Genomic DNA, 56,595 nt, shown 5'->3' with positions numbered 1-56,595 from the left:
TGCGCGACCGGTGCGGCGGGTTCGGGCCCGCCCCGGCCCACGACCCAGCCGCCCGCCCCGGCCACCAGGACCGCACCGGCCGCGACCGACGCCAGCAGCGCCCGGCCGCGGGTCCGGCGCCGCCGGGCCGCCGCGGCCACCGACGCCAGCGGGACGGCGTCCGGGGCCTCGGACGGGTCGTCCGCCGAAGCCATGGCCAGCGCCTCCTCGACCGGCACCGTGCCCAGCAGCCCGGGCATGCCGGCCAGCTCCGCCACGGCCTCCCGGCAGGAGCCGCAGACCAGCAGGTGCTCCTCGAACTCGCGGCGCTCCCGCGGGTTCAGCGCGCCCAGGATGTACGCGCCGTCCCACTCGCGGTACGGGTCGCCCCCGCCCGCCACCGGGGAGGTCATGGTGAGACTCCTTTCTCCTGGAGGGCCAGGCGCATGGCGCGCAGGGCGTAGTGCAGGCGGGACTTGACGGTCCCCGCCGGGATCTGCTGCTCGGCGGCCAGCTCCTCCACCGACCGGCCGCGGTAGTACGCTCCCACGACCACGGCCCGGTGCTCGGCGGACAGCGCGGACAGGGCGTCCGCGACCAGCCACGCGTCCAGCACCGCCTGGCTGCGGTCGGCCTGGGGGTTCTCCGGCGGCCGGTCGGTGGTGAGCTCGCGGCTGTGCCGGGCGCTGCGCATCTCGTCGATGACGAGGTTGCGGGCGACCGTGTACAGCCAGGCGCGGACGGCGCCCTCCTCCCGGGCCATGACGTCGGGGCGCCGCCAGGCGCGCAGCAGGGTCTCCTGGACGACGTCCTGGGCCAGGGGGACGTCACCGGTCAGCCGCAGCACATAGCGGTGCAGCCTGTCGGCGTGCGCCGCGTGCAGCGCGGTGAGCAGGTCGTCCGAGGGCCCGGCGCGCCCGCCGGGCGGGTCCGTGGCCACGTTACGGATTCTGCACGAGATCGAGGAGGAACTCGACCTCCCCGGCCTCCTCCACGGACACGAAGCCGAGGTCGGGGGCCTGGACGCCGAAGTCGGCGAAGGTGACGGGGACGCTCCCGGCGACCCGCGCCCCGGTGTCGGTGAGGCCGACCTCGGCGTCGATGGTCACCGGCACGGTGACCCCGTGGACGGTGAGGTCGCCGACCAGCGCAACGGACTCGGCGCCGGGCTCCACGGCCACCGGCTCGGTCAGCGTGAACGTCGAGGTCGGGAACTCGCCGGTGTTCAGGGCGTTGTCGCGGAAGTACTCGTCGCGGTTGTCGTTGTCGGTGGCGACCGTGGTCATGTCCACGGTGATCTCGGCGGCGGTGACCGACCCGTCCGCGACGGAGACGGTGCCCGCCACGTCCGGGGTGCGGCCGGTGACGGTGACGTCCTGGCCCTGGAGCACCTCGTCCACCCGGTACCCGGCGTAGGACTCGCCCTCGACCACGGTCCAGTCGCCGTTGAACGCGGCCACGTCGGTCACGTCGCTCACCCCGGGGGAGTCGACGGTGGGCGCCGCCTCCGCCCGGTCCGCGTTCATGTCGGCGTACAGGCCGGGGCCGAACACCAGGGCCGCCCCGCCCAGCACCACGACGGCCGTACCCGCCCCGATCGCGATCTTCGTTCCGGTTCGCATGGTCCCCCTCGGGTCCGTGGATCATCTGTCGTCCGCACCCGGTGCGTCCGACTCCTTACCCGGGGAAACGGGGGAGGGGGCCCGCCGGTTCAACGCCGGGGGATATGAGCGCCGTCACTTCGGGGCGGTCGCCCCCGGGCCGCCGGGGTCCCCGGCCGCGGGCCCGGCGGGCTCCCAGCGCAGCAGGTCGCCGGGCTGGCAGTCGAGGACCTCGCACAGGGCCTCCAGCGTTGTGAAGCGCACGGCCTTGGCCCGGCCGTTCTTGAGGACGGCGAGGTTCGCGGGGGTGATGCCGATGCGTTCGGCCAGTTCGCCCACGGCCATCTTCCGCTTGGCCAGCATCACGTCGATGTCGACGACGATCGGCATCGGACGACCTCTTCCGGTTCCGCCTGCGGTCGGTCCGCCCCGGCGCCACCGACCATTCGGGCAACGATAATAATCCATTGAGATTCGATAGCCCGGCAGGCGTGCGACCCGGATCAGTCCGTGGCCAGGTCCTCCAGGAGGAGGTCGGCGGCGCGCTCGCCGATCATGAAGGTCGGACCGGCGGTGTTGCCCGCCGGGGTGAACGGCATCACCGAGGCGTCCGCGACCCGCAGTCCCGCGACGCCCCGCACGCGCAGGCGCGGGTCGACGACCGCGAGGGCGTCGGTGCCCATGCGGGCGGTGCCCACCTGGTGGTGCCCGGCGTCGGCCGCCGCGTGGACGTACTCCCGCAGGTCGGCCTTACCCGGATGCACCTCCGCGGCCACGTGGTCGGCCAGCTCCGGGCGCCGCCCCAGTTCGCGGAGCACCGCGACCTCCTCCATCAGGGCCTCCACGTCCCTGGGGTCGGACAGCGCGGCGGGATCGATCCGCGGCGGGTCGGCGGGGTCGGCCGAGCGCAGCCGCACCGTGCCCGTGCTGTACGGGTGCAGCACGACCGCCACCGTCGTGAACCCCGAGGCGGGCAGGCCCTCCTGCACGGTCGAGTACACGTAGGGGATGACCATGCCCTGCCGGTCCGGGCGGATCATCGAGTTCTCGGAGCCGTCGCGGACCAACTGCGCCTGCACCCCGATCCCCTGCGGTCCGGGGGCCGCTCCGGCCCGCTCCCAGACCACCGGGACGACCGCGTGGTCGCGCAGGTTCTCGCCGACACCGGGCAGGTCGACGACCCGGGTGATGCCGTGTTCGTGCAGGTGGTCGGCGGGCCCCACGCCCGAGAGCAGGAGGATCTGCGGTGTGCCGAACACGCCCGCGGCCAGGACCACCTCGCGCCGGGCCCGCACGGTGTGGACCTCCCCGTCGTCGGCGCGGTACTCCACACCGACGGCCCGGCCGTCCTCGATGAGCACACGGGTCACGTGCGCCCCGGTGACCACGGTCAGCAGCGGTGAGCCCAGGACCGGGGCCACGTACGCCCGCCAGGCGGTCACCCGCCCGCCGTCCACGAGGGTGGCCTGGGTGAGGCTCGCCCCGAGGGCCTCCCCGTCGTTGTAGTCGTCGTTGCGCGGATGTCCGGCCCCCGCGGCCGCCGCGACGAACGCCGCGGCCACCGGGTCGGGGGCGGGGTTGCGCCGGACCGGCAGCGGCCCGCCGCTCCCCCGTCCGGAACCCGGTTCGGGGCCGAAGTCCTCCAGTCGGCGGAAGTACGGTTCCACGTCCTTCCACGCCCAGCCGGCGGCCCCGGCGGCCTCCCAGGCGTCGAAGTCGGCGGCCGCGCCGCGGACGTAGACCATCCCGTTGATCGCGCTGGTCCCGCCCAGGGTCCTGCCGCGCGGCAGGTAGAGGACGCGCCCGCCCAGGTGCTCCTGCGGCTCGGTGAGCAGTCCCCAGTCGACCTCCGTGCCGAACAGGGCGAACGTGGCGCGCGGGTCGTCGATCTCGGGCCGGGCGTCGGTGGGCCCCGCCTCCAGGACGGTCACCCGGTGCCCGGCGTCGACCAGCCGCCGGACCACCGGGGACCCGCCGGGGCCGGTGCCCACCACGATGTAGTCGGCTCCCCGGTCGGTGCCGGTGCCCGTGGGGGCGCTCTCGTGCTCCATGGTCTCTCCCCGGTGGCCGGAGTGCCGCCGGGGGACCCCGTGGCGCCGGGAATGTACCCGATTCCCGGGAGGGCTCACCCCTTCCGGCGATCCGCCCGCACCGCGGAAAACCAGGGGCCGACCCGCCGCACGGGGGAGTAACGTGCGGCCATGGTGCCTCCCGAGCGACTCCTCGCCTTCGTCCCCGTCGTCCTCCTGCTGGTCCTCGTGCCCGGCCCCAGCGTCCTCTTCGTGGTCGGACGCTCCCTCTCGCTCGGCCGCCGCGGCGGCCTGCTCAGCGTGCTCGGCAACGCCCTGGGCAATCTTCCGTTGATCGTCGCGGTCGCCTGCGGGGTCGGGGCGGTCGTCGCCGCCTCCGCGACGGCGTTCACCGCCCTCAAACTCGCCGGGGCCGCCTACCTGGTGTGGCTGGGCGTCTCGGCGATCCGCCACCGCCACCGGGCCGCCCTGCCGGAACCGGTGGACGGCACGGCGACCCGGCTGCTGGTCCAGGGCTTCGTCGTCGGGGCCACCAACCCCAAGACACTGGTGTTCTTCGCGGCGGTCCTGCCGCAGTTCACGGACCCGGCCGCCGGTTCGGTGCCCGCGCAGATCCTCCTGCTCGGCGCGGTCTTCGTCGCCGTCGCCCTGGTGTGCGACGCCCTGTGGGCACTGGGCGCGGGACGGGCGCGCCACTGGTTCGCCCGCTCCCCGCGCCGCCTGGCCGACCTGTCCGCCGGCGGCGGCGTGGCGATGATCGGCCTCGGCGGAGTGGTCGCCCTGTCGGGCCGCCACGCCTGAGTGCGCCGGGCCGGGCGCCCCGTCCCGCAGGGGGCCGGGGGAGCCCGGCCCGGCGGTCAGCCGAACATGCCCGGCCGGTAGTGCCCGGCGGGCTGGCGCGTGATGACGCTCAGCCGGTTGAGGGCGTTGATGACGGCGATCGTCGACACCAGGGCGGCCAGTGCGTCCTCACCGTGGTGCTCTGCGGCGTTCTCCCACACCTCGTCGGAGACGCCGCCGGCGGCGTCGGCGATGCGCGTGCCCTCCTCCACCAGCTCCAGGGCGGCGCGCTCGGCGTCGGTGAACACCGTCGCCTCGCGCCAGGCCGCCACCAGGTGGAGGCGGTCGGCGGTCTCGCCCGCGTGCGCGGCGTCCTTGGCGTGCATGTCGACGCAGAACCCGCAGCCGTTGATCTGGCTGGCCCGGAGCAGCACCAATTCCCGGGTGGAGGGGGAGAGCGGAGAGTCCTCGACGGCCCGGCCGGCCGCGGTGAGGTGCTTGAGGGTCCTGCTCAGGACCGGGTCGCCCAAGAGGTCCAGACGTGCGTCCACCGTGCGCTCCTTGTCGTTCGCTGTTCGCTTCCACCCTTCGAGACGGAACGGACTCATGCCCTGTGACCTTTTGGGGAGTGATGTGAATCTCACCCGGGTGCGGCCGCCCGTGCCGCCGCGGTCGAGAGTGACCGCGGTCGGTCTCATGCGCATGGGGCTCGGAGGGAGGGCCCACCCGGGGCGAATGTCCGAAATGATCAACATTGCGAAGGTGGTGCCTCCATGGACCCCGGACCGCGGCGGCCCGGCCCCCTACGCGCCTCGTTCCGTCGTCTCCGTCGGTTGTGGGGCCGTCCAATCGGTGAGGAGCCGCAGAGCCCGGGCGGTGTCGGAGCCGGGTTCGACGTTGTAGACGCACAGCGTCTGGTCCCTGTCACCGGGCACCTGAAAGGACTCGTAGGAGAAGTACAGGTCGCCGACGAGGGGGTGGTGGTAGTGCTTGGCGCCGTGGGTCCGGCGCAGCACCCGGTGGTCGTTCCACCACGTGGAGAACTCCGGTGATTTCACCGTGAGTTCGCCGACGAGGTCGGCGAGTCGGCGGTCCCGGGGGCTTCGGCCGGCTTCCAGACGGAGCATCGCGACGGTTTCGGCGGCGATCCGCTCCCAGTCGCCGACCCGCTCGCGGGCGTCGGGGTCCAAGAGGTAGTAGCGGGCCAGGTTCCGGCGGGGCGCGGGCAGGGCGTCGAAGTCGGTGAGGACCTCGCGGGCCAGGCGGTTGGAGGCCAGGACGTCCGTGCGCCGACCGAGGACGAACGCGGGAACGTGGTCGAGGGTCTGCAACATCAGGTGCAGTCCGGGCCGCACACGCTGGGGGCCGGTCGGAGCGCGGCGGGCCGGTGCGGGCCGTGCCAGGAGGTCGGTGAGGTGCTCACGCTCGGAGGGATCCAGCCGCAGGGTGCCGGCGAGGGCTTCGATGACTTCGGGGGAGGGGTTCTGCGCCCGGCCCTGCTCGATACGGGTGTAGTACTCGGTACTGACCCCGGACAGCCTGGCGACCTCGTCGCGGCGCAGACCGGGCACGCGGCGGGCCCGGCCGTCATCGGGCAGCCCCGCCCGGTCGGGGGTGACCCGGGCGCGGCGGGTGCGCAGGAAGTCGGCGAGTTCGTTACCACGGTCGTCCATGTCCCCAGTGTGGCGGGCGGGAGCGGACCGTGCCCCGGCCCGGGTGGCACTGTCAGTACCTTCCTTGTGGATACCTGCCTGGTCAGGGCCTTTTCCTGCGCCCCGGGAGGCGTCTCGGGGTGGTGTTCTTGTGGGGGAGCCGGTGGCGACAGGCCGCGGTCCCCGACCCCGTCCCACCCACCTCGAAAGGTGTGCCCCCATGACCACGCAGACTTCCACCCGCCCCCTGAGCGGCCGTGTCGCGGTCGTCACCGGCGCCTCCAGCGGCATCGGCGAGGCGTCGGCCGAGCACCTGGCCGGACTCGGCGCTCGCGTCGTCGTCCTGGCCCGGCGTGCGGACCGGTTGGAGCGGCTGGTGGCCCGGGTCGGGAGGAACGGCGGTCAGGCCCTGGCCCTGGCCCTCGACGTGACCGACGCGGCGGCGGTACGGGCGGCGGCGGAGCGGGTCGCGGTCGGGTTCGGCGGTGCCGACCTGTTGTTCAACAACGCGGGCGTGATGCTGCCCGCCCCGATCGAGAAGCTGGCCACCGGCCAGTGGCGGCACCAGATCGACCTCAACATCACCGGCCTGATGAACGTCATCGGTGCGTTCACGCCGCAGCTGGTCGAGGCCGCTGAGGAGCGCGGTGTCGCGGACCTGATCAACACGTCGTCGATCGCGGCGCAGAACATCTTCCCGAACTTCGCCGTCTACTCCGCCACGAAGGCGTACGTCACCCACCTCTCCCGGCACCTGCGGGCCGAGCTGGGCGCGAAGAAGGTGCGGGTCTCGGCGATCGAGCCCGGCATCGTCGGTACCGAGCTACAGGGCCATGTCACCGACGAGGGCGCCCGTGCGTGGCTGGAGGGCTCCAAGGAGGCCATGGAGTGGCTCATGCCCGAGGACATCGCGCAGAGTGTCGGGTTCCTCGCCTCCCTCCCGCCACGGGTCAACCTCCAGCAGGTCACGATCATGCCGACCGGCCAGGCCGGCTGACCGCCGGAGGCCGCGTCCGGTCGCGGTGCCCCGGTCAGCGGCGGGCGCGGCGGTCCAGCCAGGCGGTGACCAGGTCCAGGGTCCGCGCCCCGTCGATGTCGTGCAGCAGTTCGTGGTAGCCGCCCTCCACCGGGTGGAACTCCTTGTCCTCGACGGGCAGGGACTCCACGAACGCGCGGCTCTGCTCGGCGTCGGTGACGTTGTCCCCGGTGCCGTGCACCACCAGGCACGGGGTGCGCCAGTGCGCGATCCTGCGGCGGACGCCCGCGTTGACCTCCAGCACGCTCGCCGCCGTCCGCATGGGCATGCGCCCCCGGAAGACGCGCGTGTCCCGCTCACCCGCCTCGGCGTACTCCGCGACGCGGGTGAGCCGGGCGGGCCCGTCCTGCGGGATCGGCGCGGGCAGCCAGGGCAACAGCAGTCCCACCAGCTTCACGGCTTCGAGCGCCGGTGGCGGCGGCAGCGGGACCAGGGCCGGGGAGGTCAGCACCACGCCCGCCACGTCCTGCGGGTCGACGGTGACCGAGCCCGCCGTCACGAGCCCGCCGAGGGAGTGGCCCAAGAGCAGGACCGGCAGGCCCCGTTCGCGCATGCGCCGCCGCGTCAGCACGTGGTCGATCACGGACCGGCGCACGTCGGGCGACCCGGGGCGGCCGGGGGCGTCGCCGTGTCCCTCCAGGTCCCGGGCCCACACCTCGAAGCCGAGTTCCACCAGGTGCGGGATGAGGCCGCCGTAGAGGGTGACGTACCGCTCGGAGTACTCGGAGTAGCCGTGCTGGAGCTGGACCAGGGCCCGGGGCGGCCCGGCGGTCTCCCACACGTGGACGCCCTCGGGGGTGGTGTGCGCGGTCACGGTACTCCTCACGTCGCATCGCCGGGGTGTACGGGTCGGCACGATGATCCCAGAGACCGGGCCGGGGCGGGGCTCCGTGCCGGTTCCGGCCACGACCGTCCCGCTCCGGACCCCCACCGCCCGACCCCTCGGGCGAACCGGTCGGCACAGCGGCCGGCCGATGCCCACGTCCGCCCGCCCGCCCCCTGGCGGCGGTCTTCCCTCACCTGCTCACCCGCACGACCTGCCCCCGGTGTGCGCACCCTTTTCCCATGGCGGCGGGGGCGCGGATCGTCCGCGGCGGCGGGCGCGTCGACCGTCCGGGCTCATGCGGGCGTACCCGGGGCACTGCTCAAGGGCCCGCGGACGCGTCACCGGGTGTGCGCCCCGGGCGCCTTCGCGGCCGACGGGTACGGCCCGGGCGTCTCGTGCCAGGAGTTCGCGAACGCAGGCCCGAAGGCTCTCGCCCTGGCTCGCGGCGTGACCGCGGGCTCTGCCGACGACCTCTTCCGGGACGTCTCCGCTGCTCACGCTCGTCATAGGAGGACGCCGACGCGCAATGCGCGCCGAACGGCGGTGACGACCGATCCCGGACCGGGCGGCCCCGCGTCGTGCCGCGACCGTGCCCGGCGCCCTCCGGGCGGTGCCGGGTCCACCGGCTCCGCCGGTCAGGTGATGCCGTACCTGTCGGGGACGCCGTGCGGGGTCGGCTCGCCCGGCGAGGTCTCCAGCCCCAGGGCCTTCTCGATCCCCTCCAGGGCGGCGGCCAGCCGCGGGGCGTTGCGCCGGTACACCTGCGGGTGGGGCCGGCCGGAGAAGTCGGCGCGCAGCCACACGTCGTGGCGCACCCCCACGGTGACCTCCAGGAACCAGGGCGCCAGGTACACGGTGGCCTCCACCAGCCCATGGGCGCGGCGCTCCTCGCCCGCGGCGTCGATCCAGGTGCCCGGCCCCGCCACGGTGAGCGCCTGGGGCTCGGCGTCCGGGAGCCCCGCCGGGCGGCCCACCGGCACCTGTGCGGCCATGTCGGCGGCGGTGAACTCCGCGGCCGGGTCGAGGTCCATGACGGAGGCGAACCCCGAGTAGCCCTCACCGGGGCGCAGCCAGGACACCCGCAGGGTGCGCGGCGCGCACAGGCCCTCGCCGGCCAGCACGTCGGCGGCGGTGTGCAGCCGGGTGCAGGCGTCGGCGAGGGTGAGGTCGTCGGTGTCGGAGGAGGCCTCCCAGGACCAGGTGGCGATGGGCGCGGGCGCGGTGGGCAGCATCGGTGCTCTCGTGTCGGGCGGCGGCCCCGGGCCCGGGGCCGCCGCGGCGGGTCACAGGCCGGTGTCGGGTTCGAAGCGGACCACCACGGACTTGGAGGTGGGCGTGTTGCTGATGTCGGCGGTGGAGTCCAGGGGCACCAGGACGTTGGTCTCGGGGAAGTAGGAGGCGGCACAGCCGCGGGCGGTCGGGTAGTGGACGACGCGGAAGTGCGGCGCGCGGCGTTCGCGGCCGTCGGGCCACTCGCCCACCAGGTCGGTGTAGTCGCCGTCGGCCAGGCCGAGCGCGACGGCGTCCTCGGGGTTGACCAGGACCACGCGGCGCCCGTCGGTGATGCCGCGGTAGCGGTCGTCCAGGCCGTACACGGTGGTGTTGTACTGGTCGTGCGAGCGCAGGGTCTGGAGCAGCAGGCGCCCCTGCGGCACCTCGGGCGCGTAGGTGCCGTTGGCGGTGAAGTTGGCCTTGCCGGTGGCGGTGGGGAAGCGCCGCCGGTCGCGCGGCGCGTGCGGCAGGGTGAACCCGTTCCGCTGCCGGGCCTTGGCGTTGAAGTCGTCGAAGCCGGGGACGACGGCGGCGATGTGGTCGCGGATCCGGTCGTAGTCGGCGAACGAGTCCCAGGCCACCGGGCTCTGGCCGAACAGGCGGGCGCCCAGGTCGCGGACGATGTCGACCTCCGAGCGCATGTCCTCCGACAGCGGTTGCAGCACACCGTGCGAGGCGTGGACGCGGCTCATGGAGTCCTCGACGGTGACCCAGCGGTCCCGCCCGTCGTGGACGTCGCGGTCGCTGCGGGCCAGCGCGGGCAGGATGAGCGCGCGGGTGCCGGTGACCACGTGGGAGCGGTTGAGCTTGGTCGACACGTGGACGGTCAGCCGCACCCGGCGCATGGCGTCCTCGGTGACGTGGGTGTCGGGGGTGGCGGCGACGAAGTTGCCGCCCATGGCGAAGAAGACGCGGACGTCGCCCCGGGCCATGGCGCGGATGGCGTTGACGGTGTCGTGGCCGTGCCCGCGCGGCGGGGAGAAGCCGAACTCGGCGCCCAGCGCGTCCAGGAAGGCGTCGGCGGGCCGCTCGAAGATGCCCATGGTGCGGTCGCCCTGCACGTTGGAGTGGCCGCGCACCGGGCACACCCCGGCGCCGGGGCGGCCGACGTTGCCGCGCAGCAGCAGGAAGTTGACGACCTCGCGGATGGTGGGGACGGAGTGCTTGTGCTGGGTCAGGCCCATGGCCCAGCACACGACGGTGCGCTCGGAGGCGATGGCCATGGCGGCGATCTCCTCGATGAGCGGGCGCTCCAGGCCGGTGTCGCGTTCCACCCGGGCCCAGAAGGCGTCGGCGGGCTCGTCCAGGAGTTCCTCGGCGAACCGCTCGAAGCCGCGGGTGTGGGTGTCGATGAATTCGCGGTCCAGGACGGGGGCCCCGCCGCGGTCGGCCTCCAGGAGGATGCGGTTGACCGCGGAGAACAGGGCCAGGTCGCCGCCCAGCCGGATCTGCGCGAACACGTCGGTGAGCTGCGTGCCGCGGCCCAGCAGCCCGCCCGGGTGCTGGGGGTTGCGGAACTCGCGCATCCCGGCCTCGGGCAGGGGGTTGACCGTGACGATGCGGGCGCCGTTCTTCTTGGCGCGCTCCAGGGCGGTCAGCATGCGGGGGTGGTTGGTGCCGGGGTTCTGCCCGGCGACGATGATGAGGTCCGCCCGGTGCAGGTCGTCCAGGGACACGCTGCCCTTGCCCACGCCCAGGGTCTCGGTGAGGGCCGACCCGGAGGACTCGTGGCACATGTTGGAGCAGTCGGGCAGGTTGTTGGTGCCCAGCTGGCGGGCCAGCAGCTGGTAGGCGAAGGCGGCCTCGTTGCCGGTGCGCCCGGAGGTGTAGAAGACGGCCTGGTCGGGGGTGTCCAGGGCGCGCAGCTCGGCGGCGACGAGCTCCAGGGCGTCGTCCCAGCCGATGGGGGTGTAGTGGTCGGCGCCCTCGGCCAGGTGCAGGGGCTGCGTGAGACGGCCCTGTTGTCCGAGCCAGTACCCGGAGCGCCGCGCGAGTTCGCTCACGGGGTGCTCGGCGAAGAAGTCGGCGGTCAGGGGGCGGGTGGTGGCCTCCTCGGCGACGGCCTTGGCGCCGTTCTCGCAGAACTCGGCGCGGTGGCGCTTGTCGCCCTCGGGCCAGGCGCAGCCCGGGCAGTCGAAGCCGCGCTTCTGGTTGAGGGCGAGCATGGCGGGCAGGCCGCGCCGCACCCCGGCGTTCTCCCCGACCTGGCGGACGCTGTTGAGGACCGCGGGCAGGCCGGCGGCGGAGGTCTTGGGCGGGTCGACGCGCGGGGCGTCCTGCGCGGTGTCCGCGGGTACGGGGCGGTGGCGTCTCATGGCCGTATTGTCGCACCGCCCGGCGGTCTCCGGTATGCCGGTCCGCAGGCGGGCCCCCGCCGGGCACCGGGCTGCCGGCGGGTCGTCGTGCCTGCTCCGTGCCGTGGCCGCCGCCCTGTTCACGGGGTGGCGGGCCCGAGCGGTACAGGTCGGGCCCGCGGGCGTCAGGACACGTCGAACAGGGCGCTCACGGACTCGCCGTTGTGGATGCGGCGGATCGCCTCGGCCAGTGCCGGGGCGATCGACAGCGTCGTCAGCTTGGGCGTGACCTTCTCCGGGGCCATCGGCACCGTGTTGGTGCACACGATCTCGGTGACGTCGTCCATCGCGGTCAGCCGGTCCAGGGCGCCGTCGGTGAACAGGCCGTGGGTGCAGGCCACCCGGATGGAGCGGACCTTGCGCTCGCGCAGCCGCTCGATCAGCTCCACCACGGTGCTGCCCTTGGCGACCTCGTCGTCGAGGATGATCACGTCGCGGTCGGCGACGTCGCCGATGACCGAGGTGATGCTGACCTTGTCGTCGCTGAAGCGCTGTTTGGCGCCGGCGGCCACCGGGGTGTCCAGGCGGCGGGCGAACGCCGAGGCGGCCTTGGCGTTGCCGAAGTCGGGGGAGACGACCACGGTGTTGGACAGGTCGTCGCCGCGGAAGTGCGAGGCGAGTTCGCTCAGGGCGTGCAGGTGGTCGACGGGGACGCTGAAGAACCCGTGGACCTGGGGGGAGTGCATCGTCATGGTGAGCACGCGGTCGGCCCCCGCGGTGGAGAGCAGGTCCGCGACCAGGCGGGCGCCGATGGAGATGCGCGGCGCGTCCTTCTTGTCGGAGCGGGCGTAGGCGAAGTGCGGCATGACCACGGTGGTGCGGGCGGCGGAGGCCCCGCGGGCGGCGTCGAGCATCAGCAGCAGCTCCACCAGGTTCTCCTGGACCGGGGGGACGAGCGGCTGGATGATGAAAACGTCGCGTTCACGGCAGTTGTCCTGGAGTTGGACCTCCAGGCAGTCGTTGGCGAACCGCGAGACGCGGGTGGGGGAGAGCGGCTTGTCGAGGTCGGAGCAGATCTCCCGGGCGATCTCGGGGTGGGCGCTGCCGGAGAAGATGACGATGTCGCGCACGGATGTCCCTGTTTCGTGGGGTGGGATGGGCCGCCATGAGGTTACTACCTGGGGTTTCGGCGCTCGCAGGGCGGCACGGGGGTCGGTCGGCGAGCTGTGCGGGCACGCCGCCCTCCCGGGGGAGAACGCGAAGGTGTCACCGCCGATGCCCTGGGGTGCGTGGGAGGCGGGTGGGACGCACGGCGGCGTGTCATCGACGCCGCGGCGGGCATCCTCACCCGCCGGGGGCGCGGGTCCGTCGCGCCGTGTTCGGTGGGTGCCGTCGCCGGGGTGGGGTCGCCCCGCCCTCGACCGGTTGTTCGGGGACGTGGTCGGGCCGGTCGCCGTGGTCACCGGCTCGGTGCCTGCGGAGGGCGTCGGGGACGCCGGGGTGTCCGCGCACGCCGACGCGTTGCGGGTGCTGCCGTCCCGGGGCGGGGCCGACGGGGCGCCGACCCCCGGTGAGGCGGCCCTGACGGACGAACCGCCGGTCCGGCCGACGTCCCGTCGGCCGGGAAGCGGTGCACCGCCTCGGCCTTGAACTCGAAGGAGCGGGACTTCTCCGCCTGTTCGGCCACCGGTGCTCCCGGGCCGTGGATCCGCCCCCGTCGGCGCAGGCGCCGGATCGGCCCCCCGGGGTCTCCCCGCGTGGTCGCCACCGGTCCATCGGCCACGCCGTACCCGAACCACGCCATCGAGCTCTCGCGTTGGGAGGGGGTGAGCGTGCCGTTCGCTCTCATGGGACCGCTCCCCGGTCGATGGAACTGGATTTTCCGGTCCGGCTTCCAGGGAGCGGTTCACGGATGCCCGGGGCCCGCGGGGCCGACCGGGGCCTACTCCTGGCCGAGCGCCTCGTGGACGAGGGGGACGATGCCGTCCAGGGCGTGGGAGACGCCCAGGGTGGAACCGCTGGAGAAGGCGTTGACCAGCTCCGGGTCGTCCAGGATGATGAGGCGGCCGTCCTGCGCCGAGCCGATGCCCTGGAGGACCGGGTCCTCCTCCAGGGTGTCGGCGACATCGCCGATCGGGAAGACGATGGTCAGGTCGGCGTCCAGGACCTCCACCAGCTCCGGGCTGAGGCCGACGTAGAAGGCGCCGTCGGCCATGTCGGTGATCTCGGACTTGTACTCGAAGCCCAGGTCCTGGAGCAGGTCGACGCGGCTGTCGCCGGGCACGTAGGCGCCGTACTGGCCGTCGAAGTAGGCGCCCACGGCGATGGTGACGTCGGCGAACTCCGGGTTCTCCTCGCGCAGGGCCTCGAACTCGCCCTCCAGTTCGGCGATGAGCTCCTCGCCGAGTTCCTCCTCGTTCAGGACCCGGGCGACCTGGCGGGTCTGCTCCTGCCAGGTGGTGCCGTAGGTGACCTCCACACCGGGCGGCGGGCCGACCACCGGGGCGATCGGGGAGAGCAGGTCGTAGCGCTCCTGGCTGTGGTCGGAGCGGGTGTCGAGGATGACATCGGGCTCCAGGACCGCGACCTCCTCCGGATTCGGCTCCAGGGTGGCCAGCTGGGCGGGCTCGGAGTCGAACAGGTCGGCGGCCCAGGGGCCGACGCCGGGGGCGCCGTAGGCCTGCCAGTCGGCGACGCCGACCGGCTGCACGCCCAGGGCGAGCGCGGTCTCGGCGTCGGACCAGCCCATGGCCACGACGTTCTCGGGGCGCTCCTCGACGGTGACGTCCCCGAAGAGGGTCTCGACGGTGACGGGGTAGCCCTCGGACGCCTCACCGGAGGGGGCGGAGGAGTCCTCGGTGGCCTGGCCGCCGCAGGCGGCGAGCATCAGGACGGAGAGCGCGCCGGCGGCGATCGCGCCGCCGCGGGTCAGCGGGCCAGGGTTCATGGAGCCTCATTTTCCGGAAGGTCGCAGTCAGCTTAGGCTTGCCTAAGCAGAACCATAGTGGTGGACTCCTGGGGCGGGTGCAAACTGGCCCGAACGGCGTGCCGTGGCGTGGGTGGTCGGTGGTCGCCCGTCCGTGGGCGGTTCCGGTGCGGGTGAAGCCTCGCGCGGGGGCGCTTGTGTGAGGTGGGTCACGGTCGGTGGGGGCGGGTGCAAACCGGCCCGAACGGCGCGCCGTGGCGTGGGTGGTCGGTGGTCGCCCGCCCACGGGCGGTTCCGGTGCGGGTGCAGCATCGCGCGCGGGCGCTCGTGTGACATGGGTCACGGTCGGTGGGGGCGGTGCGGGCCGGTTCTCCGGGGGTGCCCTCGCCTCCGTGGGGGCGCGTTCGCGGCGGCGACCGCGCCTGGCTAGCCTGATCGCGGCATGAAGACAGGGAAATGGGACGATCGGATGACCACATGTTCAAGGGCGGGCGTACGCCCCGGCCCGGGCGGGACGGCCGCGTGAGCGCCCCCGCCGACGTCCGTGCTCTGGGACGGCGCACCCTGCGCCGCAACCGCCGCGACGTCGCCTGCGCCACCGTCCTGCACTCCCTGCACCAGCTCGCCGAGGCCCTGGTCCCCGTCGCCATCGGCGTCACCATCGACCGGGCCGTCTTCACCGGCGACGTCGGCGCCCTGGCCCTGTGCGTCCTGGGCATGGCCGTCCTGTTCACGGTGCTGGCCTTCGCCTACCGCATCGGCGCCCGGTTCTCCGTGCGGGCCGTCGAGAACGAGGCCCACCTGCTGCGGGTGGAGGCCGCTCGCCGGGCGCTGGACCCGTGCGGGGAGCGCAGCGGACTGCGCGCCGGGGAACTGCTGTCCGTGGCCACCTCCGACGCCGAGCAGGCCGCCCAGTACGTGCGCGCCTGGATCGGGCTCATCGCCATGGGCGGCGCGATCACCGCGACCACCGTCGCCCTGCTGGCCATCGACGTTCCCCTGGGGATCGGCGTCCTGGTCGGGGTACCGCTGATGATGCTCCTGCTGCGCGTCCCCGCCGCCCGCATCACCCGGCGCAGCGAGGCCAAGCAGGCCACCGCCGCCGGGGCCACCGCCCTGGCCACCGACCTGGTCGGCGGCCTGCGCGTGCTCATGGGCATGGGCGCCCGTCACGCCGCCGCCGACCGCTACCGCCGGGCCAGCGGCGGCGCCCTCACCGCGTCGGTGTCGGCCGCGGCCAGCAACGGCGTGTACCGCGGCATGGTGTCGGCCGCGGGCGTGCTGTTCCTGGCGTGCGTGACCGCGGTCGCCGGCTGGATGGCGCTCCGGGGGCGGCTGAGCATCGGCGAGCTCATCACCGTGGTGGGTCTGGCCCAGTTCCTGGCCGAACCCGTCCAGGGCCTGGGCATGGTCGGCCAGCTCTTCGCCACCTCCCGCGCCTCGGCCCGCCGCCTGGTGCGGCTGCTGACCGCCCCCGCCGCCGTCACCCCCGGCGAACGGCCGGTCCGGGCCGATCCGGTGGTGGAACTGGACGGGGTCACCTACCGCACCCTGCGCGGGGTCGATCTGCGGCTGGCCCCCGGCGAGACCGTGGGGGTGCTGGCCACCGACCCGCGCGACGCCGAGGCACTGCTGGAACTGCTGTCCGGCCGGGCCGCACCCGAGGACATCGGGCAGGGCCGGGCCATCGTGGGCGGGGTGCCCGTGCACGAGCTCGACCTGGCCGCGCTGCGCGCCGCCGTCCTGGTGGAGGAACACGGGGCGACCCTGTTCGAGGGCACGCTGCGCACCAACCTGGCCACCGGCGCCGACCGCGACGAGGCGCACCTGCGCGAGGCCCTGCGCGCCGCCGGAGCCGACGACCTGGTCACCGGGCATACCCAGGGCCTGGACCGGCCCGTCGCCGACCGGGCCGCGAACCTGTCCGGCGGGCAGCGCCAGCGCGCCGCCCTGGCGCGCGCCCTGGCCGCGGACCCGCCGGTACTGGTGCTGCACGACCCCACCACCGCCGTGGACGCGGCCACCGAGGAGGCGATCGCCCGCGGTCTGACCCGGGCGCGCGCCGACCGCACCCCGGCGGGCGCCACCCTCGTGGTGGCCGCCAGCCCGGCGCTGCTCGCCCGCGCCGACCGGGTGGTCGTCCTGGAGGAGGGGCGCGTCCGGGCCCTGGGCACCCACGCCGACCTGGTCCGCCGGGACCCCGCCTACGCAGAGGCGGTCCTGCGATGACCTCCGCCCCCTCCTGTGCGACCGCGCCGTCCCCCCGGAACGCGGCGTCGCACGTCTCTGGTTCGGTGGCCTCGCGCGGCCCTGGTTCGGTGGCCTCGCGCGGCCTTGGTCCGGCGGCCTCGCGCGGCTCTGGTCCGACGGCGTTACACCGTCCTGGTCCGGTGGTGTCGCGCGGCCTTGGTCCGGCGGCGTCACACCGTCCTGGTCCGGTGGTGTCGCGCGGCCCTGGTTCGACGGCGTCACACCGCCCTGGTCCGGCGGTGTCGCGCGGCCCTGGTTCGACGGCCTCGCACCGCCCTGGTCCGACGGTGTCGCGCGGCCCTGGTCCGACGGCGTTGCGCGGGCGCGGTGCGCCCCGGGGTGCGATGGCACGGCCCGGCGGTGCCGTGTTCCGGGGCGCGGTGGTCGGCGGCGGCCCCGCCCCGGGCGGGGCGCCGGGCGGCGTGGCGGGTTTCCCGGGCGCGGGTGCGCCGGGTACGGAAAGGACGGTGACCGCGTGAGCGCGATCGACGAACACGCGGACCTGCTGCCCACCGCGTCGGCACGGCGCACCTGGGCGGTGCTCGGCGACGGGGTGCGGCGCAGCGGCTGGGGCACGCCCCTGTCCCTGGCCGTGGTGCTGGCGGGCAGCGCGGTCGGCCTGGTCGCCCCCTGGACGCTGGGCACCATGGTCGACGACATCTCCGACGGTGCCGGACCGGACGCGGTGCTGCGCGCGGCCGGGACCATCGCCGCGGCGGCACTGCTCGGGGGACTGCTCACCGGGGCGGGCGCCTGGCTGGTGACGCGGGCCGGCGAGCGGATCCTGGCGCGGCTGCGCGAGCGGGTCATGGACCGGGTCCTGCACATGCCCGCCGCGCAGGTGGAGCGGGTGCGCATCGGCGACCTGCTGTCCCGGGTGGGCGACGACGTCGCCGTCGTCACCACCGGCATCGCCCGCAACGGCCCCGACGTCGTGATCGCGCTGGCCATGGTGCTGACCACGGCGGCCGGGATGACCGCCCTGGACTGGCGGCTGGGCCTGGCCGGGCTGTGCGCCCTGCCGGTCTACGTGTGGGCGGCCCGCTGGTACCTGCCGCTCTCGGGCCCCTACTACGCCCGCGAGCGGATCGCGATGGGCGAACGGTCGCACGCCATGATGGGCGCGCTGCGCGGACGGTCGGCGGTGCGCGCCTACCGGCGCGAGGAGGAGCACGAGGGACGGGTCTCCGACCGGTCCCTGGCGGCGATGGACATCACGCTGTCGGTGTTCCGGCTGCTCACCCGGTTCGGGTCGCGGCTCAACGGCGCCGAGTGCGTGGGGCTGACGGCGGTGCTGGTCGCGGGCTTCTGGCTGGTGCGCGGCGACCTGGTGACGGTGGGCGCGGTCACCGCCGCGGCCCTGTACTTCCACCGGTTGTTCGGCCCGATGATGTTCCTGGTCATGAACTTCAACGAGGTGCAGTCGGCCGGGGCGAGCCTGGCCCGGCTCGCCGGGGTGGTGGACCTGCCCGAGGCCCCCGAACCGGAGCACCCGCGCGAGCCCCAGGACGCGTCGGTGCGGGTCAAGGAGGTCGGGCACCGGTACGGCCCCGACACCCCGCCCGCCCTGGACGGGGTGTCGCTGGAGATCGCCCCCGGGGAGCGGGTGGCACTGGTGGGCGCCAGCGGTGCGGGCAAGAGCACGCTGGCGGCGGTGATCACCGGTCTGCGCGTCCCCGACACGGGCGAGGTGCACCTGGGCGGGGTGCCGCTGGCCGACCTGGGCGAGCGCCTGCTGCGCGGGCACGTGTACCTGGTCAGCCAGGAGACCCACGTGTTCGCCGGGACCCTGCTGGAGGACCTGCGGCTGGCACGCCCCGGGGCGGGCGCCGCCGAGGCGGAGGCGGCGCTGGAGCGGGTGGGCGCGCTCGGCTGGGTGCGGGCACTGCCCGAGGGGCTGGACACGGTGGTCGGCGAGGGCGGCCACGCGCTCACCGCCGAACAGGCCCAGCACCTGGCGCTGGCCCGGATGGTGCTGGCCGACCCGCCGGTGGCGGTGCTGGACGAGGCCACCGCGGAGGCGGGCAGTGCGGGGGCGCGCCGTCTGGAGCGGGCCTCCCTGGCGGCCACCGAGGGCCGCACCACCCTGGTGGTGGCGCACCGGCTGACCCAGGCGCAGGCCGCCGACCGGGTGGTGGTGATGGATCACGGCCGGGTCGTCGAGCAGGGTACGCACGCCGAACTGGTGGCCGCCGGCGGCCGCTACGCCGACCTGTGGCGCAGTTGGCAGGGCACCGCCTGAGCCCGCCGGTGCGGGCGCGGTGCCCCGGACCCCGAGGCCCGTGCGGCCCCGGCCCGGCGCTGGCGGGCCGCCGGACGCCTGGCCGGAGCGTTGGACCGGTGTGCCGCGGTCCCGCACCGGCGGGCGGCGGGCCGGCGATGCGGGACCGCGGGGTCCGGGGCGGCCCCCGCGCGCGGGGCGGTCAGTGGTGGGTGCGGACCACCACGCGCACGCCGCGGTAGTCGTCCAGGCCGGTGAACAGGGTCGGGAGGCCGTGCACACCGGCCGGTTCGCCCTCGCGCACCGAGCTGCCGAAGAAGTCGGCCCAGGCGTACGCGGCCTCCGTGCCGCCCCGGGCGGTGGTGCCGTGCAGCCCGCCGTCGCGGTCCAGCAGCCACTCGACCGGTGGAAGGCGGTGTTCGGACTCGGCGGCCACCAGGCGGGGCAGCAGGGCGGCGGCGCGGCTGCGCGCCTCGTAGGTCGGCTCCTCGGATGCGTGCTCCATGGCGTTCCCCCGTCGCGTCCCGCACCGTGCGGGGCGTAGTTCGCGTTCGACCCCATTGTCCCCGGCCGGGGGCGGGCCCGCCGGGGAAAACCCGAATCTGTGGACGGCCCCGGTGTGACCGGGGCGACCCCTCCCCGACGTTGAGGGGCACGGGCCGGATGGTGCAGACTGCGGCGGCGGACCGTCCGCGACAGACGCTGAGAGGCAGGCGCGCGATGACCACCCCCGGGACGCCCTGGCTGCGCCGTTTCCGTACCGGGCCCGGTGCCCGGCTCACGGTGGTGCTGTTCCCCCACGCCGGGGGGACGGCGAACTTCTACCGGGAGTGGTCGACCGGCCTGCCCGAGGAGTACGACCTGGCCGTCGTGCAGTACCCCGGCCGGGAGACCCGGTTCGGCGAGCCCCTGCCCGCACGGCTGGAGGACTTGGCCGCGGGTGCCGCCGCGGCCCTGGAGGGCCATCTGACCGGCCCCTACGCGCTGTTCGGCCACAGCATGGGCTCGCTGGTCGCCTACGAGACGGCCCGCCGCCTGGCGGGCGGGCCCCTGGGTCCGCCGGTGCGCCTGTTCGCGTCGGCGCGGTGCGCCCCCGGCCTGGAGGGGGCCGCCTCCGGGGTCCATCTGCTGGACGACGACGGCCTGGTCGCCGTCATCGAGAAGCTCGGCGGTACGCCCCCCGGCCTGCTCGACGACCCCGACCTGCGGTCCCTGGTACTGCCGGCGGTGCGCGGCGACTACCGGCTCATCGACGCCTACCGGCCCGCCGCCCCCGAACCCCTGGACGTGCCGATCACTGCGCTGGCCGGGGCGGACGACCCCTCGGTCACCCCCGCGGAGGTGGACCGCTGGGGCGGACTCACCACGCGCGGGCACGTCCTGGAGGTGCTGCCCGGCGGCCACTTCTTCCCCATCGGGAGCCGGACCGAAGTGCTGCGCATCCTCGCCCGCGACCTCGCGGGCCGGGCCTGACCGTGAGGGTGCGCAGTGGCCTCTCCGGCGGGTCCGGCCCACGGCCTGACCGACGCCCACGACGGGTCGTCCTCTACGGGATCAGTCGGACCGCTCGGAGGGGTCACCGCACGCGACCGGACGGGCGACCGTGACCTCATGGGAGCCTCCCGTTCACCTGCGGACGACGCCTCTCGGGTGTGAAGATCGGCTGTGGGGCCGTCCGCCGACGCCGGTCGATGTTCGGGCCGCGAGCCCGCATGGGGCATCCGGGTGCGTTGGCGGGGCGGACCCCGCACCGCGGATGGGGCGCGGCGGCCCGGGCACGGCGGCCGCGGCCCCGCCCCACGGCGCCGTCCGCGGTCGGAACCCCCTCGTCGGCGGGGAAGGGGAGACCGTCACACGCGCGGGTCCACCGGGTCCGCCGCCGGTCCCTCGACCCGGTACCGGTCCAGGGCGGTCACCACGTAGGCGCCCTCCCCGTCGGAGCCGTCGGTCCAGGAGGTGGTGCCGGTGACCCCGAGCAGGGCGTCGGCGGTCAGTGCCTCGCACACGTCCTCGACACCGCCGGAGGCCACCGCCTCGACCCGGTCGGGGTCGATCCGGTAGACCGCGTAGGAGCGGGCCCCGTCCAGGGAGTCCCAGGACAGCTCGGTGCCCTCGTCGCCGGTGTCGGCGCTCAGCCCGCGCACCGCCCCGACCTCGGGGTCGGCGTCGGGTGCCACGTCGCCCAGGGGCGGCAGCGCCGGGTCCGCGTAGTACTCCTCGCGCAGGTGGTCGAACGCGTCCGCGGCCTCCTCGGTGAGCGACATGAAGGAGAAGTACACGTCGCCGCCCACCTGTTCGACGCCGTCGGAGTAGTCGAGCTGGTCGGACAGGGCGCTCTCGCCGCGCCAGCCGGGCTCGCCCGCCCGGTAGGCGGCCTGGCCGATGTACAGGTCCACGCCGGTGCCCTCGACCTGGTCGGCCCACCAGTCGGTGAGGACCTCGTAGTCGGCGGCGGCGAAGCCGCGCTCCCAGTACAGCTGGGGGACCACGTAGTCGACGGTGCCCTCCTGGATCCAGGTGCGGGTGTCGGCGTGCTGGGCGGCGTAGGACTCCAGGCCGTCGGTGTCCGACCCGGCGGGGTCGCTGCCGGCGTTGCGCCAGATCCCGAACGGGGAGATGCCGAACCGGACCCAGGGCTTGTCCTCCTGGATGCGCTCGTGGATTCCGGCGACGAACCGGTTGACGTTGTCGCGCCGCCAGTCGTCGCGGTCGTCGAAGTCGCCGCCGTGGGCCTCCCACGAGGCGTCGTCGTCGAACTCCTCGCCGTCCTTGGGGTAGGGGTAGAAGAAGTCGTCGAAGTGGACGCCGTCGATGTCGTAGCGGTCCACGACGTCCATGATCACGTCGGTGACCCAGGCCCGGACCTCGGGGTTGCCGGGGTCGAGGAACCCCTCGCCGCCGTAGCGGACCATCCAGTCGGGGTGCTCCTCGACGGGGTGGTCGTCGGCGAGGGTCTCCAGGTCGGAGGAGATGCCGACGCGGTAGGGGTTGAACCAGGCATGCAGCTCCAGGCCGCGTTCGTGGGCCCCGGCGACGGCGTACTCCAACGGGTCGTAGCCGGGGTCGCCGCCCTGCTCGCCGGTGAGGTAGCGCGACCAGGGCTCCAGGTCGGACTCGTAGACGGCGTCGGTGGTGGGGCGCACGTGCAGGAACACGGTGTTCAGGCCCAGGTCGGCGGCCTCGTCCAGGCGGGCGTCCAGCTCGGCCTGCTGTTCCTCGGCGGACAGGCCGGGTTCGGAGGGCCAGTCGATGTTGCCGACGGTGGTGAGCCAGGCGCCGCGCATCTGCCGCTTGTCGTCGGCGGCCTGGCACAGGGAGGCGCCGGGGCCGGGGGCGGGTCCGTCGGCGGCCCCGGCGATCGCGTAGCCGGCGGCGATCACCGCGGCGGCGGCGCCGAAGGCCGCCCACTTCCGGTAGGGGCGGGGATCGGGGCGGGTGCTGTGTCGGCCGGGTGCCACATGACCTCCTCGGGGCCTGGCTGGGGGCGCCGTGCGGCGCACCAGGCATCAGGGTAGGTCATTTCATAACATTTAAGACACGCAGTGGCCTCGAAGAGAATATTTTTACCTTCTCCGGGTAAACCGAACCGGCTTCCTGTGACCGGTTCAGTCGGTCACCGCCTGGCCGTGCTTCCAGTAGCCGATGAAGGTGATGTCGTCCTTGGCCACGCCCCGCTCGCGCACCAGGTGGCGGCGCACCTCGGTGGGCAGCGCGTTCTCCCCGGCGACGAAGCAGTACATGCGCTCCTGCGGCAGGTCGGCGGCGCGCACCGCCTCCAGCGCCAGGCGGCCGGGCACCGCGTGCGGGTCGGTCCGGGCCAGCCAGTGCACCTCCACACCCGGCAGCGACCGCAGCGGGCGGACGTCGTCGGCCGAGGGCACCTCCAGGTACACGCGGGCGACGAGGGTCTCGGGCGCCTGCTCCAGGACCGACACGATCGCGGGGAGCGCGCTCTCGTCGCCCACCAGCAGCTGGAAGCCGGCGCCGGGGGAGGGCAGGTAGTAGACGCCGTCGGTGAGCAGGCCGATCTCGTCGCCGGGGCGCGCGGCCCGCGCCCAGGCCGAGGCCGGGCCGCCCTCGCCGTGGTCGACGAACTCGATGTCCATCTCCCGGGCCAGGGGGTCGAACCGGCGCACCGAGTAGTTGCGCACGTAGGGCCGGCGCTCCTCGGGCATGTCGTACAGCTGCGACACCCAGCGGCGGTCGGTGGCGGTGGGCAGCGTCAGGCGGTCCTGGCCCGGACGGGTCAGGAACAGGCGCACGAACTGGTCCCGGCCCAGGAACTCGAACCCCGCGAACTCCTCCCCGCCCAGGGTCACGTTGATGAAGTGCTTGGTGACCCGTTCGGTGCGCACGACGCGGGCGCGCATGATCGCGCGGTGGGCGGGGCTCTCGACACGCACGGGGCACTCTTCTCAGGATCGGACGAACGAGCACGAACGCCCCTGAGGTTAGCCTTGCCAACCCGCCCCCGTCGACCCGGCCCCGGCGGCCCCCGTCAGGCGGGGGGCGGGCGGCGGTCGAGGATGTCGGCGAGGGCGGCGCAGCCGCGCCGCAGCTCCGGCAGGGAGGCCGAGCCGTAGCCCAGGACCAGGCCGTGCACGGTCGGCTCGCCGTGGCTGGTGCGGCCGGTGTCGTCGACCACCACGCCGCGGGCGGCGGCCTCGGCGACCACCGGGGCCACCTCCCGGGCGGGCAGCGGCAGCATCGCGTGCAGCCCCGCGGTGTCCCCGGTCAGCCGCGGCCCCAGGTACTCGATGAGCAGGGCGCGGCGGCGCGCGTACTCGGCGCGCATCCGCCGCAGGTGCCGGTCCAGGTCGCCGCGCTCCAGCAGCAGCGCCGTGGCGGCCTGTACCGGGCCCGGGGTGCGGTCGGTCAGGTTGCGGCGCACCCGCGCCAGGTGCTCCACCAGGTCGGGTTCGGCGACGATCCACCCGATCCCCAGGTCCGGGGTGAGGGTCTTGGAGAGGGTCCCCAACAGCACCACCCGCCCCGGGTCCATCCCGTACAGGGCGGGCAGCGGGGCCACGTCGTAGCGGAACTCGGCGTCGTAGTCGTCCTCGATGACCACCGCCCCCGTCGCCCGCGCCCACGAGATCAGGAGTTCGCGGCGGGGCACCGGCAGCCGTCCGCCCAGCGGGTACTGGTGGGCCGGGGTGGTGTACACCAGGCCCAGGTCGTCGGGGAGCGCGTCCACGACCAGCCCGTCGTGGTCCACCGGGCACGGGACGATGCGCGCCCCGCGGGCGGCCAGCACGGTGCGGGCCTTCCCGTACCCCGGCTCCTCCACCCCCGCCTGGTCGCCCGGGGCGATCAGGGCCGCCCCCGCCAGGTCCAGCCCGTTGCCGGTGCCGCGGGTGACCAGGATGTTCTCCGGCCCCACGGCGATCCCGCGGTACCGGCGCAGGTGCTCGGCGAGCAGGGCGCGCAGCCCGGGCAGGCCGCGCGGGTCCGGGTCGTCGTCCTGGGGCAGGTCGGCGGCGGCGCGCCAGGCCCGCCGCCAGGCCGCCCGGTCCACCGACCGCACCCAGGGAGCGCCCGGACGCAGGTCGATCAGGCCGCGTTCGCGCAGCTCGCCGCGGGTGGGCCGCTCCTCCAGGTCGGTGCGGCCGCTGCGGGCGGCGGCGGTGCGCCAGGCCGGTTCGATGGGCGCGGGCTCGGCGGGCGCGGGCGCGGCGCCCGGGGCCACGAAGGTGCCCGACCCGTGTCGGCCCTCCAGCCACCCCTCGGCGTACAGCTGCTGGTAGGCGTCGGTGACGACGGTGCGGCTGACCCCCAACTGGGTGGCGAGGGTCCGACTGGAGGGCAGCCGCTCGCCCGGGGCGAGGGACCCGCCCGCCATGGCGGCGCGCAGGGCGGCGGCCAGCTGGACGGTGAGCGGCGCACCGCCGGAGCGGTCCAGGTGCAGGGCCGGTTCGGCGTGCTGTCGGGGCACGGGCACGGGCTTTCCAGGAGCGGAGGGATGGTGTCCCACCGGGTGGTGTGACTTCGTTCGCCTCCAGAGCCCCAGAGGTGACGACGCGCTGGTCGGCGATGCGTTCTTGTCCGAACAGCCGTTGTTCCCACACCACTCCACGGGACATGACCGGGCGGAGGTGGTGCAGGCCGACCGGGGCGGGCGGCGGCCGGGCCGCCGCGGGGAGTCGGCACGGATGCCGACGACGGCCATGAGGACCATGGTAGGGGCGCCGGAGGCCGGAGGCGTGCGTGGCAAGGCGGCCGTCGACACGACCGCGTGAACCCGAAAGTGGTCGTGCGTTTCGGGACGGAAGTGGCCCTGTTCGGGGGACCACCCGGCTTCTAACGTGAAGGCATGCACTCGACCACCGAAACCGCCCCCGGCCCGGCCCCGCAGACCCCGGCCGCCCCGGACCCCGCGTCCGCGCCCCTGTCCGCCACCGACCGGACCCGGATGCGCCGGGGCAGGCACAAGCAGCGCGAGGACCGCGCCGAACTGTACGCACTGCTCGACGAGGGCCTGTTCTGCCACCTGGGGGTGGCCGTGGACGGTACCCCCCGCGTACTGCCCACCGCCTACGGGCGCATCGGCGACACCCTCTACCTGCACGGCTCCACGGGGGCGCGGTCGCTGAACACCGACGGCGAGGTGTGCGTGACGGTCACCCTGGTGGACGCCCTGGTGCTGGCCCGCTCGGCGTTCCACCACTCGGTCAACCACCGGTCGGCGATGGTCTACGGCCGCCCGCGGGTGGTGACCGACCCGGACGAGCGCATGGCCGGCCTGCGGGCCCTGACCGAGCAGATCGCCCCCGGGCGGTGGGACCACATCCGCGAGCCGAACCGCAAGGAGATGGCGGCCACCCGGGTGCTGGCGCTGTCGCTGGCCGAGGCCTCGGTGAAGGTCCGCACCGGGCCCCCGGTGGACGACGAGGAGGACATGGACCTGGACGTGTGGGCCGGGACCGTCCCGGTTGGGCAGGTGTACGGCGAGCCGGAGCCGGACCCGCTGCTGAAGGCGGGCATCGGGGTCCCGCGCCACCTGAGGGAGCACCGCTCGCCCGCCTGATACCGGGTGCGGGGGCCGTGCGTCCTCCCGTTCGCGCGGAATCCGGTTGTGCACGGCACACGGGATGACCATGTTCTGCTGTCATCGCTCACAGCGGTCTCTGCCCCGCGTTGAGGAGTGCACCCTGGCGTTGCGCGGCCTCCCGCCCCCGGCCCTCGCCGTCACCCTGCCGGCGGTCCCCACCGCCGACGCGTCCGAGAACGCGGGGGAGGGCGCACCGGGCACCTGCCACGGGTCCGCCCACATCCGGACCCTCGTGGGCCGCCTCCTGCCGGGCCCGGCGACACGGCGGCACCCCGGAGACCCTCACCGCCGACGCCACCCGCCCCGTGCGGGTGCGCCACATCGAGGCGCGACCGCTCGGGCCCGCCGCCGCATCGCCGGGCCTCAGGATTTGAGCGAACGGTAGTGGGCGCGCACGTCCGGCGGCAGCTTCTCGATCGCGGCCCGCAGCAGTGGCCGCGGAGCCCGGGCCGCGTGCGCGTCCAGGAACGCCAGCAGCCGCTCGCGGTCGGCCTCCCCGGCCGCCCGCAACATCCACCCCACCGCCTTCTGCACGAGTTCGTGATCGTCCTCCAGCAGGATCTCCGACAGGGCGAAGGCATCGTCCAGGTCGCCGTGCGCGATGAAGTGCGCCGTCGCCACGATCGCGGTGCGCCGCTCCCACGGGTTCTCCGAACCGGCCAGGGTGTACAGCACGTCGCGCGGCCGTTCGCGCAGGCTGCGGCCCACCACGTGGTGCGCCGCCAAGTCCACCAGGTCCCAGTCGTTGACCCGGTCGTGGCGGCGCAGGTACAGCTCCGCCAGCGCGTTGACCTCCTCGGGGGTGGCCCGCCTGTTCCGCGCCTTCTTCTCCATGATGCTCATCGCCCCGGCGCGGGCCTCGTGGACCGGGCTGTCCATGAGCTTCTCGATCTCGTCCAGGCTCATCGCGCGGAACTCCTTGGCCAGCGCGAACACCGTGCCCATCCGCACCCCGATGAAGTGGTCGTCCGGGTCCTGGTCGTCGGCGTCGAACCGGAAATACCGCTGGTACTTGCGCAGCTCCTCGTCGCTGCTCTGCTCGTCGAGCCGGGCCAGGAACTCTGCCGCCGTGGGTGATTCGTTCATGGGCCCATTGGACCGTGAAAGCCCCGCCGAAGGCCAGGGCGAGGACCGGGCCCGCGGAGATCGTTACCGCGGACCGGGACCGGGAGCGCCTGTGCGTCCGGGGTTTCCGGGAGGAGTCGCGTCGAGTTCGACACCGCCCCGGTCGCCGCCCTGGGTGAGGCACCGGGGGACGAGGTCTCCCGGGTGCACCCGACCGGGACCGGGAGCGCCTGTGCGTCCGGGGTTTCCGGGAGGAGTCGCGTCGAGTTCGACACCGCCCCGGCACCGTCCCGCCCGAGACCGCGGGCCGGGTACCGTCCACGGTGCGGGAGGTCGCCGGGCACCCCGCACGCACCTGCGCGCAGTGGGCGCGCGAGAACACCGACGCCCTCCGGGCCCGCACCCGGTGCCGGGCACCCGGCGGCGGGGGACGGTCGCCGGGCGTGCCCCGGGACGGAGTCATCCGGGAGCGGCCTCCAGCAGCGTGAAACCCGACGGCGACGGCAGCGTGCGCACCGAGACCAGCCCGAATCCCGAGCGCTCGCACAGCTCCTCGAAATCGGCGCGGGCGCGCTCCCGGCCACCGGTGTTGACCAGCATGTTCAGGTCGCTCAGGAACGGCACCGGCGAGACGTCCGCGTCGGGCCCCTCCGGAAGCATCGGCTCCACCAGCAGCAGGCGGCCGCCGTCGGTCACCGCCTCCCGGCAGCGGGACAGGATCGCTGCGGCCCGCTCGTCGTCCCAGTCGTGGATGATGCTCTTGAGCAGCAGCACGTCCCCGGCCGGGACGGAGCGGAAGAAGTCCCCGGACACCACCGAGCACCGGTCGGCGACCCCGGCCCGTTCCAGTACCGCGGGGGCGCGGGCGGCGCCCCCGGGCGCGTCGAACAGCACACCGCCCAGGTGCCGGTGGCGGGCCAGCACCGCCGAGAGCAGGGTGCCGTCGCCGCCGCCCACGTCCACCACCGTGGTGAACGGCGCGAAGTCGTAGGCGTCCGGCAGCACCCTGGCGGTGCCGCGGGTCCGGTCGGCCATGGCGGCGTGGAACAGCTCGGCCCGGTCCGCGTCGCGGTCCAGGTGCTCGAAGAACGACTCCCCGTGGAGGCGGTCGAAGGCCACCGAGCCGTCGCGCACGCTCCCGTCCAGCCCCCGCCAGGAGTCCAGCAGCAGGGGGTCGGTGTAGAAGAGGGCGGCGGCGGCCAGGGAGTCGGGGTGCTCCGGGTGCAGCAGGCGGCCCGCGGTGGTGAGCGTGTAGCGGTCCCCGGACCCTTCCTCGACCAGCTCCAGGGCCGCCAGAGCCCGCAGCAGGCGCTGCACGGTGTCGGGGCGGGCGTCCAGGGCGCGGGCCAGGTCGGCGGGGGTGGCCCCGGCCTCGCCCAGGGCGGCGGGCAGGCCCAGCCTGACCGCCCCGCCGACCAGGTGGGCGGCCATCCCGCCGAACAGTATCCGCGTCAGGGCGGCGTGCGCGTTCCCGCTCGTTTCACCCACCGCCTCAGTGCTCGGAGCCGGCGCGGTGGGGCAGGACCACGACGGGGACGGTGGCGGTGTGCAGGACACCCTGGCTCACCGAGCCCAGGAACAGGCCGCTCACCCCGCCGCGGCCGCGGGACCCGACCACGATCAGGTCGGCCTCGGCGCCCGCCTCCACCAGGGCCGTGACCGGGTCCTTGCGGGTGCGCACCACGGATATGTCCACCTCCTCGACGGCCTCGTCCATGACCTCCGCCAGCACCCCGGCGACGATCTCCTCCGACTGCCGGTCCAGGAAGTCCTCGGGTGGCGTCCACCCCGACGCGATGAGGGCCTGGGGGGCGAAGGGCGTGGGCGCCTCCCAGCTGTTGACGACCGTCACGGTGGCCCCCTCGGTGCGGACCGCCTCGTGCAGGGCGAAGTCCAGGGCGCGCTGGGAGTCCAGGGACCCGTCGACGCCGACCACGATCCTGCGGGGAGCGCGGGGCTCGGAGGGCTCCGCGTCCCCGGCCGGGGCGGGCACGACCACGACGGGACAGGAGGCGCGCGAGGCCAGGCGGACCCCGGCCGCCCCGGCCAGGGCGGTGCGCACCGGACCGAACCCCCGCGAACCCACGACGATCACGTCCCCGGGCCCGGTGCGGCGCAGCAGCGCCACCGGCGGCTCCTCCAGGGCCAGTTCGGTGAGGACCTCCAGGCCGGGGCGGGCCCCGCGGACGTACTCCGCCTCCTTCGCCAGGATGCGCCGTCCCTGCTCGGAGATCTCCTCGCTGGGAGGGAAGCGCGTGCGGCCCGCGTGGGCGCTCACCACCACCGGCATCGACAGCGCGTGCACCACCTTCAGCGGCAGGCCCCTGCGCTCGGCCTCGGCCGCCGCCCAGGCCAGGGCCGACCTCGCCTCGGGGGAACCGTCGACACCCGCCACCACCGCCGGGACGTGCTCGTGTCCGTCGCCCATCGTGAACCTCCTTCGCCGGTTCTTCCTCCGAGAAGGAGTCTGCCCTATCCCGACGGCGCGGGCGGTGTCAGGACCGGGGTGTGGCGGACGGCTCGGACACGCCGCCGCGCCCGGCCGCGGGCCGGGGGAGCGCGGCGTGCTCCTCGGCCCAGTCGACGAGGGGGACGAGCCGGACGGTGACCTCGCGCCCGGCGTCGGTGAGGCTGTACTCCACGTGCGGGGGCACCACCGGGCGGGCGTCGCGCAGAACCAGGCCCTCGGCCTCGAAGGAGCGCAGGGTGCGGGCGAGCATCTTCTCGCTGACGCCCCCGATGCGGCGCAGCAGCTCGCTCCAGCGCAGCGGACCGTCCTTCAGCGCCACCAGGACCAGGACGCCCCACTTGGAGGTCACCTCGCCCAGCAGGCGGCGGGACGGGCAGTCGGCGCTGAACACCTCACCCTTGGGAAGACCCCGTGCAATGCTCACCCTCCCAACCTACCCGCAGGACGTCCCCCGGCCCGCGACACGGGTGGTCGGGGGCGTGCGGGGGACCTGTGGGCCTTTGGAGACGGCTATCGTCCGGTAGGCGGGGGCGGTCGCGGCTCCGTGGCGCGGCGAGCACAGACAAGGAGAGGTCATGTCCCGTCGAGTGGTGCGAAAACGCCGACTGTTCGAACAGGAGCAGATCACTGACCAGCACGTTGTTGCCCTTGGGATTTTAGGGTCGAACGAAATTACACCACTCGGTGGGACACCACCCAAGGAGACCCCGGCTTGCAGATGAACACCCCGGCTCCCCGGGATCCGAGCACCGATCGGCGGACCATGCCGCCGTGGCTGCCCCGCGCGGTCCTGATGGTGATGTGGACCGTCACGGCCTTCGGTGTGGCCCTGTGGCTGTTCCTCCAGTTGCAGGGGATCATCGTCCTGCTGCTGATCTCCCTGTTCCTGGCGCTGGCGCTGGAACCGGCCGTCAACTGGCTGCACCGGCGCCGCTGGCCCCGCGGCCCGGCCACCGGCGCGGTCATGCTCCTGGTGGTGCTGGCGACCGGGGTGTTCCTGAGCATGCTCGGCTCCATGCTGATCGGGCAGGTGCTGGCCCTGGCGGCCGAGACGCCCCGGATGCTGCGCGCGGCGCTGGTGTGGGCCAACTCCACGTTCGGCACCGACTACTCGCCGACCAACCTGATGGAGTCGGTCACCAGCGCCAGCGGGGTGGTCCAGCAGTACGCCTCCCGGATCGCCGACAACGCCCTGGGCGCGGGGACGACCCTGCTGGGACTGCTCTTCAACGGGCTGGCGGTCGCGCTGTTCACGTTCTACCTGTGCGCCGACGGGCCGCGCTTCCGGCGGGTGATCTGCTCGGTGCTGCCGCCGCGGACCCAGCGCGAGGTGCTGCGGGCCTGGGAGATCGCGATCGAGAAGACCGGCGGGTACCTGTACTCGCGGGCGCTGATGGCCCTGGTCTCGGCGGTCGCGCACTACCTGGTCCTGGTGGCGCTGGACGTGCCGTTCGCGTTCGCGCTGGCGTTGTGGGTGGGCGTGCTGTCGCAGTTCATCCCCACGGTCGGCACCTACATCGGCGGGCTCGTCCCGGTGCTGGTGGCGCTGCCGCAGGGGCCCTGGACGGCGGTGTGGGTGCTGGTCTTCGTGATCCTCTACCAGCAGTTCGAGAACTACCTGCTACAGCCGCGCATCACCGCCAGGACGCTGGACATGCACCCGGCGGTGGCCTTCGGGTCGGTCCTGGCGGGCGTGGCGATCATGGGGGCGCCGGGAGCACTGCTCGCGCTGCCGATGGGCGCCAGTATGCAGGCGTTCCTGGGGTCCTACATCAGGCGGTACGAGGTGGCGCAGCACCCGCTGCTGAGCGATTCGGAGGAACCGGGGGAGGCGGCGGACGAGGCGCCGCCGAAGGGGCCGGAGGGTCCCGGGAAGGGCGACGGCGCTTCCGGAGCAGCGGATCCGGCGGCCCCCTGACACTCTGAACTCCTGGCTAACATCTGGGTTGGTACCTGACAAAAAAGTGGGTACCAGAACTTTGGAATGTGCCTCCCACCTGCGCAGTTGACCCAGAGCAGCGGCCGGGGACGTCCCGGCCCGGCAATGGGAAGGACCATCGCTCATGTCCGTCGTCATCGTGGGTGCCACCGGCCACCTGGGCCGTCTCACCGTGGAGGAGCTGCTGGAGCGGGGGACCCCGGCCGAGGCGATCGTCGCGGCGGGCCGCGACGCCGAGCGCCTGGCCGCGCTCGCCGAACGCGGAGTGCGCACGGCGCGCATCGACCTGGACGACCCGGCCACCCTGGCACCCGCCTTCGCCGGGGCCGACACCCTGCTGCTGATCTCCACCAGCGAGCCGGGCCGCCGCCTGCCCCAGCACCGGGCCGCCGTCGAGGCGGCGGCCGCCGCCGGGATCGGGCACATCGTCTACACCAGCGCGCCCCGGGCCGACGACACCGTGCTGGTGCTGGCCCCCGACCACAAGGCCACCGAGGAGCTGCTGGCCGCCTCGGGGATCACCCACACGATCCTGCGCAACAACTGGTACCACGAGAACTACGTCTCCGCGCTGCACCAGGCCCGCGACCTCGGAGTGTTCATCGGCAGCGCGGGGCAGGGCCGGGTGCCCAGCGCCGCCCGCGCCGACTTCGCCGCGGCCGCCGCGGCGGTCCTGGCCGACCCGGCCGCCCACGCGGGCGCCGTGTACGAGCTGACCGGCGACACCGCCTGGACCTACCCCGAGCTGGCCCAGACGCTCACGGAGGTGCTGGGCCGGGAGGTCGTCTACAAGGACCTGTCCACGGCCGAGCACATCGCGGCCCTGGTCGAGGCGGGCCTGGACGAGGGCACCGCCGGGTTCGTGGCCGCCCTGGACGGCAACATCCGCGACGGCGCGCTGGAGGAGCCCACCGGCGGCCTGCGCCGCCTGACCGGCCGCCCGTCCACCCCGATCGCCGACACCCTCCGCGACCTGGTCTGACCCGGGGACCGGCGCGGGGCCCGCCCGTACGGGCCCCGCGCCGGCTCATGCACCACTGTGCACATGGGCGGCCCAGAGCAGGGAGCCTCCACCCGGTCGTGGATGCCCCATCCTGCGCACGGACTCCGACCGCCCCTCTCCGTCGCGGACCGCCCTGACCGCCGCGTGCAGGGCACGGGCCGCGTGCGCGTGGCTCAGGGCCCGAACGGTGGGGACGTAGGAGGAGACCACCCGGTCCAGAGCGGTGCGCCTGCCCGGCCCGGGCAGGTCGTCGTGGTGGCCGGCCGCGTGGTCCGAGCGGTCCCGCAGCGAAACGAACCGTTCTGCGAGTTCGGGGGCGGTGACCCGTAGGTCGCCCAGGTCGCCGCGGGTGTTCAGGGTCTGGCTCAGCAGTACCCCGCGCGACCCGCCTCCAGGGTCCCCAGCGCCGCCACGGGCCCCTCCTGCCCGTCCACGGCCTCCAGGGTCATCGCCGCCGCCTCGGCGGCCAGTCCGGAGAACATCCCCAGGCCGTACCACCGGTCCCCGCGGCGCAGTGAGCGGTCGGCCACGAGCGGGAGCAGGTCCACGGCCCCGCGCAGCGCGGCAGCCGCCCGGGCGGGGTCGCGGTCGGCCACCAGGGCGGCCAGGCCACGGGCGGAGCGGATGCGCAACGAGGCGGGGGCGGACACGGTCGTCCACGACCCGGTGTAGGCGTCCGCGGCCTCCGCGAGGTCCTGCTCGCTCCCGGAACGGCGGTGGCGGTCGCGGCGGGAATCGCCGAGGACGCACAGGATCCGGGCCCGGGTGGGGCCGCCCCCGGCGCTCTCGGCCAGTGCTCGGCGGGAGAAGCCGATCGCGGACTCCAGGTCCCCCGCGTGCCCCTGCCCCTCGTGGCGCCTGCGCAGGATCAGGGCCAGGTTCGACAGCACACCCGCCCGGTTGGGATGACCGTCCGGGGCCGCGTCCAGGGCCGCTTCGTAGGCGTGCACGCTCCTGGCGAAGTGCTTCGGGGAATCGGTGAGCAGGTACGGGTCCAGGCGCACCGTGCCCACCTCGGTCAGGACGGCGGTCCTGTCGGGGTCGTCCCTCGGTACGGCTGAGGATCAGGCGCGGTCCTCCTCGGACAGGACGCGCTGGGCGGTGCGGAACGCCGAGTTGGCGTCCGGGACCCCGCAGTAGATCGCGCTCTGCAACACGACCTCCTTGATCTCCTGCGCGGTCAGCCCGTTGCGCAGGGCCGCGCGCACGTGCATGGCGAACTCTTCGTGGTGGCCGCGGGCGATGAGCGCGGTCAGGGTGATCATCGACCGGCTGCGCCGGTCCAGCCCCGGGCGGGTCCACACGGTGCCCCAGGCGTAGCGGGTGATGAACTCCTGGAAGTCGGCGGTGAAGTCCGTGGTCGCGGCGACCGCCCGGTCCACGTGGGCGTCGCCCAGCACCTCGCGGCGCACCGCCATCCCCGCCGCGCGCACCTGCTCCTGTGTCGGGGAACCCGGGTCGGCCGGGGCGGTGGCGGGGCCCGTGAAGTGGTCGCGCAGCAGGGCGGCGACCCGGTCCGGGGCCTCGGCCGGGGCCAGGTGGGCCACCCCGTCCAGGACCTCGACCCGGCCCCGGCGCACCCCGCGGGCGACGGACTCCAACGACGCCGGCGGGGTGGGTCCGTCCTCGGAGCCCGCGACGGCGAGCACCGGCGCGGTGACCTCCCCGAGCCGGTCGCGCACGTCGAACCCGGCCAGCGCCTCGCAGACCAGCGCATAGCCCTCGGCGTCGGCGTCCTGGAGCACGTGCAGCAGGGCGGCGACGGTGCCCGGCTCGCGTTCGGCGAACCCGGGGGCGAACCACCGCTTCGCCGAGGCCTCCACCACGGCCGGGGTGCCCGACGCGCGCACCGTCGCGGCCCGCTCGCGCCACCCGTCGGGTTCGCCGATGCGCGCCCCCGTGCACAGCAGCGCCGCGGACCGCACCGCCTCGGGGGCGTCCAGCAGCAGGTGCAGGCCCACGGCTCCGCCGACGGAATCGCCCGCGTAGCAGAAGGAGCGGTCGGTGTCCCCGCGCGCCGCGGTCACCCTGCGGGCGAACACCAGCACGCCCCCGGCCAGCTCCGCCAGGGTGAACGGCGCGCCCGCGGCCGGGGCGCCGCCGTGCCCGGGCAGGTTCCAGCCCACCACGTGGAAGGCGTCGCCGAGCCGGTCGGCGGCCGCCGACCACAGCGCCGCCGCCGAGGTGCCCAGTGAGGGGCCCACGAGCAGCAGCGGCCGGTCGGGTCCGCCGGCGAGTTCGACTCCGGTGATGTGCGGGATCGTCATGTTCAGGTCTCCAGGAAGCGGTCGGCGCGGGCCAGGACGGCGTCGATGAGGGCGTCGGCGGCGCCCGCCGTCCCGTCCGCGGGGTCGGTGCCGGTGAAGGCGGCGACGGCGCGGGCCTCGGCGGTCAGCCCCTCGCGGGCCGCCGCGGCCGTGGCCGCCATCCGGTCGGTGTCCACCCGCAGCCCCGCCAGCAGCTCCGCGGTCTGGGAGGCCGCGGTGGCGGTGCGCCGGGCCAGGGCGCGCAGGGTCGCCCACTCGGCGTGCCAGGCCCCGTCCGGGCGCTCGTCCACGGCCAGCGCCGACGCCAGGTGCAGGGTCGAGGCCAGCGGGGGAGCGGCCAGGGCGGCCCGCCGGACGAGCACCGACAGCACCGGGTTGCGCTTGTGCGGCATGGTCGAGGAGCCGCCGCGCCCGTCGGCGGCGGGTTCGGCCACCTCGGCGATCTCGGGCCGGGACAGGGTGGTGACGTCGGCGGCCAGCCTCCCCCAGGCGTCGGTGCAGGCCACCAGGGCGTCGCCCAGGGCGGTGACGGTGCCGCGCGAGGTGTGCCAGGGCGGGGCCGGGTCCAGCCCCAGCCGCCGCGCGGTCGCGGCGGCCAGGTCCGTCGCGGCGGTCACCGGGTCGGCGGCGCCGTGCGCCCGGGCCAGGTCCACGACGGCCGAGAGGGTCCCGGCGGCGCCGCCGACCTGCACCGGGAAGCGGGTCCGGCCCAGGGTGTCGGCGGCGTCCAGCACCCCGCCCAGCCACCCGGCGGCCCTGAGCCCGAAGGTGGTGGGCACCGCGTGCTGGGTGAGGGTGCGCCCCGCCATCACCGCGTTCCGGTGGGTGTCGGCCAGCCCGGCCAGGTGGGCGACCTGGCGGCGCAGGTCCGCGCGCACCCGGGCGACGGTGTCCCGGGCGCACAGCACCAGCGCGGTGTCCACCACGTCCTGGCTGGTCAGCCCGCGGTGCACCCAGGTGGCGGCGGGTCCGTCGGCGCGTTCGCGCAGCAGTTTCACCAGTGCGATGACGGGGTTGCCGCCGCCTTCGGCGGCCCCGGCCAGGGCGGGCAGGTCGTCGGCGCCGACCAGACCGGACAGGTCGGCGGCGGCCGGGGCGATCCCCGCCCCGGCCAGGGCGTCCGCCCAGGCCTGCTCGACGGCGACCATGGCCGCCAGCCAGGAGCGTTCGGTGAACAGGTCGCCCGCGCGCTCGTCCCCGGGCCAGAACAGGTCGGTCATGGGGTCCGCGTCCGGTACCCGGACAGGTCCAGGAACACGGTCTCGCCCTCGCCCTGGAGGCGGATGTCGAACACCAGCCCCTGCCCGTCGCGGCGGGCGACCAGCGTGGAACGGCGCTCGGCGGGCAGCGACGCCAACAGCCGGTCGGCGGCCAGCGCGGCGGCGTCGTCGGGCAGGTAGGCGCGGGTGAACAGCCGGTCCGTCAGCCCGCGGGCGAACACGGTGACCGCGAAGAACGCCGCCGCACCCGGCTCGGTGGGCCCCGGCTCCAGGGTGCTGAACGTGTACCGCCCGTCGCGGCCGGTCGAGGCGCGCCCGAACCCGGTGAAGGTCCACCCGTCCCGGCGCAGCGACCCCGGCTCGCGCGGCACGGAGCCGTCCGGGCGGGTCTGCCAGACCTCCACCAGCGCGTCGGGCAGCCCGTTCCCGGCGCCGTCGGTGACGAGCCCGGTCAGCCGGACCGCCCCGGCCGAGCCCGGGGGCACGAGGTCGCGGTCGCCGTCGTAGGGCAGGCCGTAGTGGAAGAACGGGCCGACCGTCTGCCCGGGAGTGGTGCGCAACGGCGCCCCCTCGGAAATGGTGCTCACGCGTCGTCCCCTTCCCCGTTCTCCATGAGGGTGCCGTGCGCACCGCCCAGGACGATGTCCCACCGGTACCCGGTCGCCCACTCGTGCGTGGTCACGTCGTGGTCGTAGGCCGCCACGAGCATCTCCCGGTCCCGCCGGTCGGTGACGGATTGCAGGATCGGGTCCAGGGCGAACAGCGGGTCGCCCGGGAAGTACATCTGCGTGACCAGCCGCTGGGCGAACTCGGTTCCGAACAGCGAGAAGTGGATGTGGGCGGGGCGCCAGGCGTTGTGGTGGTTGCGCCACGGGTAGGGGCCCGGCTTGATCGTCTGGAACCGGTAGTACCCGTCGTCGTCGGTCAGGCACCGCCCCGCCCCGGTGAAGTTGGGGTCCAGCGGGGCCGGGTGCCGGTCGCGTTTGTGCACGTAGCGGCCGCCCGCGTTGGCCTGCCAGATCTCCACCAGCTGGCGGCGCACCGGCCGCCCGCGGTCGTCGGTGACCCGGCCGGTGACGACCATGCGCTCGCCGATGGGCTCGCCCGCACCGCCGACGGTCAGGTCGGCCTCCAGCGGGTCCACGTCGCGCTCGCCGAAGCAGGGGGCCCAGCGCTCGATGGCCTCGGGGTCGGTGTGGTGCGGGTCCTTGGTGGGGTGGCGCAGCGCGCTGCTGCGGTAGGGCGGGTAGTCGAGGGCGGGCTGGGGGGCGGCGCCGCGGGCCTGCTCGATGGCGGCGATCTCCGCGCTGACCACCGACTGGGATTCCAGGCCGGACGGTGGGACCGGGGTGCTGTTCATGGCGGGAGGCTACGTCCGGGGGCGGGGTGGCGTGGGTCTCCTTTTCGCTCAGTGGAAGAATGTCCCGTATGGCGGGGAACACCGGTACGCCCGGGGCGACCGTGGCCGGGAGGGTCATGGCGGTCCTGGGCGCCTTCGACGAACACCATCGGCGGCTGTCGCTGTCGGCCATCGCCCGGCGCGCGGAGCTGCCGCCGCCCACCGTGCACCGGCTGGTCGGCGAGCTGGTGCGCCACGGCGCGCTGGCCCGCGAGGGCGGCTCCTACGTGGTGGGCCGGCGCCTGTGGGACATCGGACTGCTGGCGCCGGTGCAGACCACGCTGCGCGAGGCCGCCTCGCCGTTCCTGCACGACGTGTACGCGACCACCCTGGCCACCGTGCACCTGGCGGTGCGCGACGGCGACGAGGTGCTGTACCTGGAGCGGATGGCGGGCCGGGCGTCGGTGCCGGTGGTCAGCAGCGTGGGCTCCACCCTGCCGATGCACTGCACCGGGGTCGGCAAGGTGCTGCTGGCGTACGCCCCCGAGGACGTGCGCGCCCGGGTGCTGGGATCGCTGCGCCGGGTCACCCCGTACACCGTCACCCAGCCGGGGGCGCTGCTGCGGCAGTTGGAACGGGTCCGCCGCGAGGGGTACGCCACCACCGTGGAGGAGATGACGCTGGGGGCGTGCTCGGTGGCGGTGCCGGTGCGGCGGGGCGAGGAGGTGGCGGCGGCGATCGCGGTCGTGGTGCCCGCGCTCAAACGCGACCGGGGGCGGCTGGTCACGGCGCTCCAGGTGGCGGCGCAGGGGATCTCCCGAAGGTTGTGATCTTTCACCTGGGGATTTTCACTGAGCGGAAGAAAGGGTTCCGCATTCGGTGCCGTGGCACGGTCCAATGGCGGGCATGACCCAGATCACCACCACCGACGTGGCCATCATCGGTGCCGGCCCCGCCGGCATGCTGCTCTCCCACCTGCTCGCCGCCCAGGGGGTGGAGTCCGTCGTCGTCGAGGCGCGCTCACAGGAGTACGTGGCCTCCCGCATCCGCGCCGGGGTGCTGGAGCACTCCACCGTCGACCTGCTGCGCTCGGTCGGCCTGGCCGACCGCCTGGCGGCCGAGGGCGACGAGCACCGCGGCATCCACCTACAGTGGCCGGGGGAGCGGCACCACCTCGACTTCGTCGACCTCACCGGCCGCAGCGTGTGGATCTACGGGCAGACCGAGCTACAGAAGGACCTCATCGCCGCCCGCACCGCCGCCGGGCAGCAGGTGCACTACGAGTCCGCCGACGTCGCCCTGCACGACCTGCGCACCGACGCCCCCTCGGTCACCTTCACCGACCCCGAAGGAGCGGTGCACCGGGTGCGGGCGCGCGCGGTGGCGGGCTGCGACGGGTCCTTCGGGCCCAGCCGGGGCGCCGTCGGCGCCGACCTGCGCAGGACCTGGGAACGGGTCTACCCGTACTCGTGGCTGGGCGTGCTGGCCGACGTCGCCCCCTCCACCGACGAGCTCATCTACGCCTGGCACCCCGACGGATTCGCCCTGCACTCCATGCGCTCGGCCACCGTCAGCCGCTTCTACCTCCAGGTCCCCAACGGCACCTCCGCGGACGAGTGGAGCCACGACCGCATCTGGGACGCGCTGGCCGCCCGGCTCGGCCACGGCCAGGACGGATGGGAACTGAAGCCCGGGACGATCACCGACACGAGCGTGCTGCCGATGCGCTCCTACGTGCAGACGCCGATGCGCGACGGCCGCCTGTTCCTGGCGGGCGACGCCGCCCACATCGTCCCGCCCACCGGTGCCAAGGGCCTGAACCTGGCGGTCGCCGACGTGGCCCTGCTCGCCCCGGCCCTGGCCGACCTGGTGCGCGGCGACACCCGCCCGGCCGACGCCTACTCCGACACGGCGCTGCGCCGGGTCTGGCGGTGCACCCACTTCTCCTGGTGGATGACCACCATGCTGCACACGGGTACGGACCCCTTCGACACGCAGTTGCAGCTCTCCCAGCTCCGCTGGACCGCCACCAGCGAGGCGGGCGCCGCGGGCCTGGCCGAGAACTACGCGGGCCTGCCCATCGGCTTCTGAGCCGGGTCGCCCGTCTCCGGCCCGGGGACGGGTGGCGGTCCGCGCTGCTCGCGGGCGGGGACGGCCCCCTCCGCCGTGGGTCACGTCCCCGGGAGTGGTGTGATTTTCGCTCGGGTGCGTCCTTGCGGGTCATCGCGATGGTCGGCCGAAGCCGGGCGGGCCAGCGCGTACCGGGGGCCCGCCGGCCGGGATGAAGAAGCCGCCGGAGGCGGCGGTGCACCGATCCGCCCGGCACCGCTGACGCGCATCCGTGGGAACAGGGCCGGAAAAGTCACACCACTCGATGGGACACCATACCGCCGTGAGTCGCCCGTCTCCGGCCCGGCGGCCGCACCGGGGCGGACGCGCACCGGGCCGGCCGGGGCCGGGCGCCTCGTACAGTGGGGACTTCACCCCGGGCGTGGAGGAACCTCGACGACCCGCGACCGAACACGACCCCGCCCCGGCGGGGACACCCTGGAGGCGAACCCCGTGTACCTGGCCCGCATCAACCTCGACCCCGCGCGCAGCACCGGCATGGACCAGTGGGCGGTCATGGGGCGGGCCGTACGCAAGGCCGTCGACCCCGACCCCGGATCCGACGCCCGCGTGCTGTGGGCGCGCACCTCACCGAGCACCCTGGTGGTCAGCTCCGACACCGCACCCGCCTGGGGCAAGGTGCCCGGCGCGACCTCCGCCGCGATCCACCCGCTGCCGCGGCACCCCGAGGGCGAGAGCGTCCGCTGGGAGCTCATCTCGGCCCCCACCGCGCAGCACGGCAAGCGGGTCCCGCTGGCCGAGGAGGAGTTCGAGGACTGGCTGGCCGGCAAGTTCGCGGGCGCACTGGACGTCACCTCGGCGAAGTGGAAGCGCTTGGGCGGCAGGCCCGCCCGGTACCACTTCACGGGGGAGGCCGTGGTGCGCGACAGCGACGGGCTCCAGGAGCTGTGCCTGGACGGGGTCGGCGCGGGCACGGCCACGGGCGCCGGGCTGCTCCTGGTCAGCCCGCTGGCACCGCAGTAGCCCCGGCAGCCCCGGCGCCGCCTGCGCGCCGGGGAGTTCGTCGGGGCGGCTCGGATGGCGGCGGCGGGCCGCCGCGGCACCTTTCCCGGAGCGGCCGCGCGGGTAGAACGCGAGTACGAGTTTCCGTCACCCGCCCCGATCCCCTCGGACGGGGGGCGCGCCATCGGAGGTGAGCCGCCGGTGCCCGACCACATCGAGATCGAGACCACCTACTCCTTCGCCCCGGACCTGAGCCTGCCGGACCTGGCCGACCTCGCCCCCGGCGGGGTCGGGCAACGGCGGCACGAGCTGGACGCCACCTACTACGACACCGACGGCCTGCGCCTGGCCGCGCGCCGGATCACACTGCGCCGGCGCAGCGGCGGCACGGACGCCGGATGGCACCTGAAGATCCCGTGGGGCCGGGACGCCAAACGCGAGTTCCACGCCCCGCCGGGCCCGGACACCGGCACCGTCCCGGCCGAACTCGCCCGGCTCGCGGCCGCGGCCGCCCGGGGGGAACCGCTGCGCCCGGTCGCCCGGATCGGCACCCGGCGCACCGAGTACGTGCTGCGCGACCCGGCGGGCGAGCCCCTCGCCCTGGTCGCCGACGACACGGTCACCGGGGAGACGACCACCACGACCACCTGGCGGGAGGTCGAGGTCGAGCTCGCCGGAGGCGGTCGCGACCTCCAGCGCGACATCGGCCGACGCCTGGTCTCGGCCGGGGCCGCCCCCTCGGCTACCGGCAGCAAGCTCCTCACCGTGCTCGGCGACCGCGTTCCCCGGCCCACGCCCCGGCCCGCGGGGGACACCGCGGCCGATGCGGTCCTGGCCTACCTGTGGGACCAGACCGAGCGCATGCTCGACCGCGACCCGAAGGTCCGCCTGGACGAACCCGACGCCGTGCACCAGATGCGGGTGTCCGTGCGCAGGATCCGCACCGTGCTCCGGGTGTTCCCCTCCGTCCTGCACCGCAGTTCCACGCGGCCGGTCGAACGCGAGCTCCGCCGCCTGGCGCGGGTGCTGGGCCGGGCACGGGACCTGGAGGTCCTCCGGGAGCGGTGCGGGCGGTGGATCGAGGTTCTTCCCGAGCACGCCGCCGGACACGTGCTCACCGACTCCTGGCTGCACACGCTCGACGACCGCCGCGCCGCCGCGATGGACCGGATCGCCGAGGAGCTGTCGGGTCCGCGCTACTTCGCCCTGCTGGACTCCCTGGACGGCCTGCGCACCGACCCGCCGCTGACCGGGGCCGCCCACCGGAAGGCGCACCGCGTCCTGGCCGACGACCTGGTCCGGGCCTGCCGCCGGATGTCCGCCGCCCATGAGCGCGCGGTGGCCGCCACGAGCACGGACGAGCGGCTGACCGCCTGGCACGAGGTCCGCAAGGCCGCCAAACGCACCCGCTACGCCGCCGCGCTCGCCGCCCCCGCCCTGGGCGAACGGGCCGAACGCGTACGCTCGTGGGCCTCCCGCCTCCAGGAGGTGCTCGGCGAACACCAGGACGGTGCGGCCCTGCGCGCCTACCTCGACGAGCACGGCCCGGGCCTGGCCGCCGGATCGGCCGACGGCGACGCGGTCCTGGTGACCCTGGGCGCGCTGGCCGGCGCCGAGGCCGTCAGGGGCGGGGCGCTCATCGACGAGGCCGCGCGTGTGTGGGAGGCGGGCCCCGACCCCCGCGACCCCCTCGCCTGACGGGTCGGCCCCGCCACCGGTGCGCCGGGTGGGGCCCGCGGGCCGGGCGACCCGGTCGGGGCGACCGGCCCGCGGGAAGCCGGTCATGGCCGGTCCGTGGACGGAGATCCGTGCGGCCATGCCGGCGATCCAGGCGACGGGCGAGGACTACGACGTCTACGCCGTCACCGACGCCTCCGGCGGGGTGTCGGTGGAGGCGCACGAGATGGCCGTGCGGCGGATGATCAAAGCCGGTGTGACGCCGCTCAACTGGTTGGCCGTGGTCGCGGAGCGGCAGCGCGACCGGGCCCGGGAGGAGACCGTGCCGGGCCGGGCCGAGATCCTGGTGCGGCACGGCGGTGCCGGCGGCATCGCCTTCGCCTGGGAAACGCAACTACTGGCCGGTCGCACCGGAAACGGAGCCTGACACGGCCGTGGCGGTCGACGGCAGGCCGCACCCGGTGAGGCCTGCCGTCGACCGCCACGACCGGCCGGTCAGCCGTCGAAGCGCAGAACCGGCTTGAGGACCCTCCCGGACTCGGCGTCGGCGGCGGCCTCGTTGATCTGCTCGGGGGCGTAGAAGCGCACCATCCGGTCGAAGGGCAGGCGGCCCTGGCGGTGCAGGTCCACCAGGTGCGGCACGAACGTGTCCGGGTCGCTGTCGCCCTCGATCACCCCGCGCACCGTGCGGCCCTGTAGCAGGTCATTGACGTCCAAGGACACCTCCGTGCCGAAGGCCGGAGCGCCCACCACCGCCACGGTCCCCGAGACCGCCAGGCAGTCCACCGACTGGCGCAGTACCGCCGGCACGCCGCTGCACTCCACCGTGAAGTCGGCTCCGCCGCCGGTGATCTTCGAGATCGCGGCCACCGGGTCCTCCTCGGCGGCGTCGACGGTGTGCGTGGCGCCCAGCTCCAGGGCCAGTTCGAGGCGGGAGGGCACCACGTCCACCGCGATGACCGGGTTCGCGCCGGTGAGCGCGGCGGCCATCACCGCCGACAGTCCCACCGCTCCCGCGCCGAAGACGGCCACGCTCCGGCCCTCTTCGGGGGAGAGCGTGTTGAGCACCGCCCCCGCGCCGGTCTGCACACCGCAGCCCAGCGGCGCCAGCGCGGCCAGCTCGTCCTCGTCGGAGACGGTGACGGGCACGACGCTGCGCTCGTCCACCAGCGCCCGATGGGCGAACGCGGACTGGCCGAAGAAGCGTCCGCCGATGGGGGAGCCGTCGGCCGCCGTGATGGACGCGCTTCCGTCGGACCGCACCCCGCTGAAGTTGCGCGGCAGGAAGGTCGCGCAGTAGGCCGGGGTCTCCGCCGCACAGGACGGGCACTCCCCGCAGGAGCTGAAGGACAGCAGCACGGTGTCACCCGGCCGGGTGCGGGTGACGCCGCCGCCCACCGCCTCCACCACCCCGGCGCCTTCGTGGCCCAGGACGGCGGGCAGCGGAACCGGCAGTCCGCCGTCGCGAGAGGACAGGTCGGTGTGGCAGATGCCCACGCCCACGACTCGGACCAGCACCTCGTCGGGGCGGGGCTCGTCCAGTCGCACGTCGGTCCAGGTGAAGGAGCCGGTGCCCGCGTGGGCCACGGCCGCTCGGGTCGTCGACATTGTTCCTCCGGTTCAGAACGGGTAGGCGGCGGCTCGGCCGCGGAAGGTGACCCATCGGGTCTCGGTGAAGGCCTCCAGATTGGCGGCCACTCCGCCCACTCGGCCGAAGCCCGACGCTCCCAGCCCGCCGAAGGGCGCCACGGCGTCGTCGTTGACGGTCTGGTCGTTGATGTGCGCCATCCCGGTCGGAACGCGCTCGGCCAGCGCCAGCCCCTTGGCGACGTCGGCGGTGGCGATGCCCAGGCTCAGGCCGTACTCGCTGTCGGCGGCCAGGTCGGCGGCCTCGTCCAGCGTGTCGAAGGCGATCACGGGCGCGACCGGGCCGAACACCTCCTGGGCGCAGGCGGGCATCCGGGGGGTCACCCCGCCCAGCACGGTCGGCCGGTAGAACAGGCCCTCGTAGGTGCCGCCCGCCGCCAGCCGCGCCCCGGCCGCGACCGTCTCGGTGACCAGGCCGTGCACGTGCTCCAGTTGCCGGGCGTCGATGATCGGACCCAGTGCCACCTGGTCCGACACCGGGTCGCCCACGGGCAGGGCGTCGGCCTTGGCGGCCAGGCGCTCGGTGTACTCCTCCACCAGCGAGGAATGCACCAGGTGGCGCCCCGAGGACATGCAGATCTGGCCCGAGTGCAGGAACGACCCCCACGCCCCGAGGCCGACGGCGGCGTCCAGGTCGGCGTCGTCGAGTACCACGAACGCCGAGTTGCCGCCCAGTTCCAGGTGGGCGCGCTTGAGGTGGCGGGCGGCGAGCTCGCCCACCGCGCGACCGGCGGCCGTGGAGCCGGTGAAGGAGACGACGGGTACGCGCGGGTCGGCCACCAGCGCGCGGCCCGTGTCGGGGCCGCCGGGCAACACGTGCAGCACGCCCTCGGGGAGTCCCGCCTCCTCGAAGACGAGGGCGATGGCCGCGCCCGCGCACACGGCGGTACGCGGGTCCGGCTTGAGGACGACCGCGTTGCCCAGGGCCAACGCGGGGGCGACCGAGCGCATCGCCAGGATCAGCGGGAAGTTGAACGGCGCGATGACCCCGACCACACCCACGGGCACCCGTCGGGTCATCGACGTCCGGTCCTGGTCGGTGGGCAGCAGCTCCCCTTGCGGGGCCGAGGCCAGGGCGGCGGCCTCCTCGCACTCGCGGGCCGACACGGCGACCTCCAGGGCCGCCTTGGCCCGGACAGATCCGGACTCGCGGATGATCCACTCCTGGATCCGTTCACCGTGCCGGTGGAGGGCGTCGGCGGCGCGGCGCAGGATACGGCCGCGCTCGTGGTAGGGCAGGGCGGCCCAGCCGCGCTGGGCATCGGCGGCCCGCTCGGTGGCGATGGCCGTGTCGTCGGGGGAGGCCAGGCCGATACGGCCCAGGACCTTCCCGGTGGCGGGTTCGACGACGGGTGAGGTGGCGGCGGTTCCGCGCCACGTGCCGTCGAAGACGCGGCCGGTCCAGACATCGGGGTGGAGCGGGTCGGGGGTGGTGGGGCTCTCGGTCATGGGGACCTCCGTAAGTTGGTGGGTGGCCCGGGAGGGCCGGGTGCGGCTGACGGGGTCTTGCCGCCCATGGCCTCTGAGGAGTGGCCGCCCGCCCCTCCGGTCCCGCAGACGGCTTGACGACTTCATCGAGACCCCTCACGGACGGGAGCGGGTCAGGGGACATCGATGGACAGGTGACCGCCCACCGCCCGGGACACGCAGGTGCACAGGGTGTGTTCGGCGGCCTTCTGCCGATCGCTGAGGAACACGTCGCGATGGTCGATGGGTGCGGTGGTGGAGAGCACCCTGACCTCGCACAGCCCGCATTCTCCGCGCAGGCAGTCGAACATCATGTCGGCGCCCGCCGCGCGCAGGGCGTCCAGCATCGATTCGTTGCGCGGAACGGTGGCGTGGATGCCCAGGCGCGGGATCTCCACGGTGAACTCCGTCGCCGGGTGGGTGCCGCTGCTGCCGAAGGTCTCCAGACGCAGCGCCGAAGCGGGACGGCCGGCTTGCTGCCAGTGCCGTCGCAACTCCTCGACCATGCGCATCGGCCCGCACACGTACACCTCGGTGCCCTCCGGTGCGTCCCTGACGAGTCCGGCCAGGTCCAGCCGGGTGCCCTCGCCGGAGACCGCGCACTCGACACGGCCCGGGTGGTCGGCGCGCAGCCCGTCCAGAAAGGGCATCGCGTCGCGGGAGCGGCCCGCGTGGACGATCCGGTAGTCGGCGCCGGAGTCCCGCAGCACGCGGGCCATGCCGATGAGCGGCGTGATCCCGATGCCGCCCGCCAGGAGCAGATAGCGTTCGCGGCCCGGGAGCAGGCCGAAACCGTCCCGGGGCCCGCACACCTTGAGGGTGTCCCCGGGTCGCAGACCGTGCATGTAGCGGCTGCCGCCGCGTCCGTCCGGGGCCAGACGCACACCCACGACCAGACGCCCGGCGTCGCGTCCGTCATCGACCAGCGAGTAGCAGCGGGTCTGCGGACGTCCGTCCACCTGCACGGCCACCTCGATGTGCCCTCCGGGCGGCACCGCCACCGGTCCGCCCGGGTCGAGGACGATGCGCCGCACTTCGGAGGTGACCGGTTCGGTGCGCTCCACCCGGACGTCGAACCAGCGCGCCCGCTCACGCCCGGCCATCACACGCCTGCCTCGGCGTCGACCATGCGCTCCAGCAGGCGCCGCACCCACATGCCGCCCGCGTCGATGTTGAGGTTGTAGAAGTCGTAGCCGGGATTGGCCTCGATGGCCCGCTGCTGGGCGTTGAGCATGGTCTCGTCTTCGAAGAACACGCCCGACACCCCCTCGCGCAACCGGGTGGTGATGCGCTGGTCGAGCAGCTTGTAATTGCGGGCGAACGCCCAGAAGTAGTGGGAGGTGCCGTCGGTCTCGGGGGTGATGGTGTTGAGCACGTACCCGTTGACGCCCTGGGACCGGTCGCCCTCGGGTGCGCCCGTCCCGGCCTTGGCCACGCCCACGTCGATGCAGATGGTCGAGGGCGCCTCGAAGCGGATGATCTGCCAGCGGTCGACCGGCCCCGTGTGGTCGGGGAAGCGCTCGGCCAACTGGGCGGCCCAGAACGGCGGTGCCTGGATGCCGTGCATCCACCGGGTGACGGTGACCGTGGTGTCGGTGTGGGTGACCTCGAAGGGCACCTCGTTCAGTTCGGCGTTGCCGATGCTGGATCCGTGCAGGAACGTCTCATGCGTCAGATCCATGAGGTTGTCGAGGACGAGCCGGTAGTCGCACTCGGTGTGGATGGTCTTACCGTCGCCGGCCCACTCCGGGTCGTCGTTCCAGTGCATGTCGGGTACCAGTGCCGGGTCGGCTCCGGCCGGGTCGCCCGGCCAGAGCCACACGTAGCGGTGGCGTTCGACCACCGGGTAGGAGCGCACGCAGGCGCTGGGGTTGAGGGTCTCCTGGGCGGGCATGTGGGTGGCCCGTCCGTCGGAGTCGTAGCGGATGCCGTGGTAGCCGCACTGGATGCCGTCGCCCACCAGCCGCCCCATGGACAGCGGGACCAGGCGGTGCCAGCAGGCGTCGGCCAGCGCGGTGACGCGGCCGTCCGTGCGCCGGTAGAGCACGACCGGGGCTCCGCACACGGTGCGGGCGAGGAGTGAGCGCCCCACCTCGTGGTCCCAGGCGGCGGCGTACCAGGCGTTGAGCGGGAAGGATCGGGACGTCTGCATCGGTGCGTTCCTCGATTCAGGTGGCGTCGATGTCGGTGAGGTCCCGCCGGCCCGTCTCGCCGGTGAACCAGATCGCCGCGGCGCCGACGAGCCCGGCGGCGACGAGCAGCCAGGAGATGCCGTGGGTGGCGGTGCCGCCGCCCGCGGCGGTGAGCAGGGCCGCGGCGGCCAGCGGGCTCAGACCCGCGCCCAGGACGCTCGCGGTCTGGTAGCCCACCGACGCGCCCGTGTAGCGCAGGTGGGTGTCGAACATCTCCGACAGCAGGGCGGCCATCGGCGCGTACATCGCGGTGACCACCACGGACTGGGCCAGTACGGTCGCCGCGACCAGCCCGGCGGCGTGGCCGGTGTTGACCAGCCAGAAGCAGGGGAAGGCGGTGGCGGCGACCGCCAGGCAGCCCCCGAGGTAGACGGGCCTGCGGCCCACGAGGTCCGAGAGCCGGGCGAAGACCGGGGTGAGCGCGATGGCCAGGGCCGAGGAGACCACCACGGCGACCAGCGCGGTGGAGCGGTCGTAGCCGATGCCGATGGCGTAGGAGATGACGAAGGCGGTGAAGATGCCCTGGGCCGCGAACGGGGCGATGCCCGCCGCGACCGCCAGCAGCAGGTTCACGGGCCGGACGGTGACGACCTCGACGAACGGGATGCGGCGGCCGCCCCGGCGGGGTTCGGCGGTGGCGAACACCGGGCTCTCGGCGACGCGCAGCCGCACGAACAGGCCCACCCCGATCAGCACGGCGCTGGCCAGGAACGGCACCCGCCAGCCCCACGACATGAACTGCTCGTCCGGCAGCAGCCCGGCCAGGGCGAGTGCCAGCGTGGCCAGCACCGCACCCGAGGGGGCGCCCATCTGGGTGACGCCGCCCCACACCCCGCGGTTCTCGGGACGGGCGTGTTCGACGGTCATCAGCGCGGCACCGCCCCACTCGCCGCCCACGGCCACGCCCTGGAGGACGCGCAGGAGGACGAGGGCGATCGGCGCGGCGATGCCGACCTGGGCGTAGGTGGGCAGGACGCCGATGAGCGTGCTGGCCACGCCCATGAGCAGCATCGTGGTCAGCAGCATCCGCTTGCGGCCCAGCCGGTCGCCGAAGTGGCCGAAGACGATCCCGCCGAGCGGGCGGGCGAAGTAGCCCGCGGCCAGCGTGCCGAACGAGGCGATGACGCCGACGAGCGGGTCCAGGTCGGGGAAGAACAGCGGCCCGAACACCAGGGCCGCGGCGGTGCCGTAGAGGAGGAAGTCGTACATCTCCACGGTCGTGCCGAGGTAGCTGGACAGGGCGACGCGGCGGATCTCGCGCGGGTCGACGGAGGCGGGGGACGGGGTGGCGGAGGAGGTCATCGCAGGTCGTGTCCTCTCGGGGGGAACCGCAGGGGGGTGGGAGGGGCGCGGACCCCGGCGGGCCCGCGCCCCGTGTCAGGCGTAGTACCGGTAGACGCCCTGGAGCACGCAGGCGGGCTTGTCGGAGCCCTCGATCTCGATGACGCCGTCGACGGTGGCCTGGACCCCGCCCTTGACGTCGGTGACCTCGGCGAGCGTGGCGGCCAGCCGCACCCGGGCGCCGACGGGCACGGGGGAGGGGAAGCGGACCTTGTTGAGGCCGTAGTTGACGGCCATGTCGATCCCCTTCATCTCCAGCACCTCGCCGAACATCGGGATGACGAGCGACAGCGTCAGGTAGCCGTGGGCGATGGTGCCGCCGAACGGGCCGTCCGCGGCGCGTTCGGGGTCGGTGTGGATCCACTGGTGGTCGTCGGTGGCGTCGGCGAAGGTGTCGATGCGCTGCTGGTCGACGGTGCGCCAGGGGCTGTGCCCCAGGTCCTTGCCCGCGGCGGCGCGCAGTTCGTCGAGTCCGGTGACGGTGATGGGCATGGTTCCTTCTTCGGGTCGGTGGAGGGCGGAGGGTCAGGGGGTGCCGTAGGCCGCGCGCAGGTCGGCCTTGCGGAGCTTGCCGGTGGCGTTGCGCGGCAGCTCGTCGGCGAACACCACGGATTTGGGGATCTTGTAGCGGGCCAGGCGCCGCCCGGCGTGGGCGAGCAGCTCGGCCTCGGTGGGCGAGGAGCCCGGGCAGGCGACGACGACGGCGCGGCCGACCTCGCCCCAGCGCTCGTCGGGGACCGCGATGACCGCGCATTCGAGCACGTCGGGGTGGTCGTGGAGGACGTTCTCCACCTCGGCGGGGTAGATGTTCTCGCCGCCGGAGATGATCATGTCCTTGGCGCGGTCGACGATGGTGACGAACCCCTCGGGGTCCCTGGTGGCCACGTCTCCGGTGCGGAACCAGCCGTCGGCGGTGTGGGCGCGCGCGGTGTCGTCGGGGCGGCCCCAGTAGCCGCGCATGACGTTGGGCCCCTGGACGACGACCTCCCCGGGTTCTCCGGGTGCGGCCTCGGTCAGGTCGGGGCGCACGATGCGCACGTCGGTGAAGATGCTCGGCCGCCCGGCACTCCCGGCCTTGCGGACGCTGTCGGCGGCGCCCAGCATGAGCACCCCGGGGGAGGTCTCGGTCATGCCGTAGCCCTGGAGGAAGGTGAGCCCGCGCTTCTGGTAGGCGGCGATGGTGGAGTCGGGGACGGGCGCGCCGCCGGCCATGAGCACCCGCAGCGACGACAGGTCGGCCCCGGGCCAGCCGGGGTGTTCGGCCAGGGCGTTGAACATGGCGGGGACGCCGAACATCCAGCTGATCCGCCGGGTGGCGAACAGCTCGATGGTGCGGGCGGGGTCGAACCGGGGCTCGATGACCACGCGGCCGCCCTTGAGCAGGGTGGGCAGGCAGGTCATGTTGAGCGCGGCGGTGTGGAACATGGGTGCGCTGACCAGGGTGACCTCGTCGGCGGTCACGTCCACGTCGATGAGGACGTTGACGCAGTTCCAGGTGATGTTGCCGTGGGTGAGCTCGGCGCCCTTGGGCCGTCCGGTGGTGCCGGAGGTGTACATGATCATGCAGGTGTCGTCGAGCCCGACGGGCTCGTCCGGGTCCGCGGGTGCGCCGGAGGCCAGCAGCGCCTCGTAGCCGTCCGCTCCGCCGGAGCCCACCGGGATCGCGAGGCGCACGGTCGACCGGTCGTGCAGTTCCCCGGCGGCCCCCTCCTGTTCCGCTCCGTACACCAGGACGGAGGCGCCCGAGTCCTCGATGATGTAGGCCAGCTCGGGAGCGGCCAGCCGGGTGTTGAGGGGGACGAACGCCGCCCCCAGCGTGCCCGCGGCGAACAGGGTCTCCAACAGGGCGGGGTGGTTGCCGCCCAGGTAGGCGACGCGGTCGCCCCGGCGCACGCCGCGTTCCCGCAGTGCCGCGGCCAGGCGGCGCACCCGGCCGTGCAGGTCGGCGTAGGTGTACTCGCGGTCGCCGTGGACGACCGCGACGCGCTCGGGCGAGGAGCGGGCCCGCCGCGCCGTCCACGAGCCGATCCCCTCGTCACGCACCGCCCTCACCCCCGGTGAGGCCGAGCAGCCTGGCGGCGTTGTGCTTGAGGATCTTGGGGCGCACCTCGGGCTTGATGTCCAGCTCGGCGAAGTCGGCCAGCCAGCGGTCGGGGGAGATGACCGGGTAGTCGGAGCCGAACAGCACGCGGTCCTGCAACAGCGAGTTGGCGTAGCGCACGAGTTGGGGCGGGAAGTACCTGGGCGACCAGCCGGACAGGTCGATGTGGACCTGCGGCTTGTGCACGGCCACCGACAGCGCCTCGTCCTGCCAGGGGAAGGAGGGGTGGGCCAGGATGATGGGCATGCCGGGGAAGTCGGCGGCCACGTCGTCGACGTACAGGGGGTTGGAGTACTTCAGGCGGATGCCGCCCCCGCCGGGCGCGCCCGCGCCGATGCCGGTCTGGCCGGTGTGGAACAGCGCGATCGCCCCGAGTTCCTCCAACGCCTCGTAGAGCACGTAGGCGGAGCGGTCGTTGGGGAAGAACTCCTGGAGGTTGGGGTGGAACTTGAACCCCTTGACACCGCACTCGGTGACCAGGCGCCGGGCCTCGCGCGCGCCCAGGCGGCCCTTGGCGGGGTCGATGCTGGCGAAGGGGATGAGCACGTCGGGGTTGTCGGCGGCGGCCTTGGCGACCTCGTCGTTGGGGACGGCGGGCAGGCCGGTGGTGGACTCGGTGTCCACGGGGAAGACGACGGCCGCCATGTTCCGCTCGCGGTAGTGGGCGGCCAGTTCCTCCAGGGTGGGTCTGCGGTGTGCCTTGTCGGTGCCGAAGTAGGCGCTGGAGGCGTCGTGGAGGGAGTCGTCCAGCGACTGGTGTCCGTGGGAGGAGACCTCGGCGTGGGTGTGCACGTCGATGGCGGTGACCGCCTCGACGTCGACGCCGGGCATCAGGAACCGTCCCCGGTGGGGGCGGCGGGGGCGGGGACGCCCACGCTCTCGGGGGTGCGGCCCAGGGTGGTGGGCCAGGCGGCGGCGATGTCCTCGGCGCTCCAGCCGCCGTCGGAGAACGCCACGGTCTTCTCCGCCGGGTGCGACCACAGGGACAGGCGGTCGCCGCCGATCCCGATGCACTGGCCGGTCACGTCGGCGGAGGCGTCGGAGGCCAGGAAGGCGACCAGTCCGGCGGCGTCCTCGGGGGTGCCGAGGCCCTCGCCCTTGCGCAGCCAGTCGGGCAGCGCCCCGCCGCGTTCCCGGGCGGCTTCGATGTGGGGTGCGAAGGCGGGGATGGTCTCGGTCATGGCGGTGGCGGCCACGGGGACGATCGCGTTCACGGTGATGCCGGCGCGGGCGCACTCCATGGACCAGGTGCGGGCCATGGCGGCGATCCCGGCCTTGGCGGCGGCGTAGTTGGTCTGCCCGAAGTTGCCGCGCTGCCCGGCGGGGGAGCCGACGAGGACGAGGCGGCCGCCCCGGCCCTGTTCGCGCATGCGGGTGACGGCGGCGCGGGCGCAGGTGAAGGTGCCGCGCAGGTGGACGCCGACGACGGTGTCGAAGTCGTCGTCGCTCATCTTCCACAGCACGCGGTCGCGCAGGACCCCGGCGTTGGTGACCAGGACGTCCAGTCCGCCGAACTCCCCGACGGCCCGGTCCACCAGCCGCTGGGCGGCCTCGGCGGTGCCCACGGCCGCGGCCTCGGCGACGGCGGTGCCGCCCTCGGCGGTGATCTTCTCGGCCGCCTCGGCGGCGGCCCCGGCGTCGGCGTCGTTGACCACGACCGACGCTCCGGCGGCGGCCAGCCGCCGGGCGTAGGCCAGTCCCAGGCCGCGTCCGGCACCGGTGACCAGCGCGGACCTACCCGACAGGTCGATGCCCATTACCGTCTCCTGTTCGCAAAGTGCACATGTGTTCGGTGGCGGAGTGATGTGAGTCACTGGAAGGTGCCGCCAGTCACGAACTTAGGCATACTTTTGATCGCAGTCAAGATATTGCCCAATATTGGGTCGCGCTACGCTACCCCCGGAGGGAGAACACATGGAGACCGACGAGCCGCCCGCGGAGGAGAGCGAACCCCGCCTGCGACCCCAGTCGCTCATGTTCGGCTTCCTCGGCAACTTCGTGCTCGGCAGGGACGTCGGCGTCTTCTCCGGCAGCTTCATCGACGTCTTCGCCCGCGTCGGCGTCTCCGAGCACGCCGTGCGCTCCACCCTCAGCCGGATGGCCCGCCGCGGCCACTTCCACCGCGAGCGCCACGGACGCCGCGTCTACTACGGCCTGACCCGCCGCACCGCCGACATACTCGCCGACGGGGAACGGCGGATCTGGACCACCGGCGTGGTCAACGTCGACACCGACGCCCCCTGGACCCTGCTCTCCTTCTCCCTGCCCGAGTCCCGCCAGCGCGAACGCCACGACCTGCGCTCCCGCCTGGCCTGGGCGGGCTTCGGCCCCATGGGGAACGGGCTGTGGATCGCGCCCGCACAGGTCGACGCGCACCGCGTCATCGACGGCCTGGACGCCCACGTGCGCGTCTTCCACGCCCGCCCGGTGGAGCCCACCGAGGTGTGCGACATCATCGCCGACGCCTACGACCTCGACGGCCTCGCCGACCGCTACCGGCGCTTCCTCGGCCGCTGGGACACCGCCGAACCCGCGCCCGAGGCCCCCGACGACCTCGCCCGGCTCCTGCTGCTCATGACCGACTGGCTCCAGACCATCCGCCGCGACCCGCGCATCCCCGTCGCGCACCTGCCCGAGGACTGGCCCGCCGTCCGCGCCCAGAAGCTCGTCCACGAGCTGCACGGCACCTACGCCGTGCCCGCCCGCGCCATCGCCGACCGGGTCCTGGACACCGTGCCGATGCCCCCGGCCGACTGACCGGGCCCGGGACGGCGTGTTCCGTGCCCGCTACCGGGGATCGGGCGGGGGAAGCCAGGGGGCGATGGGGCCGAGGTCGATGACCGCGCTGCCGGCGGCGCGCTCGGGGGCGGCCGGGCGCAGGGCGGCGGTGGCGCGCCGTTCGGCGCCGGGGTGGTCGGCGAGACGGGCGGCCTTGAGCACGAGGAGCCACAGCGCCTCCTGGAGGAGGTCGCGCGGGGGATCGGGGACCGAGTCCAGCAGGACCCGGGCCCGGACCCGGTCGCCGGTGCGGGCGGCCAGCCAGGGCAGGACCCAGGGGGCGTACGGGCCGAGGTCCTCCTCGGGGACGGCCGCGCCGGGGAGGGACACGAGGGCCGCGGCGCCCCCGGCCAGGCCGGCCATCCCGGAACGGGCGAGGATCCCGGCGGCCTCGGCGGTCGGGCCGCCGTCGCGCATACGGCGGTAGAGGGCCGTGAAGACCCTGGCGAGCGGCCGGTCGAACGTGTCGGCCAGGGCGTCCACCCGCGCGGCGTCCGCGTCGCCGAACAGCCCCAACGCGCCGAGCGCCTGCATGCGGCTGATCCGACCGTGGATCTCGAACGTGGACAGGTCGTGGTCCACCGCCAGGTCGATGATCTCCGTCGCCAGACCGTGGCGTTCGGCGGCCAGCCCCGTGCGCTCGAACGCCTGCATCAGTCGCCCCGCCAGCGCCGTGCACAGCAGCCGCGGATCCCCCAGTTCCCGGGCGATCCGCTCCGCCTCGCGCGCCTCCGGGCCGCGGTCCGCGGTCCCGCGGCTCTCCATCGCGACGGTCGCCAGCAGCCGAGCCCGCGCCGCCCGGCTCCCGCCATCGCCGAGCCGGTCCAGGGTCCGCTCCGCCGCTGCGACGACCGCCGCCGCGCCCGCCGGGTCGTCCGAGCGCGTCCACACCCCCGGAACGTCGAACCGGCCGATGACGCGCGCCGTCAGCTCCGGGTCGCCGAACCGCTCGGCCGCCGCGATCGCCTCCAGCCGCTGTCGCGCCGCGGCCGCCACCGCCCCCGACACCGCCAGGTCGGAGATGAGCACGGCCGTGGTCTCCAACCGGCTGCGCGCCGACACGGACGCGTACGCGGCCGCCGCGTTCGACCACACGTCCTGTACCGAGGACGGCGACCGCAGCGCCGGGTCACCGCGCAGGATGCCCACCTCCAGCTCCGCCAGCCGGGGATCCGGGTCCAGCCCGAGTTCGTCGACCAGCCGGGCACGGGCCCTGGCGAGCGCCGCCAGGGCGTCGCGGCGCCGACCTCCCCGGTACAGTCCCAGGGCGAGCAGCCGCCAGGCCTCCTCACGCCAGGGATGGGTGTCGACCAGGGCGTTCAGCGCGGCGACCGCTTCATCGGTCGCTCCGGTGTCCAGCCGCGCCTGTGCGAGCCGTTCGACCGTGCGGACGCGCAGCTCCGCCAGGTGGGCCCGCTCCGCCCGCGCCCATTCCGCGTCGGCGAACTCCTCGAAGGGCTCTCCGCGCCACTGGGCCAGGGCGCCGCTCAGCAGACGGGCCGCCTCCTCGGGCGGCGCGCCGCGCGACTCCTCGACCCACCGCTCCACACGGCGGACGTCGACATTCTCCGCCGGTGCCCGCAGCGCGTACCCCGCACCTTCGGTGACCAGCACACGCGGCCGCCCCCGGTCCGCCTCCAGCGCCCGCCGCAGGTCGGAGACGAAGGTGCGCACCGCGCCCTTGGCGCGCGGCGGCGGGTCGTCCGGCCACAGCTCATCGACCAGCCGCTCCACTCCGACCACCCGCCCGCGGGCGGTCAGCAGCAGGCAGAGCAGTTCGCGCTGGCGCCGGCCGCCCAGCGCGACCGGCCGTCCGTCCCCGGCGACGACCCCCACCGGTCCGAGAACGCGCAGATCCCAGGTGTCCACCGTCGTGACGCTAGCACCGGCACTGATCGAACGCTGATCAGCGCCCGCGATGCTCATCGGTACCAGGTTCCACGCACCGTGAAAGGCAGCCCATGTCCCGCACCATCCCCGGCTCCGACACCGTCACCGTCGAGGTGGCCCCCGGCGTCCCGATCACCGCCGCCGTCCTGGGCGACGGCGGCCCCGCCGTCGTCCTGCTGCACGGCTTCCCGCAGACCCACCTGATGTGGCGCCACGTCGCCCCCGCGCTGGCCGCCGACCACACCGTCATCTGCCCCGACCTGCGCGGGTACGGCGCCAGCGGCAAACCCGCCGAGTCCGCCCCCGACACCTACGCCAAGCGCACCATGGCCGCCGACGTCGTCGCACTGGCCGCCGCCCTGGGGCACGAACGCTTCGCCCTGGCCGGGCACGACCGGGGCGCGCTCGTCGCCTTCCGCGCCGGGCTCGACCACCCCGGCACCGTCACGCACCTGCTCTCCCTGGACGTCCTGCCGACCCTGGACATGTGGGACGTGCTGCACGGGGCCGACGCCCGCGTCGCCTTCCACCTCTACCTGATGGCCCAGCCGCCCGGGCTGCCCGAACGCATGATCTCCGCGGTCGCCGACGACTTCTTCGCGGGTTTCCTCGACGGCTGGGGCGCCGACGGGCGGGCGATCCCCACCGACGTCCGGGCCGAGTACCTGCGGGCCTCGCGCGAGGCCGTCCCGTCGATCGTGGCCGACTACCGCGCCTCCGCCGGGATCGACCTCGAACACGACCGCGCCGACCGCGCGGCCGGGCGGACCCTGGCCATGCCGGTCACGGTGATCCAGCAGGACTGGGGCGCGGTGCTCGGCTACGACGCCGCCGCCCTGTGGGGCGCGTGGGCCCCGGACCTGGAGCACCGCACCCTGGACGCCGGGCACTTCATGGCCGAGTCCGCGCCAGAGGAGATCACGGCGGCGATCCGCGCCCTGCTGCGCAGGTGAGCGGCGACCTCTCGGGGTGAATCCGCCGATTCCATACCGAACCCCGCCCGCGCGCCCGGAGGGCTCCGGACACACGGGAATCCGGCAAGGCGGTCGGTCCCCGTCGGCCTGTCCGGAGGACGAACCGGGACCCTCCCCGCCGGAGCCCTCAACCACACCCGGAGGGTGCCGCGGGGGGTGAAGGCCACCGGTGGTCTTCACCCCCCGACCCCGGGGGGTTGTCCACCCGCCCGGGACGCCCGGCCCCATCCGGGAG

The 56,595-nt window shown here is 74.5% G+C and carries 50 protein-coding genes (1 of these 50 only partly in view); 15 read left to right on the top strand and 35 right to left on the bottom strand.

What is annotated here, in order from left to right; translation table 11 throughout:
* The 5 genes from QJS33_RS15980 to QJS33_RS15960 all read right to left on the bottom strand — a co-directional run.
* Positions 1-392, bottom strand: partial view of an anti-sigma factor gene (locus tag QJS33_RS15980; protein WP_306368771.1) — the 5' portion only. Its footprint begins 337 nt before the window's first position; 392 of the gene's 729 nt are visible here — the first part of the coding sequence; its start codon is at positions 390-392; its stop codon lies beyond the left edge, outside the window.
* On the bottom strand, positions 389-919 hold the full coding sequence (locus QJS33_RS15975; RefSeq protein ID WP_306368770.1) for a sigma-70 family RNA polymerase sigma factor: 531 nt from the start codon (positions 917-919) through the stop codon (positions 389-391). The genes QJS33_RS15980 and QJS33_RS15975 overlap by 4 nt, the downstream gene beginning before the upstream one ends.
* Position 920: 1 nt before the next feature.
* Positions 921-1,601 (bottom strand): YceI family protein, encoded by a 681-nt coding sequence (locus QJS33_RS15970; RefSeq protein WP_306368769.1) that lies wholly within the window; start codon positions 1,599-1,601, stop codon positions 921-923.
* A 114-nt stretch (positions 1,602-1,715) separates the two neighbouring features.
* On the bottom strand, positions 1,716-1,970 hold the full coding sequence (locus tag QJS33_RS15965; RefSeq protein WP_306368768.1) for a helix-turn-helix transcriptional regulator: 255 nt from the start codon (positions 1,968-1,970) through the stop codon (positions 1,716-1,718).
* Between the two features lie 113 nt (positions 1,971-2,083).
* Positions 2,084-3,631 carry a GMC family oxidoreductase gene (locus tag QJS33_RS15960; RefSeq protein WP_306368767.1) on the bottom strand — a complete coding sequence of 516 codons (1,548 nt, stop codon included), beginning with the start codon at positions 3,629-3,631 and terminating at the stop codon, positions 2,084-2,086.
* 150 nt (positions 3,632-3,781) lie between these two features.
* On the opposite strand from QJS33_RS15960, the gene QJS33_RS15955 reads away from it, so the two are divergent.
* Positions 3,782-4,411, top strand: a complete 630-nt coding sequence (locus QJS33_RS15955; protein WP_306368766.1) for a LysE family translocator — start codon at positions 3,782-3,784, stop codon at positions 4,409-4,411.
* A 56-nt stretch (positions 4,412-4,467) separates the two neighbouring features.
* On the opposite strand, the gene QJS33_RS15950 is transcribed toward QJS33_RS15955, so the two are convergent.
* Positions 4,468-4,941, bottom strand: a complete 474-nt coding sequence (locus tag QJS33_RS15950; protein ID WP_306368765.1) for a carboxymuconolactone decarboxylase family protein — start codon at positions 4,939-4,941, stop codon at positions 4,468-4,470.
* Positions 4,942-5,193: 252 nt separating this feature from the next.
* Positions 5,194-6,063, bottom strand: coding sequence for a helix-turn-helix transcriptional regulator (locus QJS33_RS15945; RefSeq protein ID WP_306368764.1), 870 nt, complete (start codon positions 6,061-6,063; stop codon positions 5,194-5,196).
* Between the two features lie 199 nt (positions 6,064-6,262).
* Between QJS33_RS15945 and QJS33_RS15940 the strand changes: the two genes are divergently transcribed.
* A complete protein-coding gene (locus QJS33_RS15940; protein WP_306368763.1) occupies positions 6,263-7,039 on the top strand; it encodes an SDR family oxidoreductase in 777 nt (258 codons plus the stop codon).
* Positions 7,040-7,073: 34 nt separating this feature from the next.
* Here QJS33_RS15940 and QJS33_RS15935 read toward each other — a convergent pair whose 3' ends face one another.
* The 5 genes from QJS33_RS15935 to QJS33_RS15915 form a co-directional block, all read right to left on the bottom strand.
* Positions 7,074-7,892: an alpha/beta fold hydrolase gene (locus QJS33_RS15935; protein WP_306368762.1), complete on the bottom strand. Its 819-nt coding sequence runs from the start codon at positions 7,890-7,892 to the stop codon at positions 7,074-7,076.
* A 647-nt stretch (positions 7,893-8,539) separates the two neighbouring features.
* On the bottom strand, positions 8,540-9,136 hold the full coding sequence (locus tag QJS33_RS15930) for a hypothetical protein (RefSeq protein ID WP_306368761.1): 597 nt from the start codon (positions 9,134-9,136) through the stop codon (positions 8,540-8,542).
* A gap of 51 nt (positions 9,137-9,187) precedes the next feature.
* On the bottom strand, positions 9,188-11,491 hold the full coding sequence (locus tag QJS33_RS15925) for an FdhF/YdeP family oxidoreductase (protein WP_306368760.1): 2,304 nt from the start codon (positions 11,489-11,491) through the stop codon (positions 9,188-9,190).
* Between the two features lie 164 nt (positions 11,492-11,655).
* Positions 11,656-12,600 (bottom strand): ribose-phosphate pyrophosphokinase, encoded by a 945-nt coding sequence (locus QJS33_RS15920; protein WP_306368759.1) that lies wholly within the window; start codon positions 12,598-12,600, stop codon positions 11,656-11,658.
* A gap of 812 nt (positions 12,601-13,412) precedes the next feature.
* A complete protein-coding gene (locus tag QJS33_RS15915; protein ID WP_306368758.1) occupies positions 13,413-14,417 on the bottom strand; it encodes an ABC transporter substrate-binding protein in 1,005 nt (334 codons plus the stop codon).
* 456 nt (positions 14,418-14,873) lie between these two features.
* On the opposite strand from QJS33_RS15915, the gene QJS33_RS15910 reads away from it, so the two are divergent.
* Positions 14,874-16,625 (top strand): ABC transporter ATP-binding protein, encoded by a 1,752-nt coding sequence (locus QJS33_RS15910; RefSeq protein ID WP_372339672.1) that lies wholly within the window; start codon positions 14,874-14,876, stop codon positions 16,623-16,625.
* A gap of 496 nt (positions 16,626-17,121) precedes the next feature.
* Positions 17,122-18,888: an ABC transporter ATP-binding protein gene (locus QJS33_RS15905; protein WP_306368756.1), complete on the top strand. Its 1,767-nt coding sequence runs from the start codon at positions 17,122-17,124 to the stop codon at positions 18,886-18,888.
* 181 nt (positions 18,889-19,069) lie between these two features.
* Here the strand turns inward: QJS33_RS15905 and QJS33_RS15900 are convergent, their stop codons facing one another.
* Positions 19,070-19,372 carry a hypothetical protein gene (locus tag QJS33_RS15900; protein ID WP_306368755.1) on the bottom strand — a complete coding sequence of 101 codons (303 nt, stop codon included), beginning with the start codon at positions 19,370-19,372 and terminating at the stop codon, positions 19,070-19,072.
* 215 nt (positions 19,373-19,587) lie between these two features.
* On the opposite strand from QJS33_RS15900, the gene QJS33_RS15895 reads away from it, so the two are divergent.
* A complete protein-coding gene (locus QJS33_RS15895) occupies positions 19,588-20,340 on the top strand; it encodes a thioesterase II family protein (protein ID WP_306368754.1) in 753 nt (250 codons plus the stop codon).
* A 377-nt stretch (positions 20,341-20,717) separates the two neighbouring features.
* Here QJS33_RS15895 and QJS33_RS15890 read toward each other — a convergent pair whose 3' ends face one another.
* From QJS33_RS15890 to QJS33_RS15880, 3 genes are all read right to left on the bottom strand, one after another.
* A complete protein-coding gene (locus tag QJS33_RS15890; RefSeq protein ID WP_306368753.1) occupies positions 20,718-22,325 on the bottom strand; it encodes a glycoside hydrolase family 10 protein in 1,608 nt (535 codons plus the stop codon).
* 147 nt (positions 22,326-22,472) lie between these two features.
* Complete coding sequence (locus QJS33_RS15885; protein ID WP_306368752.1) at positions 22,473-23,270, bottom strand: siderophore-interacting protein; 798 nt, start codon at positions 23,268-23,270, stop codon at positions 22,473-22,475.
* A 95-nt stretch (positions 23,271-23,365) separates the two neighbouring features.
* A complete protein-coding gene (locus QJS33_RS15880; RefSeq protein WP_306368778.1) occupies positions 23,366-24,802 on the bottom strand; it encodes a PLP-dependent aminotransferase family protein in 1,437 nt (478 codons plus the stop codon).
* 477 nt (positions 24,803-25,279) lie between these two features.
* Between QJS33_RS15880 and QJS33_RS15875 the strand changes: the two genes are divergently transcribed.
* A complete protein-coding gene (locus tag QJS33_RS15875; RefSeq protein ID WP_306368777.1) occupies positions 25,280-25,894 on the top strand; it encodes a pyridoxamine 5'-phosphate oxidase family protein in 615 nt (204 codons plus the stop codon).
* A gap of 387 nt (positions 25,895-26,281) precedes the next feature.
* Here the strand turns inward: QJS33_RS15875 and QJS33_RS15870 are convergent, their stop codons facing one another.
* The 4 genes from QJS33_RS15870 to QJS33_RS15855 form a co-directional block, all read right to left on the bottom strand.
* The gene (locus QJS33_RS15870) at positions 26,282-27,004 is read right to left on the bottom strand and encodes a DNA alkylation repair protein (RefSeq protein WP_306368751.1); all 723 of its coding nucleotides are present in this window, start codon (positions 27,002-27,004) and stop codon (positions 26,282-26,284) included.
* Positions 27,005-27,442: 438 nt separating this feature from the next.
* Entirely contained in the window at positions 27,443-28,471 is a 1,029-nt protein-coding gene (locus QJS33_RS15865; RefSeq protein WP_306368750.1) for a methyltransferase, read from the bottom strand.
* A 4-nt stretch (positions 28,472-28,475) separates the two neighbouring features.
* Positions 28,476-29,411 carry a universal stress protein gene (locus QJS33_RS15860; RefSeq protein ID WP_306368749.1) on the bottom strand — a complete coding sequence of 312 codons (936 nt, stop codon included), beginning with the start codon at positions 29,409-29,411 and terminating at the stop codon, positions 28,476-28,478.
* 67 nt (positions 29,412-29,478) lie between these two features.
* Positions 29,479-29,877 carry a winged helix-turn-helix transcriptional regulator gene (locus QJS33_RS15855; protein WP_372339671.1) on the bottom strand — a complete coding sequence of 133 codons (399 nt, stop codon included), beginning with the start codon at positions 29,875-29,877 and terminating at the stop codon, positions 29,479-29,481.
* Between the two features lie 294 nt (positions 29,878-30,171).
* On the opposite strand from QJS33_RS15855, the gene QJS33_RS15850 reads away from it, so the two are divergent.
* Both QJS33_RS15850 and QJS33_RS15845 read left to right on the top strand, forming a co-directional pair.
* Positions 30,172-31,371 carry an AI-2E family transporter gene (locus QJS33_RS15850; protein WP_306368775.1) on the top strand — a complete coding sequence of 400 codons (1,200 nt, stop codon included), beginning with the start codon at positions 30,172-30,174 and terminating at the stop codon, positions 31,369-31,371.
* Positions 31,372-31,516: 145 nt separating this feature from the next.
* The gene (locus tag QJS33_RS15845) at positions 31,517-32,374 is read left to right on the top strand and encodes an SDR family oxidoreductase (RefSeq protein WP_306368748.1); all 858 of its coding nucleotides are present in this window, start codon (positions 31,517-31,519) and stop codon (positions 32,372-32,374) included.
* Positions 32,375-32,760: 386 nt separating this feature from the next.
* Here QJS33_RS15845 and QJS33_RS15840 read toward each other — a convergent pair whose 3' ends face one another.
* From QJS33_RS15840 to pcaH, 5 genes are read right to left on the bottom strand one after another with little or no spacing between them, the layout of a single operon-like run.
* Positions 32,761-33,399 carry a hypothetical protein gene (locus QJS33_RS15840; RefSeq protein WP_306368747.1) on the bottom strand — a complete coding sequence of 213 codons (639 nt, stop codon included), beginning with the start codon at positions 33,397-33,399 and terminating at the stop codon, positions 32,761-32,763.
* A gap of 60 nt (positions 33,400-33,459) precedes the next feature.
* Entirely contained in the window at positions 33,460-34,662 is a 1,203-nt protein-coding gene (gene pcaC, locus QJS33_RS15835; protein ID WP_306368746.1) for a 4-carboxymuconolactone decarboxylase, read from the bottom strand.
* 2 nt (positions 34,663-34,664) lie between these two features.
* The gene (locus QJS33_RS15830; protein ID WP_306368745.1) at positions 34,665-35,882 is read right to left on the bottom strand and encodes a lyase family protein; all 1,218 of its coding nucleotides are present in this window, start codon (positions 35,880-35,882) and stop codon (positions 34,665-34,667) included.
* Positions 35,879-36,469: a protocatechuate 3,4-dioxygenase subunit alpha gene (pcaG, locus tag QJS33_RS15825; RefSeq protein ID WP_306368744.1), complete on the bottom strand. Its 591-nt coding sequence runs from the start codon at positions 36,467-36,469 to the stop codon at positions 35,879-35,881. Before pcaG ends, QJS33_RS15830 begins: the two co-directional genes overlap by 4 nt.
* A complete protein-coding gene (gene pcaH, locus QJS33_RS15820) occupies positions 36,466-37,242 on the bottom strand; it encodes a protocatechuate 3,4-dioxygenase subunit beta (protein WP_306368743.1) in 777 nt (258 codons plus the stop codon). Before pcaH ends, pcaG begins: the two co-directional genes overlap by 4 nt.
* Before the next feature lie 68 nt (positions 37,243-37,310).
* Here pcaH and QJS33_RS15815 point away from each other — a divergent pair, with 68 nt between their 5' ends.
* The 5 genes from QJS33_RS15815 (at position 37,311) to QJS33_RS15795 (ending at position 42,397) form a co-directional block, all read left to right on the top strand.
* A complete protein-coding gene (locus QJS33_RS15815) occupies positions 37,311-38,051 on the top strand; it encodes an IclR family transcriptional regulator (protein WP_306368742.1) in 741 nt (246 codons plus the stop codon).
* A gap of 76 nt (positions 38,052-38,127) precedes the next feature.
* Positions 38,128-39,312 (top strand): 4-hydroxybenzoate 3-monooxygenase, encoded by a 1,185-nt coding sequence (locus QJS33_RS15810; protein ID WP_306368741.1) that lies wholly within the window; start codon positions 38,128-38,130, stop codon positions 39,310-39,312.
* A gap of 471 nt (positions 39,313-39,783) precedes the next feature.
* Positions 39,784-40,314 (top strand): type I-E CRISPR-associated protein Cas6/Cse3/CasE, encoded by a 531-nt coding sequence (locus QJS33_RS15805; protein ID WP_306368740.1) that lies wholly within the window; start codon positions 39,784-39,786, stop codon positions 40,312-40,314.
* Positions 40,315-40,494: 180 nt separating this feature from the next.
* Positions 40,495-41,991, top strand: coding sequence for a CYTH and CHAD domain-containing protein (locus tag QJS33_RS15800; protein WP_306368739.1), 1,497 nt, complete (start codon positions 40,495-40,497; stop codon positions 41,989-41,991).
* An 85-nt stretch (positions 41,992-42,076) separates the two neighbouring features.
* The gene (locus QJS33_RS15795) at positions 42,077-42,397 is read left to right on the top strand and encodes an isochorismatase family protein (RefSeq protein ID WP_306368738.1); all 321 of its coding nucleotides are present in this window, start codon (positions 42,077-42,079) and stop codon (positions 42,395-42,397) included.
* A gap of 68 nt (positions 42,398-42,465) precedes the next feature.
* On the opposite strand, the gene QJS33_RS15790 is transcribed toward QJS33_RS15795, so the two are convergent.
* From QJS33_RS15790 to QJS33_RS15750, 9 genes are all read right to left on the bottom strand, one after another.
* A complete protein-coding gene (locus QJS33_RS15790) occupies positions 42,466-43,578 on the bottom strand; it encodes an NAD(P)-dependent alcohol dehydrogenase (RefSeq protein WP_306368737.1) in 1,113 nt (370 codons plus the stop codon).
* A gap of 12 nt (positions 43,579-43,590) precedes the next feature.
* Positions 43,591-45,066 carry a benzaldehyde dehydrogenase gene (locus tag QJS33_RS15785; RefSeq protein ID WP_306368736.1) on the bottom strand — a complete coding sequence of 492 codons (1,476 nt, stop codon included), beginning with the start codon at positions 45,064-45,066 and terminating at the stop codon, positions 43,591-43,593.
* Between the two features lie 152 nt (positions 45,067-45,218).
* Positions 45,219-46,187, bottom strand: coding sequence for a PDR/VanB family oxidoreductase (locus QJS33_RS15780; protein ID WP_306368735.1), 969 nt, complete (start codon positions 46,185-46,187; stop codon positions 45,219-45,221).
* A complete protein-coding gene (locus tag QJS33_RS15775) occupies positions 46,187-47,236 on the bottom strand; it encodes an aromatic ring-hydroxylating dioxygenase subunit alpha (protein WP_306368734.1) in 1,050 nt (349 codons plus the stop codon). Before QJS33_RS15775 ends, QJS33_RS15780 begins: the two co-directional genes overlap by 1 nt.
* Positions 47,237-47,252: 16 nt before the next feature.
* Positions 47,253-48,578, bottom strand: coding sequence for an MFS transporter (locus tag QJS33_RS15770; RefSeq protein WP_306368733.1), 1,326 nt, complete (start codon positions 48,576-48,578; stop codon positions 47,253-47,255).
* A 75-nt stretch (positions 48,579-48,653) separates the two neighbouring features.
* A complete protein-coding gene (locus QJS33_RS15765) occupies positions 48,654-49,109 on the bottom strand; it encodes a MaoC family dehydratase (protein WP_306368732.1) in 456 nt (151 codons plus the stop codon).
* Positions 49,110-49,142: 33 nt separating this feature from the next.
* A complete protein-coding gene (locus QJS33_RS15760; RefSeq protein ID WP_306368731.1) occupies positions 49,143-50,660 on the bottom strand; it encodes a long-chain fatty acid--CoA ligase in 1,518 nt (505 codons plus the stop codon).
* The gene (locus tag QJS33_RS15755; protein ID WP_306368730.1) at positions 50,653-51,549 is read right to left on the bottom strand and encodes an amidohydrolase family protein; all 897 of its coding nucleotides are present in this window, start codon (positions 51,547-51,549) and stop codon (positions 50,653-50,655) included. Before QJS33_RS15755 ends, QJS33_RS15760 begins: the two co-directional genes overlap by 8 nt.
* Positions 51,549-52,475 carry an SDR family NAD(P)-dependent oxidoreductase gene (locus QJS33_RS15750; RefSeq protein ID WP_306368729.1) on the bottom strand — a complete coding sequence of 309 codons (927 nt, stop codon included), beginning with the start codon at positions 52,473-52,475 and terminating at the stop codon, positions 51,549-51,551. Before QJS33_RS15750 ends, QJS33_RS15755 begins: the two co-directional genes overlap by 1 nt.
* Before the next feature lie 157 nt (positions 52,476-52,632).
* Here QJS33_RS15750 and QJS33_RS15745 point away from each other — a divergent pair, with 157 nt between their 5' ends.
* The gene (locus QJS33_RS15745; RefSeq protein ID WP_306368728.1) at positions 52,633-53,475 is read left to right on the top strand and encodes a PaaX family transcriptional regulator C-terminal domain-containing protein; all 843 of its coding nucleotides are present in this window, start codon (positions 52,633-52,635) and stop codon (positions 53,473-53,475) included.
* A 30-nt stretch (positions 53,476-53,505) separates the two neighbouring features.
* Here QJS33_RS15745 and QJS33_RS15740 read toward each other — a convergent pair whose 3' ends face one another.
* Positions 53,506-55,365, bottom strand: coding sequence for a BTAD domain-containing putative transcriptional regulator (locus QJS33_RS15740; protein WP_306368727.1), 1,860 nt, complete (start codon positions 55,363-55,365; stop codon positions 53,506-53,508).
* Between the two features lie 92 nt (positions 55,366-55,457).
* Here QJS33_RS15740 and QJS33_RS15735 point away from each other — a divergent pair, with 92 nt between their 5' ends.
* A complete protein-coding gene (locus QJS33_RS15735) occupies positions 55,458-56,339 on the top strand; it encodes an alpha/beta fold hydrolase (protein ID WP_306368726.1) in 882 nt (293 codons plus the stop codon).
* Positions 56,340-56,595: the final 256 nt, after the last annotated feature.

It is taken from the genome of Nocardiopsis sp. CC223A (assembly GCF_030766825.1).
Lineage (GTDB): Bacteria > Actinomycetota > Actinomycetes > Streptosporangiales > Streptosporangiaceae > Nocardiopsis.
The sequence above is the reverse complement of the archived record's forward strand: the minus strand, read 5'-3'. Positions and strand labels throughout refer to the sequence as shown.

Coding starts and splice junctions, on each gene's coding strand:
- QJS33_RS15945 (WP_306368764.1), bottom strand. CDS start 6,063: ATGGACGACCGTGGTAACGAACTCGCCGACTTCCTGCGCACCCGCCGC.
- QJS33_RS15895 (WP_306368754.1), top strand. CDS start 19,588: ATGACCACCCCCGGGACGCCCTGGCTGCGCCGTTTCCGTACCGGGCCC.
- QJS33_RS15745 (WP_306368728.1), top strand. CDS start 52,633: ATGGAGACCGACGAGCCGCCCGCGGAGGAGAGCGAACCCCGCCTGCGA.
- QJS33_RS15765 (WP_306368732.1), bottom strand. CDS start 49,109: ATGCCCATCACCGTCACCGGACTCGACGAACTGCGCGCCGCCGCGGGC.
- QJS33_RS15785 (WP_306368736.1), bottom strand. CDS start 45,066: ATGACCGAGAGCCCCACCACCCCCGACCCGCTCCACCCCGATGTCTGG.
- QJS33_RS15795 (WP_306368738.1), top strand. CDS start 42,077: ATGGCCGGTCCGTGGACGGAGATCCGTGCGGCCATGCCGGCGATCCAG.
- QJS33_RS15970 (WP_306368769.1), bottom strand. CDS start 1,601: ATGCGAACCGGAACGAAGATCGCGATCGGGGCGGGTACGGCCGTCGTG.
- QJS33_RS15915 (WP_306368758.1), bottom strand. CDS start 14,417: ATGAACCCTGGCCCGCTGACCCGCGGCGGCGCGATCGCCGCCGGCGCG.
- QJS33_RS15735 (WP_306368726.1), top strand. CDS start 55,458: ATGTCCCGCACCATCCCCGGCTCCGACACCGTCACCGTCGAGGTGGCC.
- QJS33_RS15780 (WP_306368735.1), bottom strand. CDS start 46,187: ATGGCCGGGCGTGAGCGGGCGCGCTGGTTCGACGTCCGGGTGGAGCGC.
- QJS33_RS15845 (WP_306368748.1), top strand. CDS start 31,517: ATGTCCGTCGTCATCGTGGGTGCCACCGGCCACCTGGGCCGTCTCACC.
- QJS33_RS15830 (WP_306368745.1), bottom strand. CDS start 35,882: ATGACCGACCTGTTCTGGCCCGGGGACGAGCGCGCGGGCGACCTGTTC.
- QJS33_RS15770 (WP_306368733.1), bottom strand. CDS start 48,578: ATGACCTCCTCCGCCACCCCGTCCCCCGCCTCCGTCGACCCGCGCGAG.
- QJS33_RS15815 (WP_306368742.1), top strand. CDS start 37,311: ATGGCGGGGAACACCGGTACGCCCGGGGCGACCGTGGCCGGGAGGGTC.
- QJS33_RS15900 (WP_306368755.1), bottom strand. CDS start 19,372: ATGGAGCACGCATCCGAGGAGCCGACCTACGAGGCGCGCAGCCGCGCC.
- QJS33_RS15860 (WP_306368749.1), bottom strand. CDS start 29,411: ATGGGCGACGGACACGAGCACGTCCCGGCGGTGGTGGCGGGTGTCGAC.
- QJS33_RS15790 (WP_306368737.1), bottom strand. CDS start 43,578: ATGTCGACGACCCGAGCGGCCGTGGCCCACGCGGGCACCGGCTCCTTC.
- QJS33_RS15965 (WP_306368768.1), bottom strand. CDS start 1,970: ATGCCGATCGTCGTCGACATCGACGTGATGCTGGCCAAGCGGAAGATG.
- QJS33_RS15930 (WP_306368761.1), bottom strand. CDS start 9,136: ATGCTGCCCACCGCGCCCGCGCCCATCGCCACCTGGTCCTGGGAGGCC.
- QJS33_RS15960 (WP_306368767.1), bottom strand. CDS start 3,631: ATGGAGCACGAGAGCGCCCCCACGGGCACCGGCACCGACCGGGGAGCC.
- QJS33_RS15955 (WP_306368766.1), top strand. CDS start 3,782: ATGGTGCCTCCCGAGCGACTCCTCGCCTTCGTCCCCGTCGTCCTCCTG.
- QJS33_RS15875 (WP_306368777.1), top strand. CDS start 25,280: ATGCGCCGGGGCAGGCACAAGCAGCGCGAGGACCGCGCCGAACTGTAC.
- QJS33_RS15940 (WP_306368763.1), top strand. CDS start 6,263: ATGACCACGCAGACTTCCACCCGCCCCCTGAGCGGCCGTGTCGCGGTC.
- QJS33_RS15910 (WP_372339672.1), top strand. CDS start 14,874: ATGTTCAAGGGCGGGCGTACGCCCCGGCCCGGGCGGGACGGCCGCGTG.
- QJS33_RS15870 (WP_306368751.1), bottom strand. CDS start 27,004: ATGAACGAATCACCCACGGCGGCAGAGTTCCTGGCCCGGCTCGACGAG.
- QJS33_RS15750 (WP_306368729.1), bottom strand. CDS start 52,475: ATGGGCATCGACCTGTCGGGTAGGTCCGCGCTGGTCACCGGTGCCGGA.
- QJS33_RS15850 (WP_306368775.1), top strand. CDS start 30,172: ATGAACACCCCGGCTCCCCGGGATCCGAGCACCGATCGGCGGACCATG.
- QJS33_RS15810 (WP_306368741.1), top strand. CDS start 38,128: ATGACCCAGATCACCACCACCGACGTGGCCATCATCGGTGCCGGCCCC.
- QJS33_RS15755 (WP_306368730.1), bottom strand. CDS start 51,549: ATGCCCGGCGTCGACGTCGAGGCGGTCACCGCCATCGACGTGCACACC.
- pcaC (WP_306368746.1), bottom strand. CDS start 34,662: ATGACGATCCCGCACATCACCGGAGTCGAACTCGCCGGCGGACCCGAC.
- QJS33_RS15775 (WP_306368734.1), bottom strand. CDS start 47,236: ATGCAGACGTCCCGATCCTTCCCGCTCAACGCCTGGTACGCCGCCGCC.
- QJS33_RS15925 (WP_306368760.1), bottom strand. CDS start 11,491: ATGAGACGCCACCGCCCCGTACCCGCGGACACCGCGCAGGACGCCCCG.
- pcaH (WP_306368743.1), bottom strand. CDS start 37,242: ATGAACAGCACCCCGGTCCCACCGTCCGGCCTGGAATCCCAGTCGGTG.